This window comes from Paenibacillus albicereus, assembly GCF_012676905.1.
Lineage (GTDB): Bacteria > Bacillota > Bacilli > Paenibacillales > Paenibacillaceae > Paenibacillus_O > Paenibacillus_O albicereus.
Window position 1 is genome coordinate 127501 of record NZ_CP051428.1, and the last position, 57671, is coordinate 185171.

The window sequence follows — 57671 nt, forward strand, 5'->3', positions numbered from 1 at the left end:
ATCCGGTGGTACCGAATGGAAGGGCCATCGCTCAACGGATAAAAGCTACCCTGGGGATAACAGGCTTATCTCCCCCAAGAGTCCACATCGACGGGGAGGTTTGGCACCTCGATGTCGGCTCATCGCATCCTGGGGCTGAAGTAGGTCCCAAGGGTTGGGCTGTTCGCCCATTAAAGCGGTACGCGAGCTGGGTTCAGAACGTCGTGAGACAGTTCGGTCCCTATCTGTCGTGGGCGCAGGAAATTTGAGAGGAGCTGTCCTTAGTACGAGAGGACCGGGATGGACGTACCGCTGGTGTACCAGTTGTTCCGCCAGGAGCACCGCTGGGTAGCTACGTACGGACGGGATAAGCGCTGAAAGCATCTAAGCGCGAAGCCCCCCTCAAGATGAGATTTCCCAGTATGTAAGACCCCTGGTAGACGACCAGGTTGATAGGCTCGAGGTGGAAGCGCGGCAACGCGTGTAGCTGACGAGTACTAATCGGTCGAGGGCTTATCCTATTCAAGCAAGACACAGCCGGTCAGCACGGCATTTCGTTCGATCCAGTTTTCAGGGCGCAAGCCTACGCCTTGAGCACGCATGACGTTTGGTGGCGATGGCGGAAGGGAACCACGCGTACCCATCCCGAACACGACCGTTAAGCCTTCCAGCGCCGATGGTACTTGGACCGCAGGGTCCTGGGAGAGTAGGACGTCGCCAAGCACGTGCATAGGAGCCGCCGCATCTTCGGATGCGGCGGCTTTTTGCTTATTCAAAAAAAAGGACGAGCAACGTATCGGTATCCTGCGGCTTGCGCGCTTCCATCATTTTCTGTCGATAGGCGGGCAGGGTTTTTCGAGGGAAAAAAGTCCATACTACGTTCACTGATCGGTTCAAGGAGGGAGCGTCATGCAAAACGGCCGCAGGAGACGCCAGGCCATGAAGCTTGCCGCCGCCGCTGTCATAGTGTCGGGTACGGCCAGCTGCTCGCTGGGAGCGCAGCTTGACGGGACGGTTCCTGCGAAAGTGCAGGGAAAGGCAGACGCCTCAGCCGCTGCGCCTGCAATCAATCCGAAAACCAGGCTGATTGGCACCGCGCTTGCTTCTCCGTTCGAAGCTCCCGTTCATGCCGAGGCGAACCGGCTGGAGGAGCCGGTTCGCGGCATCTATGTGTCCGGCTATGCCGCAGGCAGCAGGCGGGTGATGGGACGTCTCAAGGAGCTGGTGGACCGTACGGAGCTCAACGCAATGGTGATTGATATCAAGGACGACTACGGGTTGATGACGTATGCCTCTCACATCAAGCTCGCCAATCGGCTTGGCACGGATAGCCGGCCCTTGATCGATGACCCGAAAGAGCTGATCGATCAGCTTCACCGAGCCGGCATCTACGTCATCGGCAGGCAGGTCGTATTCAAGGATGCGCTGCTGGCGAGCAAAGTGCCGGATTGGGCGATCCACGAAAAGAGCGGCAAAGTATGGCGAGACGCGAAACGTAAGGCTTGGATCAACCCCTACCGCAAGGAAGTATGGAATTACAATATCGCCATTGCCCAGGAAGCGGCCGAGCTTGGGTTCGACGAAATTCAGTTTGATTATGTCCGTTTTCCGGCGAATGGCGCTGCGACGGAGGCGAAGCTCGACTACGGCTCAGAAGCAGGAGCGAAAAGCGAGGCGATCGGAGCCTTTCTCGGTGAATCTGCAGCCGCGATCCATCGCAAAGGCGCAAAAGTCTCGGCGGACGTTTTCGGCCTGGTGACGTCTTCCTCGGACGATATGGGTATCGGACAATCTTGGCGGACCGTCGCTTCGCAGGTGGATTCAATCTCGCCGATGGTGTATCCTTCCCATTACTCGCCAGGGATGTACGGGATCGCGACGCCTGACCTGAGTCCGTTTGAAGTCATTCATAAGGCAATGACCGACGCCTCTTCTCGCAACCGACATCTGCTTCAGGGAGGGACGCAGCCGGCTGCGATTCGCCCTTGGCTGCAGAGCTTTACGGCGACATGGCTCCATCCTCACCGAATCTATGGAGAAGCCGAGCTGCGGGAGCAGATTCGCGCGGCGAAGGAAGCGGGCGTGGACGAGTATCTGCTGTGGAGCCCGAAATGTCTTTATCCGATGTCAGCAAACCAAGCCGGAGCCCCCTCCTGATGCCTCCTGGAAGCGGCCCGAATTGAGGCGGAAAAGGCTTGAAAATCCTTATGAAAGCAGGATTTTCCTTGCCTTGACAGCCCTAGACCCCTCTGCTAAGATGGTCAATAATATATTCGGCAAGCCATAAGAATTAGGAGGCAATCACTCGTGTGGGAAACGAAATTCGCTAAGGAAGGCCTGACCTTCGACGATGTCCTGCTGGTCCCCCGCCGTTCGGAAGTGCTTCCTCGGGAAGTGGAGATCGGAACTCGTCTGAGCGAAACGGTCAAGCTCAACATTCCGCTCATCAGCGCCGGCATGGACACGGTGACGGAGGCGGCGCTTGCGATTGCGCTGGCTCGCGAAGGCGGCATCGGCATCATTCATAAAAACATGAGCGTAGCCCAGCAAGCGGAAGAGGTCGATCGGGTCAAGCGGTCCGAGAGCGGCGTCATTACCAATCCGTTCTCCCTGACGCCGGAGCATCATGTCTACGATGCCGAGGAGCTCATGGGCAAATATCGGATCTCGGGCGTTCCCATCGTCGATGACGTAGGCAAGCTGGTCGGCATCCTGACGAACCGCGACCTCCGCTTCGTCCATGATTACTCCATGAAGATCAGCGACGTCATGACGCGCGAGGAGCTCGTCACCGCTCCGGTCGGCACGACGCTGCAGGAGGCGGAAGTGCTGCTTCAAAAGCATAAGATCGAGAAGCTGCCGCTCGTCGACGAGACCAACACGCTCAAGGGCCTCATTACGATCAAGGATATCGAAAAAGCGATCCAGTTCCCGAAAGCCGCGAAGGACAAGCAAGGCCGGCTGCTCTGCGGAGCCGCGATCGGCGTGTCCAAGGATTCGCTGGAGCGCGCGGAGGCGCTCGTCAAGGCGGGGATCGACGTGCTGGTCGTCGACTCGGCTCACGGGCATCATATCAATATCATCGAGATGGTCCGCACGCTGAGAAGCCAGTATCCGGAGCTGACGATCATCGCGGGCAACGTGGCGACGGGCGATGCGACGCGCGACCTGATCGAGGCCGGCGCGTCCGTCGTCAAGGTCGGCATCGGCCCTGGCTCGATCTGCACGACTCGCGTCATCGCCGGCATCGGCGTGCCGCAGATCACGGCGATCTATGACTGCGCGTCGGTCGCCCGCGAATACGGCGTGCCGGTCATCGCCGACGGCGGCATCAAATACTCCGGCGACATCACGAAGGCGATCGCGGCCGGCGCGAGCGCGATCATGATCGGCAGCCTGTTCGCCGGAACGGAAGAGAGCCCGGGCGAATCGGAAATATATCAAGGACGCCGCTTCAAGGTCTATCGCGGCATGGGCTCGCTCGGCGCGATGAAGGAAGGCAGCAAGGACCGCTATTTCCAGGAGAACGAGAACAAGCTCGTGCCGGAAGGCATCGAGGGACGCCTCCCGTACAAGGGACCTCTGGCCGACACGGTCCATCAGCTGATCGGCGGCCTGCGGGCAGGCATGGGCTACTGCGGCACGGCGACGATCGAGGAGCTGAAGAACGATACGTCGTTCATCCGCATCACGGGCGCCGGCCTGCGCGAGAGCCATCCGCATGACGTCCAGATCACCAAGGAAGCTCCGAATTACTCGCTCTAAGCGGGGGAGTTGACGAACAAGAGTTCTTTTCACGAGGCAGGCCGCTGACGCGGCCTGTTTTTTTTCGCGTCGGGGCTCAAGAGCGCATGATTCGGCGAAGCAAAAACATCCCCTCTCTCGTTGACGGTATGGTACAATAAAAGCTGGACAAACCCATGTGAAGGAGAGAATAAACGTTGAAAGCAAGATTGACTCCGGCCCTTGCAAAGCCGGTCATCTCCGCTATCATGGCGGCCTCCCTGCTCGCAGGATCCTGCGTGGCGACTTCGACGATTCCAGCTGCCTATGCGGCAGCGACTACCAATACGGCTGCAAATGCAGCGGCCGATGCCCCCGCCGCGAAGCCTGCGGCCATTCCAAGTTACCCGGATAAGAACCCGAGCTCCAACCCGCTTGAACTGGCGGTGAGCGCCGCGATCGTCATCGATGCGGACACCGGCCAGCTGCTGTACAGCTACAATATCGATCAGCCGCTGCCACCCGCAAGCATGACCAAGATGATGACCGAGTATATGGTGCTCAGAGCGGTCAAGGAAGGCAAGCTCAGCTGGGAGCAGGAAATCTCCGTCAGCAAGGAAGCGGCGAGCACGCCGGCCGACGGCTCGCAGATTTATTTGGCCGAGGGCGATACGCATACGGTCAAGGAGCTTTATACGGCGATGTCCGTGGCCTCGGCTAACGATGCGACGATTGCGCTTGCGACGCAGCTCGGCGGCAGCGAAGCGAAATTCGTGGAGATGATGAACGCCACAGCCAAGGAAATCGGGCTGACGACGGCGACCTTCACCAGCTCGACCGGCTTGCTGGATACGACCGTGATCGCGGCCAAAGACACGGCCAAGCTCGCGATGACGATCCTCAAGGAGCATCCTGAATTTCTGGACTATTCCAAGATTCCTTCCATCAAGTTCCGCGAGCGGGACGAGAAGCCGATGATCAACAACGACTGGATGCTCGAAGGCAACAAGGGCAACGCCAACTTCGCCCAGTATACGTACGATGGGGTGGACGGCATGAAGACCGGCTTCCTGAACGCGGCCGGCTACTGCTTTACGGGCACGGTCAAACGCGGCGACACGCGTCTTATCAGCGTCGTCTATGGCACCCAGAACAAGGGCAAGCGCTTCTTGGAGACGCGCAAGCTGTACGATTGGGCGTTCTCCAACCTGGAGCGCAAGACGATCGTGCAGCCCAAATCGGTCGTAGAATCGGCCGAAACGGTTACACTAGCCAAAGGCAAGAGCAAGACCGTGGCGGTCGCGACGGAATCGGACTTTACGCTCATGGTCAAGAAGGGCGCGACGCCGCAGGCGGCCGTCTCCTCGACCAGCCTGCCGGCTGACGGCGAGCTTGTCGCTCCGGTAAAGGCGGGCCAGAAGATCGGAACGGTCACGTACGAATACAAGGATCCGGAAACGGGCGCGGTCGCGACGAAGCAGCTCAATCTCGTGGCGACGCAGGACGTCGACAAAGCCGGTTGGTTCTCCCTCATGATGCGCGGCATCGGAGAGTTCTTCTCGGGCCTGTTCAAAGGCATCGTGAATTTGTTTTAATGTGTTGTCCCGCCTAGGGGAATGATGATAGAATTTGGGATAATCATGCTCGGATAATCCGCTCGGATTGATCAGACTATAGGAGGCAAAGGGAATGTTGGAGACAGGTACATCCCGCGTCAAGCGCGGCATGGCAGAAATGCAAAAAGGCGGCGTCATCATGGACGTCATGAATGCGGAGCAGGCAAAAATCGCAGAGGCTGCGGGCGCTACGGCGGTCATGGCGCTCGAGCGCGTGCCGTCCGATATCCGCGCGGCCGGCGGCGTCGCCCGCATGGCGGACCCGACGGTCCTCGAAGAGGTCATGAAGGTCGTCTCCATCCCGGTCATGGCCAAAGCCCGGATCGGCCACTATGTTGAAGCTCGCGTGCTGGAAGCGCTGGGCGCGGATTATATCGACGAGAGCGAAGTGCTCACGCCTGCCGATGAAGTGTTCCATATCGACAAGCGCGAATTCACCGTGCCTTTCGTATGCGGCGCCAAGGATCTGGGAGAAGCTCTCCGCCGCATCCAAGAAGGCGCGTCTATGATGCGCACGAAGGGCGAGCCGGGAACGGGCAACATCGTCGAGGCCGTGCGCCACATGCGCCTGATTACCGGCCAAATCCGCAAAGTGCAGAGCCTGTCCAAGGATGAGCTGTACGCCGAAGCGAAAAATCTCGGCGTGCCTTACGAGCTGCTGCTGAACGTGCATGAAACGGGCAAGCTGCCGGTCGTCAACTTCGCCGCAGGCGGCGTAGCGACCCCTTCCGACGCGGCCCTCATGATGCATCTGGGCGCAGACGGCGTGTTCGTCGGCTCCGGTATTTTCAAGTCCGACAATCCCGAACGGTTCGCCCGCGCGATCGTCGAAGCGACGACCCACTATACGGACTACAAGCTGATCGCGGAAGTGTCCAAAAACCTGGGCGCGCCGATGAAAGGCATTGAAATCTCCAAGCTGGCGGCGCATGAGCGCATGTCGGACCGCGGCTGGTAAATCCCTTCGCGGGAGCAGTCGGAGCAGAGGAAGAAGGCAAATACATGGCACTTAAAATAGGCGTCCTCGCGCTGCAAGGCGCGGTGGCCGAGCATATCCGCAGCCTCCGATCTGCGGGAGCCGAAGCCGTGCCGGTCAAGCGTCCCGAGGAGCTGGAAGCGCTGGACGGACTGGTCGTTCCCGGCGGGGAAAGCACGACGATCGGCAAGCTGATGCGCAAATACGGCTTCATCGAGGCGATCCGTCAGTTTCATGCCGAAGGCAAGCCGCTGTTCGGCACCTGCGCGGGACTGATCGTCCTGGCCAAAGAAATCGAAGGCGGCGAGGAGTCCCATCTGGGACTGATGGACATGACCGTCGTACGCAACGCCTTCGGCCGCCAGCGGGAAAGCTTCGAGACGGAGCTCGACATCAAGGGCATCGACGAGCCGGTCCGCGCCGTGTTCATCCGCGCGCCGCTCATCGGCCGCGTCGGACCGGGCGTGGACGTGCTGTCGGTGTACAAGGACGAGATCGTCGCGGCCCGAGAGGGCTCGCTGCTCGCAGCGTCATTCCACCCGGAGCTGACGGACGATTACCGGCTTCATGCCTACTTCGCGGAGATGGTCCGCGAGGTATCCGAGGCCAAGACGCAAGCATAACAAAACAAGGTACAGGGCGAACGGGCTGACCGTCCGCCCTTCCTTCCGTTATTCCCCCTAAAGAAAGGTGAGACGTTCCGTGCTGGATCTCAAACTGCTTCGCAACGATTACGACCGCGTCGCTCAGGCGCTGACCGACCGCAACAAGCCGCTGGAGCTCATCAGCGCCTTCCCTGAGCTGGATGCCAAGCGCCGCTCCATCATCCAGGAAGGAGAAACGCTCAAGGCCCGCCGCAACACGGTGTCGCAGGAAGTGGCCAAGCTGAAAAAAAGCGGCGGCGACGCCGAGGCGCTGATCGTCGAGATGCGCGAAGTCGGCGACCGGATCAAGGAGCTGGACGAGGAGCTGCGCTCGCTCGACGAGGAGCTGGAAGCGATCGTGCTGGCCGTGCCGAACCTGCCGCATGAGTCGGTCCCGGTCGGAGGAGGCGAGGAAGACAACGTCGAGATTCGCCGCCATGGCGAGCCGAAGGCGCTGGACTTTGAGCCGAAGGCGCACTGGGACCTTGCCGAGCACCTCGGCCTGCTCGACTTCGAGCGCGCCGCCAAGGTGACGGGCTCCCGCTTTGTCTTTTACACCGGCCTCGGGGCTCGGCTTGAGCGCGCGCTGCTCAACTTCATGATGGACCTGCACAGCGACCAGCACGGCTATTCCGAGGTGCTGCCGCCGCAGATCGTCAACCGCGACAGCCTCGTCGGCACCGGTCAGCTGCCGAAGTTCGAGGAGGACCTGTTCAAGCTGACGGACAGCGACTATTACCTCATCCCGACGGCGGAGGTATCGGTAACGAACCTCCATCGCGAGGAGATTCTGGCGGCCGAGGAGCTGCCGAAGCGCTTCGTGGCCTTCAGCGCGTGCTTCCGCAGCGAGGCAGGAGCGGCTGGACGCGATACGCGCGGCCTGATCCGCCAGCATCAGTTCAACAAGGTCGAGCTGGTCAAGCTGGCCAAGCCCGAGGAGTCGTACGACGAGCTGGAATCGATGACGCAAAATGCCGAGCGCGTCCTGCAGCTGCTCGGCCTCCCTTATCGCGTGCTGCAGCTGTGCACGGGCGACATGGGCTTTTCCGCGGCCAAGACGTACGATCTTGAGGTATGGCTGCCGAGCGCCGGCACGTACCGCGAAATCTCGTCCTGCTCGAACTGCGAGGACTTCCAGGCGCGCCGCGCCGGCATCCGCTTCCGCCGCGACGCCAAGAGCAAGCCGGAGTTCGTGCATACGCTCAACGGCTCGGGCCTTGCGGTCGGCCGTACGGTCGCGGCCGTGCTGGAGAACTGCCAGCAGGCGGACGGCACGATTGTCGTGCCGGAGGTGCTCCGTCCTTATATGGGCGGCATCGAGACCATCGGTCCGCGCGGCTAGCTTTCCTTGCGGGGCCGGTTGCCTGGAACAAGTGCCCTATGGTACAATGCTCGGGTAACTGCCTTGAGGAGAGATACCGAAGCGGTCATAACGGGGCGGTCTTGAAAACCGTTAGGGTGCAAGCCCACGTGGGTTCGAATCCCACTCTCTCCGCCATAAGAAAAATCGACCGATCCCTGGAAAGGGATCGGTTTTTTGCGTAGGCCAGCTCGACGATCCAACGTTCGAACGCATCCGCGTTCGGGCCTTTTTGGCATGCGACGGTGAGATGCGAGGTGAGCGGCGATAAGCGCGGTTCCAGCACCCGCCAAGCATAGAAATCGGCTTCCGGTCGCACCCTACGGAATGGAGGTGGAAGGCGACCATGAGCAAAGTTGACGAGCTGAAGCTGGATCAGACCCGGCTGGCGCAGGCCTGGCGGGAGACGCTGCCGACGGTCCTGAACGAGACCGACCGCTGCGAGGTGTTCGAGGACGAGGGGGATGACCGCTCGCTTCGCGTCACGATCTACGGGGCGGGGCACCAGATGTATTCGTACGACTTCAAAGTGACCTACGTGGACAGCCGCGAGGTGGAAATCAGCCTCATCGACGTAGATGAAGCCAAAAAGACGATCGACGAGCGCAAGGAGCTCGTGCAGCAGCAGGTGGCCGACTATCGCCGCCATCTGCATGAATGCGCGCAGGCTCTGCATCGTCTGACCAAAGCATAGCGGGAGGGAAGCGACCGATGACCAAGAACAAAAGCGCCGTAGACAAGAACCTGCAAAACGTCGTGAAGGATCTGGAGCAGGAGCCGGTCAACGCTCATCACGCCAACCAGCTGCAGCGGCAGACCGAGGATCTTCGCCATCAGGACCATCTGAACCATGAGGACGAGACCGATCTGGACCATCAGCTGAGCTGAGTTCAGCCGGGAGGTCCATTTCCCTTGACGATGAAAGAAGGAGGTGCGCATCATGAGCAAGCCCGACAGCATTCCCGTCCCGAATCCCGAAGAGGACCGCAAGGCTTCCCGCCGGGGACATGACCACGGTCAGCCGCAGCAGCCCCTTTCCGGCAGCAAGAAGGTCAAGAACCGGAATCATGTCGATCATCTTAATCCGGAAGGAAGCTGAGCGGCGCGCTTCCGAATTCGGATTGGGGCCGTTTCCCTTTTGAGGGGAACGGCTTTTTTTGCTATACTGGAAGTTATTCGTATCGCGGAATGACGGTCGTCTTGTTCTCGCCCTTATTCAACGGCCGCGGGCGATGGTAGAATACAGAGAGTCAGAAAAGCACGGGGAACGACATGAAGGAGGAAAAGCATTGAAGGTTACGACACGCGCCCTGAAGCTTGCCGCCGCTGGGCTAGGCGCCGCCGCGCTGCTCGCGGCTGCAGGCTGCACGGGGGAAGACGCTTCGCCGAAAGCGGAGCTGGAGCAGGCTCTGGCTCAGCTGAGCGCGGCCAAATCCTACGCGTTTCAGTCGACCGCGACATTCAAGGAGCTGCAGCTCCCGAAGCCCGCGGCCGATGAAGCGGAAAAAACGGAAGGCCAGCCGGATCTCTCCGCCTTGATGGCGGAGCTGACCAAGGGCATGACGATCCAGATGGACGGCATCTATCAGCGGGAGCCGATGCGGACGGATGCGAACGTCAAGCTGACGCTGCCGTCGGCGCCGATGGAGCTGACGCTCCCGATGATTATGACGGGAGACAAGGTGTACCTCCAGGTGCCGGACCTCATCCCGACGGAGCTCGCGGGGAAATACGTCGTCATCGACAGCAAAAAGCTGGCGCAGGAAAAGGGAGAGCCGATGCAGCAGCTCGATCCGTCGGTCCAGCAGCGCCTTCTGCTGGAGGCGGGAGCCGCCTTCATGAAGCCGTTCGAGGAGAAGACGTACTTCAAGAGCCTCAAGCCCGATGAAGCGAATCTGCCGCAAGGGGTGGAGGCGGACTCCATCGTGCAATTCCAGGCGGACGGCGCGGCTGGCGATCAGGCGATGGCCCTCGTCGCCGAGCAGGCGCTGCCGGCGGTGCTCGACGTCGTGCTGGCGAACGAGGCCTACCTCCAGGCGCTCGGCCTGGACAAGGCCGAGGCGGAGGCAAGCCGCAAGGAATTGGCCGATCCGAACTCCGAGCTGTCCAAGCAGCTCCGCGAGCAGCTCAAGCTGGAGCAGGTCAAGCTCATCGGCGCGATCAAGGACGGCAAGCTGGCTTACCAGAGCATGGACTTGAACGCGGCCTACACGGATCCGCAAGGAGCGGATTCGTTCAAAGCGGTCCTGAGCGGTACGACGACGTACAGCAAGCTGGACGAGCCTGCCGCCTTCACGCAGGAAATTCCGGCGGATGCGCAGCCGATCGGCACGCTCGCCGAAGCGCTTGGCGCGGCGGCTCCTCCTGCCCGCTGATCCGGCAAAGCCGAATCAGACGAAGACGAGCGGCTCGGATGACCTGCGGAGGCTTATCGGACCGAAAACCAACAGAAGCGCCTGACCCTACGAGGGCGGGCGCTTCTTTGATGTTCGCATCGGTCGGCGGATCGGAACAGCTTGGCGGCAGCTAGGGGCAAAGGGCAGCTCCGAACGCTCGCCTATCCCTGCTGCTGCATGACGAACCAGGCGATGGCGGCCGCGACGGCCAAGCACGCGAGCGTGAAAAAGCCGATCTTCCACGGGCTGCGCGGGGCCTCGCCGGAGACGAGGCCGGTCTGGCCGTTGACCATGAAGCGGAACGGCTTGCCCCGGTAGGCGTAGGCCGCGTTCCAGACGGGGAGCAGCAGATGCTTGTAGGTGCGGTTGGAAACCTGGGTGCCGATGCTCAGGCCGCTGATCTCGTCGCCGCCGATCTCCGAGCGGATGTCGTCCTCGAGCATGGCGTCGATGCGCCGCCGGGCCCGCTCCCAGCCCTGGGTGCGGCCGACCGAGTAGCGCTCGGCGATGTAGCCGCTCAAGTAATCGGGCTTGTAGCCGAGCAGGCCGTCGAGCCGGAAGTTGCCGAGCCGATCGAGCAGCTGCGCGTCATAATGGCCGGAAGCCGGGACGAGCACGTCGTTGAAGAACCGGTCGTACTGGCCGCTGACCGAGCGCCAGACGGTGTAGCGCTCGGTGTCGCTATACGTCTCCGTCTTGCCGTCCACGACGCGGGTCCGGGTCACCGTGCGATAGTGGTAGTCGCCGCGCCGCGCGCTGTAGGAGGAGGCGGTGTCGGCGTCATAGGTCCAGTAGGGAATGTAGATGCCGGAGAGCTGGACGGCCGTGTTTTCTTTTTTGAAGGCGTTCGGCAGGAACCAGCGCTTTTTTTTCCAGGCGCGGAAGGAGGCGGCCGCGTCTTCCCGGTCGATGCGGAAGGGCACGAGCGACTCGGGACGGATGAGCTGCTCCTGCGCATGCGGGAGCACCTTGGGCGAGCCGCAGAACGGGCAGATCGTCGCCGTCTGCTGCGCCGGGATCAAGCTCTCGCCGCCGCAGCTGCCGCAGCGCACCGCGATCTGCTCGAGGCCCCAGTCCGTCGATGCGCCGCCCTCGTCGCCTTCGAGCTCATGCTCGGCCGGCTCGGAGACGTCGGCCTCGATGTCCTGCAGCCGTCCGCAGTAGGCGCACTTGAGCTGCTGCGTGTCGGCGTCGAACAGCATCGGACCGCCGCAGCTCGCGCACGGGAAGCGGATCGCGTCCTTGGCGATGGCTTGCTCCTCCATGGCGCGCTACACCTTGGTCCCGCAGTTCGAGCAGAACTTCGCGCCGGAAGCGAGCGGCTGCCCGCATTCGGAGCAGAATTTCTTGGTCGGCGCGGAGCTGTCCGCAGGGGAGCCGCCAGCTGGCCCTTCGCCGCTGCGTGCCGGCTGGCTGCCGGACGGCGGGCTCTCGCTGCGGGCGGCCGATCCGGCTCCGCTCGCCGCTGGAGCGGCCGCGTCGCCTGCCGGCTCGCCTGGCCCGGCGAGCGCCCGTCCGAGCGCCTGGCCCATCGCCATGCCGGCGCCGAGGCCGATGCCCGCCCCGGCGTCGCCGCCGGGATTGTTCGCGGCTTCCCGCACCGCTTCGGCGGATTGGTACTTGAGGTAGGTGTCGAGATTGCCGACGACGCCCATCGACGAGCGGCGATCGACGGCCTTTTCCACCTCCTCCGGAAGGGAAAGGTTCTCGACCGTGAGCGCCGTCAGGCTGAGGCCCATGCCGGCGAAGCGGGGCTGCAGCTTCGCGGCGGCCGTCTGGCTGAGCTCGTCATAAGAAGCGGCGAGGTCGATCGCCGGGATGCGGGATTCCCCGAGCAGGTCGCTGACGCCGGAGACGATGAGCGACTTGAGGTAGCCGGCGATCGCCTCGGCGGAGAAGCTTGCCTGCGTGCCGAAGATTTCCTTCAGGAACAGCGCCGGATCGCCGACGCGCAGCGCGTACGTGCCGTAGCCGCGCAAGCGCACCATGCCGAACTCGGCGTCGCGCATGAGCACCGGGTTGGTCGTGCCCCATTTGAGCTGGGTGAAATTGCGCGTGCTGACGAAGTAGACGTCTGCTTTGAACGGCGAGTTGAAGCCGTATTTCCACGAGCGCAGCGCCGTCAGCACGGGCAGGTTCTGCGTGCTCAGCGTGTAGGTGCCCGGGCCGAACACGTCGGCGATCTGGCCTTCGTTCACGAAGATCGCGGCCTGGGATTCGCGCACGACGAGCTTCGCGCCCATCTTGATGGCGTTGTCGTAGACGGGAAAGCGGTAGACCATGTCTCCGGTGCCGTCCAGCCATTCGATGACCTCGATGAATTGCCCTTTGAGAAAGTCGAAAATGCCCATATCCGTCCGCCTTTCTTTGCTGAGTCTATGGTTCTATTATAAACTTCCGGACCGGAACATACGACGCCGAGCGGAAAAAGGATGCAAAAAGCCCCGCTGTCGGCGACAGCGGGGCCATATTCATAAAGGAATGGTCGAGACGACAGGATTTGAACCTGCGACCTCTTGCTCCCGAAGCAAGCGCTCTACCAAGCTGAGCCACGTCTCGAAACCATATTTTTGCATAAACGATAATATCACACCGCAAAAAAGCTGTAAAGAAAAAAGAGCCCCGCCGAGGGGCTCTTCCGTTTACTTGCAGACGAACTCGGCCAGCACGCTCTGCAGCTCGTAGATATTGAGCGACTTGTTGAACGTCTTGGCGACGGGGGTCGGATTGCCCGACACCCAGAACTTCAGCTCCGCGTCCAGATCGAAATGGCCGGCGGTCTCGATGGAGAAATGCGTGATGCTCTTGTACGCATAGGAGTGGTACTCCGTCTTTTTGCCGGTGATGCCCTGCTTGTCGACCAGAATGAGCCGGCGATCGGTGAAAATGAACATGTCGCGAATCAGCTTGTAGCCCTTCTCGACGCGCTCGTTGCGGGCAAGCATATGCTGGAACTCCCGCTGCACGTCGGCTGGATTCAGCTCCGACGCGTTGCCCATCAATCCGTCAAACAACCCCATGCTGCCACGTCCTCTCCAGGTAGGTTCTTTCCTACTCCTTATAACGGAAGCATCGCCTTGAAATTCCAGATCCCGGAGAAAGAAACTTACAGCTCGATCGTCTTCGTCGCGACCGCCCGGCTGAACTCGCGATCATGCTCGACGAACAGCAGCGTCGGCGCATGCTCGAGCAGCAGCTCCTCGATCTGCATGCGGGAGATGACGTCGATGAAGTTGAGCGGCTCATCCCACACATGCAGATGCGCGGGCTCGCACAGGCTGCGCGCGATCAGCACCTTCTTCTTCTGGCCGCCGCTGTAGGTCGAGATATCCTTGTCGAACTGCGCGCGGGCGAAGTCGAGCTTGCGCAGGATCGCCTTGAACAGGCTCTCGTCGATGCCCCACGAGCGGGCATAGCTCGTCAGATCGCCTTGCAGATGGGAGGTGTCCTGCGAGACGTAGGAGATCCTCAGCTGGCTGCCGACGCGGAGCGTGCCTTCATGCGGCACCGGCTTGCCGCAGACGAGCCGCAGCAGGCTCGACTTGCCGGACCCGTTGCGGCCCGTGATGGCGGCGCGGTCTCCCTGCTCGATCTCGAAGCGTACGCCGGAGCATACCGCACGGCCGTCGTAGCGGATCGACAGGTCGATCGCCTCGACGAGCCGGTCGCGATGATAGCTCAGCTGCGACAGGCTCAGGCTGTCGGCGCTTTCGATGTTTTTGAGGAGCTTCGCCTTCTCGTCCGCGGACGACTGCCGCCGGCGCTCCGCCATCAGGGAGCGCTTCATCATCTTGGCGGCCTTGTGGCCGACGTAGCCCTTGTCGAGCTTGGAGCCGGAGTTGGTCGTGCCGTTCTTGCTCTTTTCCACCGCGTGCGACCATTCCCGCGTCCGGCGGGAAGCGTCGGTCAGCCGCTTGATTTCCTTCTGCAGCTTCTCGTTCTCTCCGAGCTCGAACTGGTCCTCGCGCTGCTTGTTCTCCCACCAGGTGGAGAAGCTGCCCTTTTGGACGTCGATCTTGTTCTTCTGGATGGAGAGGATATGGTCGATGCAGTTGTCCAAGAAGGCACGGTCATGGGAGACGAGGATGAAGCCCTTCTTGGATCGGAGATAGTCGCTGACGAGCTGGCGGCCCTCCGCATCGAGATGGTTGGTCGGCTCGTCGATGAGCAGGAAGCGGTTGTCCTTGAGGAAAAGCGCCGCCAGCAGCACCTTGGTCTGCTCGCCGCTGGACAGCGTCTCGAACGGCCGGTAAAGCACGTCTTCGTCCATCCTCAGCAGCGTCAGCTCGCGCTTCAGCTCCCAGTAGGCATAATCCGGGACGAGACGGTCGATGACGTCCAGCGTCTGGTCCGACGGCTGGTCCACGGGAAAAGGGAAGTAGTCGAACTCCACGTCGGCGGAGATATGGCCGGCGTAGTCGAGCTCTCCGAGCAGCAGCCGGAGGAAGGTCGTCTTGCCCCGGCCGTTGCGGCCGGTGAAGCCGAGCCTCCAGTCGGTGTCGAGCTGGAAGCAGGCTTTGTCGAATATGGGGTCGTAACTGCCGTCGTAGGCGAAAGTAAGGTTCGTGACCTGAATCAATGACATGGTATCGTTCACTCTCCTGCATCCATAAGAAATAGGCTGCAAGAAAGGTGCTTTCCCTTCGCGCAGCCCGCATGAAGATGCAGAAAAAAGAATCGGCTCCAAAGGGCCGACTCCCATGCTGACACGGGTAGCCGAAGAGGAATGCAGCTTTCTTGCCCGTCAAAAAGAACCACGCGACTAACGCGGGCTGACTTTCCGACTCGCAAGAAATCCTACATGTTCTCTCCAGCTCCCGTCTGATTGAATTCGTGAATGGCGCGCCCGATACGATTCGAACGTACGACCTGCAGTTTAGGAAACTGTTGCTCTATCCTGCTGAGCTACGGGCGCGCATCAGAACCAATATAGCACGCATCCGCCGAAGGATGCAACCGCGCCTCCGCGCTTCCGCGCTTCCCGCCCTTGCCGCCAAGCTCAGGAAGAAAGCGTGAGATGCGGCCCCCGCAGGCTCCGCCGGCGGACGGCGACCGGATAAACGATGCCTCCGCAGGTGCGGAATCCGGTGCGGAAGACGTAATGCCCCTCGCCCGCCGGCTGCAGCCGGCCGCTGTCCAGGCAGTACACCCAACCTTCGAAGCCGGCTGCGGCTTCGGGACGCCGGTCGCGTCCGCTCGATCTGTTCCGGTCCGTCACGGCTCTCCTCCTTCTGCATCTGCTCGATGTTCCATTGTATGAGGAAGGACAAGCCGCTAGAACGTAGGCTGGATGTGTGCAATATATAACTGTTATACTACAAATATAACAAATAGGAGGGAGGGATTCCGATGATCGTCACGCTCGACTACGAGTCCGAGCTGCCGCTGTACAGCCAGCTGTACGATGAGATCGTGCGCGGCATCGCGGACGGCTCGCTGGCGCCGGGCGACAGCCTGCCGTCGGTGCGCAGCCTGGCCGGAGACCTGAGCATCAACCTGCATACCGTCAACAAGACGTATCAGCGGCTCAAGCAGGAAGGCTACGTCCAGATCCATCGCCAGAAGGGCGCGCTCGTGCAGCCGCCCGGATCCGTGCCCGCGACGCCGGAATTCCGGGCGATGATGAGCCGGCAGCTGCGCTCCCTGGCCGCCGAGGCGGTCTGCCGCAGCATGAAGGAAGAAGAATTCGTCGAGCAGTGCCGCTCGGCGTACCGCAGCTTGAAAGGAGAGAATTCATCATGACGAATGAACTCGCCGCATGGCTCACCCTGGGGGGGACCTATGCGCTCACGACGGGCGCGGCGCTGCTGCAGCCGTCTCTGGCGCCAAGCAACATCCTGTTCGGCGTGGCGCTGCCGGCCGGCCGAGAAAGCGATCCCGAGGTGCTCCGCTTGAAACGCAGCTACCGCTCCGGCGTCTTCGGCCTGTCGGCGCTCATCGCCGCCATCGCGGTCGCCCTCGCCGTGCTGAACGGCGGCGGGTCCGAGGGCGAATTGAGCGTCTGGACGAGCGCGCTGCCGGTGGCCGCCGTGCTGCTGCAGCTCGCGGCGGCCGGAGGCTGGTTCGTGCTCAGCCACGGCAAGGCGACGCGGCTCAAGGAGGAGCGGGGCTGGACGGAGGAGGAGGAGAGCCGGGGGGCGGCCGACCTGACGATCCGCAGCCGGCAGCGGCTGGCGTATCCGCTGCTGTGGTTCCTGCCGCATCTGCTGGTCATCGCCATCTCCGCCGGAGCGGCGGCGCTCTTCTACGACCGGATCGTCGATCCCGTCATCATGCACTACAACGCTCAGGGCTTGCCGGACCGGATCGAGCCGAAGTCGCCGGGGGCGGTATTCGGACTGAATCTCACGCAGCTCAGCGTGCTGGCGACGTTCCTGTTCGCGAACTATACGATCGGAGCGGCGCGGCTCAGGCTCGCCCCCGGCGCGCCGCAGGAGCATCGCGACCAGCAGGTCCGCTACCGCCGCGGCATGTCGCTGCTCATGCTGCTGCTCGGCCTCGGCATCCTTGTCTTCATGGGGGCGGTCCAGGCGTTCATGCTGTACGGCGGCGGCGGACAACAGGGCGTTTGGATCGGCGCGATCGGCCTCGTGCCGCTTCTGCTCGCCTGCGGCTCCGTGTTCGGCCTGATGCGGCTCGGCCGCGGCCGCCAGGATGCCCCGATGCCTGGCGAGGACGCCAACTGGAAGCTAGGCGCCTTTTACTGGAATCGGAACGACGCGTCTATTTTCGTGGAGAAGCGGACCGGCATCGGCTTCACGCTCAACTGGGCCCATCCGATGGCTTGGCTCTTCCTCGCTCTGATTGTTCTGATGATTGTGGTCCCGAGCGTCATGGGATGAAAGTCCTATAAAATAGGTAAAAGGACAGCTGTTTCCCCCATATTTGTCGATTATTCCCCCTATTTTTCCGAATTCCGTCGACAAGTTCCTACAAACAAGCCTCGGCCGTACGGGTATAATATAAGCTACATGACGAGGGGCGACCCGAGGCGAGGAGCGTAGCTAGGCCATTGAAGGACAAACAGGAAATGCTGGAGCGCTTGCAGGATCTGCGGAGGAAGCTGTACGAGGCGGCCGAGGCGAGAGGAAGCCTGACGGATCCGGAGGTGCTCGCGATCAGCGAGGAAGCTGATGGCTTGATCGTGGAGCTCCAGCAGCGTCAGCGCGAACAGCGAATGGAAAACCGGATACAAAAAGGCCTCTGACCGAGGAGAGCGAAGGATGAATTCCGTCGCTCGGATCGGCTGGAGGCCTTTGTTGCGTTAGAGGCTGGATTTTTTGAGCCGCCGCAGCTGCCGGAAAAAATCGGTCAGCAGCGCTGCGCACTCCTCCTGCAGGACGCCCGATACGAGCGCCGCTTCATGGTTGAAGCGGGGCTCCTGCAGCAGGTTCATCAACGTGCCGGCGCAGCCGGCCTTCGGATCCGGCGCCCCGTAGACGACGCGCGGCACTCTCCCCTGTACGATCGCGCCGGCGCACATCGGGCAAGGCTCCAGCGTGACGTACAGCGTACAGTCCAGCAGCCGCCATGCGCCGAGCGCTTCGCTCGCCTCGCGGATCGCCAGCAGCTCGGCATGCGCGGTCGGGTCAAGACCGGTTTCCCTGCGGTTGAAGCCCCGGCCGATGATCTGCCCGCCGCGCACGACGACCGCGCCGATCGGCACTTCTCCGATCGCCTCGGCTTTGCGGGCCTCCGCGATCGCTTCCTTCATCCAGCGCTCGTCTTCTTCTCGATGCTGCAAGCATTCATCCCTGCCTTGGCGCGGCCGCATGCGGCCGCGTGAAGTTTGGCTCCATTGTGCCTGATCCGCCGGCGCAATGCAACTCCGCGGCGATTATGCACAAAAATGGTGGAGAAAACGGGTTCGAAGCCGCCGAGAGAGGAAAGAGCCCCATAAAGAGACATTGACATCGTCATAATTTGTCGAATTATGCCCCGAACAAACATTCTTTTGTTAACATGTTGTGCACAATATTGTGGATAACTTTAAATAGTTTGAATCTTCTTTTCAACTATCCACGACTCTTCTGTGGAAAACAAGATGAATTTGGGGATAACCCATGCCGTCTGGGGATAGTTTTGTTTATAAATCATCCACATGGGGATGGGCGAGGGATGCGTTTTCGTCGGTCTTTTGCATCTGTCGACCAATATCTAGCTGTTCGATAATTATGATATGATCGAAAAAGACGCTGACGACAAAGGATGTGTTCCGGCGGTGACGTTGAAAACGAAGCTGTCCCTCTTCATTTCGTTGCTGGTCGGCCTCATGCTTCTGTTCCACCTTGCCTTCGGCGACGTGCTGATCCGCAAGGAGCTGGCGAAGCAATACGAGCGGTTCACGCAGAGCGTCGCGGATCAAACCGTGAAGCTCTTTTCGACCTACCGCTCGGACGGCCCCTCGGCGGGGGCGGGCCTGACGCCGAAGCAGCTGCTGCCGCTCGTCGTCGAGTACGAGCCGCAAGTTCTCGAGATCGGCATCTGGCGCATGACGGAAGGGCTGGCTCCGCTCCTCGTCGAAGGCAGCAGCGGCTATTTTGACGACGAGACGGGCAAGCGCTTGCTCCGCGAGAGCGCGCAAGCGATGGCGCAAGCCGAGGTGCCGGATACCGCGATCATGCGCAGCAGCTATCCGTTCACGCTCGACGGCGATTCCTATCGGATCAGCCTCGCCGTAGACCGCATCGATATCGACTCCTTGTCGGGCATCCACGCCCGGGGCGAGCTGATGGGCGCGGCCGGGATCTTTGTCGTGCTCATGGGGCTCATCTGGCTCATCATCCGCTCGGTGCTCCGTCCGCTGCGCTCGATCGTGCGCAAGGTCGAGGACGTAGCCCAGGGGCGCTTCGAAACGCCGCTTGAGGCGGAAGGAGAGGACGAGCTCGCGCAGCTGGCGAGGCGCATCCAGGTCATGTCCCACAACCTGCTCCGGCATACCGGGGAGCTCCAGGCGGCTTCCGACGAGAACGAGCGGATCAAGGACCAGCTGGAATCGGTCTTCGAGAACACCGCCGACTCGATCGTCATCATCGGCATGGACTGCCGGCTGCTCAAGGTGAACCGCGCCTTTTGCCACATGTTCGGCTATACGGAGGAAGAAGCGCTGCGCAAGAACATCCGCGAGATCGTGCATCCGGAGCACCATGTCTTCCGGGACGGCGACCTGCGCCGCCTCGTCCAGGGAGAAGCGCTGCCTCCCGGCGAGGAGGAGTGGAGGCGCAGCAGCGGCGAGTATGTCCGCGTCAGCTCCAGCCTGAACGCGCTGCGGACCGGAACCGGGGAGGTATGGGGCTTCGTGAGCGTCGTGCGCGACATCTCTACCCGCTCCGAGATGGAGGAGCTGCTGCGCCGGTCGGAGAAGCTGACGACGGTCGGCCAGCTGGCGGCGGGCGTCGCGCACGAGATCCGCAATCCGCTCACGACGCTGCGGGGCTTTCTCCAGCTGCAGCAGGAGACCGGCAAGCTGAGCCTGCGCCACAACGACATCATGCTCGCCGAGCTCGACCGGATCAACCTGATCGTCGGCGAATTCCTGATCCTGGCCAAGCCGCAGGCGGCCCGGTTCCAGGTCAAGGACGTGCGCTACGTGCTCGGCGACGTCATCTCCCTGCTCGACAGCGAGGGCCATCTGAGGAACGCTGTCTTCCATACCCGCTTCACCCGCGAGGCCTGCCTCGTCTCCTGCGAGGAGAACCAGCTCAAGCAGGTGTTCATCAACATCATCAAGAACGCGATCGAGGCGATGCCGGCCGGCGGCAACGTCACGTTCGACATCTCGTGCCCGGATGAGGACACGGTCGCGATCTGCATTGCCGATGAGGGCGTCGGCATCCCCGAGGACATCATTCCCCGCATCGGCGACCCGTTCTTCACCGCCAAGGAGAGCGGCACGGGTCTCGGCATCATGGTCAGCCAGCGGATCATCCAGTCGCACAAGGGGAGCATGCGAATCGCGAGCAAGCTGGGCGAAGGAACGTCGGTCACGGTGCTTTTGCCGGCATACAAGGGTGAAGCGGACTAGAAATATGGTACAATCAAGCCATCAGCAGCGGCGCCGGCGATGCCGAGCCGCGTGGAAGACGGGGTGTCAGCAAGGTGCGTATCAACAAGTGGATTAGCGAGACCGGCTATTGCTCCCGCCGGGAGGCGGACAAGCTGGTCAGCGGCGGAGAGGTCACGATCAACGGCGAGACCGCGCTGCTCGGCAGCCAGGTGGAGGCGGGCGACGAGGTGCGCGTGAGGGGCGAGCTGCTGTCCACGCACAGCTCTCATGTATACATCGCCCTGCACAAGCCGGTCGGCATCACGTCGACGACGGAGCTGCATGTCGAAGGCAATATCGTCGACTTCGTCGGACACAAGGAGCGGATCTTCCCGATCGGCAGGCTGGACAAGGACTCCGAGGGCCTCATCCTCATGACCAACGACGGCGACATCGTGAACCGCGTCCTCCGGGCGGAGGGCAAGCACGAAAAGGAATACATCGTCACGATCGACCGGCCGGTGACGCCCTCCTTCCTCAAAGGAATGAGCGAGGGCGTGCGCATCCTCGGCGGCATGACGCTGCCCTGCCAGGTGACGCGGGTCAGCGAGCGGGTGTTCCGCATCGTGCTGACCGAAGGCAAGAACCGGCAGATCCGGCGCATGTGCAGCGCCTTCGGCTATCGGGTGCGACGGCTGCAGCGCGTGCGCATCATGAACATCACGCTCGGCAGCCTGCCGTCCGGCAAATGGCGCGACCTGACGCGCGAGGAGCTGCAGGAGCTGTTCTCGGAGCTGAGCTACGAGCCGTCGCCGCCCGCCGGACGTCCCGGCCCGTAAGCCCGCAGTCAGCTGCCGGATCGGCATCCGTGCCGGACGCAATGAAAAGCAAAAGCCCCGCTTCCCTGTATGACAGGAGAAGCGGGGCTTTTTACGGCTGCGTCAGTTGAAGCCGGCAGAGATCATCTGAGCGGCGGACGGCTGGCCGTAGTTGCGGATGATCGACACCTCGACGCGGCGGTTCTTGGCCCGGCCCGCATCGGTCTCGTTGTCGGCGATCGGCTCGTACTCGCCGTTGCCGACGGCGCTGAAGCGCTTCGGATCGAGCTTGTCGTTATGAAGCAGCACGTCCATGAACCGGACGGCGCGCATCGTGCTCAAATCCCAGTTGGAGCGGAATTCGGCGTTGGAGATCGGCCGGTTGTCCGTATGGCCCGACACCATGACCTCGTAGTTCGGGTACTTCTGCAGAATGCCGGCGATGTAGGTGCCGAGCTGCTCGGCCTCCGGCTTGATCGTCGCGCTGCCCGACGAGAACAGCGCCTTGTCGCTGATTGTAATCATGAGCTGGGACTGGTTGAGCTTGGTGTCCAGCGAGGTGCTGAGGCCCTTGTCCTTGATGTACTGGTCGACCTGCTTCTTGAGCTTCTCCAGGTCCTCCTGCTCCTTGCGCATGAGCTCCTGCAACGCCTTGTCCAGGTTCGCGGCAGTGACTTGCTGGGGAGTCGTCGAGCTCTCCGACTGTGCGTCCTTGGCGCCCTGCTCCTTGGTCTTCTCGTCGGCGACCATCGCTTGGGAGTCGATCGACTTGTAGCTCTCGAGCACGCCGTTGCCGCCGCTCAGGGCGACGTTGAACGCGCGGCTCATCTCCTCGAACTTCTTGGCGTCGACGCTGCTGGAGGCGTAGAGGACGATGAACAGCGCCAGCAGCAGCGTCAGCAGGTCGGCATAGGGGATGAGCCAGGATTCGTCCACATGCTCCTCATGCTCTTCGTGCTTATGCTTCTTGCTCAATCAGCTTCCCTTCTTTCGATTCCTGCATTTGGAGGCGTTCCTTCGGCGAGAGGTAGACGGACAGCTTCTGGTTGATGGCGATCGTCGAGACGCCCGACTGGATCGAGAGCAGCCCTTCGACCATCATCAGCTTGATCTGCGACTCCCGCTTGGAGATGCGCTTGAGCTTGTTGGCGATCGGGTGCCAGAGCACGTAGCCGGTGAAAATGCCGAGCAGCGTCGCGATGAACGCTCCTGCGATCGCATGCGCGAGCTTGGTCATGTCGCTCATGTCCGACAGGGCAGCGATCAGGCCGACGACGGCCCCGAGCACGCCGAGCGTCGGCGCGTAGGTGCCCGCCTGCGTGAACAGCAGGGCGCCGGCCTTATGCCGCTCCTCCATCGCGCTGATGTCCTCGAGCAGCACGTCGCGGACGAAGTCCTGGTCGTTGCCGTCGATGACCATGCGCATGCCGTTCTTGAGGAACGGATCCTCGATCTCCTCGACCTTCGCTTCGAGGGCGAGCAGGCCCTCGCGGCGCGTGATGCTTGCCCAATCCGCGAACATGGAGATGAGCTCCTGGCGGCTGACCAGCTTCGGGCTGATGAACGTCAGCTTGAGCAGCGTCGGGAATTTGAGAATCTCGTTCATCGGGAAGCCGATGAAGAGGGAGGCGAACGTGCCGACGATGATAATCATGAAGGCGGCCGGGTTGGCCAAGTTATAAAGCGGCGCTCCCTTGAGCACCATGCCGACGAGAACGGCGGCAAGGCCGAGTACGATACCGATGAATGTTGACTTTTCCATAATGCACCCCGTCCAATCTGAAGATGAGGGATAGCGGCAGGCCGGCAGGCTTTCCGCTGCTTGGTCCCGTTTCCCCTATATATCGACTCCCCCTTGAGGGGAGATTAGAGAAATTTTTGCAGAACCATAGTCACATTGCGTTAGAAGTTGACATAACCGTGTACAATAGAGCCATGAAGCTGCGGAAGGAAAAGGAAGGACGGGATGACGGATGGGCGTCAGGCATGCGAGGGAATACAAGGACATTCTGGATGATCTGACCGACGCGGTGAGCGCGATACGCGACTCGTACTCGTTTTTCGAGATGACGGGGGAAGAGTGGGGCGAGCTCGGGGATCAGGAGAAGCGGGAAGTGATGGAGGCGCTGGCCGACGACGTGTTTTACGGCCTCGGCGAGGAGCCCGTGCTGCATGTCGGAGAGGGCGTCGTCGCCTACAAGCCCAAGTTCCACGTCATCGAAGTCATGGTCGACGGCAAGGAAGCGCGGATCGTCCGCCTCATCTGAGGCGGAGCGCCGGCGCCGCAGCAAACGGAAGGCCGCTGCCCTCGGGGGGTCAGCGGCCTTTTTGGTACGCCATGCAGTAGAAGGGCTGCGGCCCGTCCGGCGTGCCCCGCTCGTACTGGTCGGTCACGCGGAAGCCGGCTTTCTCGTAGGCGCGGCGGGCGCGCACGTTCCACAGCAGCACCTCGAGGTCGATCTCGTCCTCCGGCTTGCGGCGGCGCGCCTCGCGCACGAGCAGCCGGACGAACGAGGGCCCGATGCCGTCTCCGCACAGGTCCGGACGCATCGCCAGGCCGAGGCGGGTGACGCCGACGATCGGGAAGAACTGGGCATAGCCCATCAGCTCTCCGTCCTCCGGATCGATGACGGCCGCATACTGCTCCCGGCGCAGCTTGGGATCGCCGAACTCGATCTCGAGCTTGCGGAGCGTCTCCCATGAATCGTTGTCGTACACGTCGTAGGGCGGCTTGTACCGCCAGCGGCACACCTCCTCGGCATGCTCCTCGGTCATGGGGACGACCTGCCAGGCGGCGGCGGAATCGAACGGATCGATGGTCATGGAAGCTCCTCTCCGGCGCCGCGCGCCTGTCCGTTGTTCGTAGAATAGCCATCTTCGGACAAGGCCATTATACCATTCCGGTTCCGGGTCATGGTAAAATAGGAAGCACTGGAATCAACCTACTTCAACGAATCCATCCAAGGAGCCGCGATGCGTAAACTGATTCTGCTCGGTTGTCTATCCTATTTCGTCATCGGCCTGGCCCATGTGGTCGCCGGGGCGCTGCTGGAGCCGGTCATGGCCAACTATGACCTCAGCTACGGCGCGGCCGGCCAATGGATCACGAATCAATTCCTCGGCTTCCTCCTGGGCGTGCTCGCCGCTCCTGCGATCACGTCGCGGATCGGACGCAGGAGCGGCCTCGTGCTGGCGCTCGGGTTCCTGACGGCGGCGGAGGCGATCTACAGCATGCTGCCTCCATGGGACGTCATCCTCGTCGCCGCGCCGGTCGCCGGATTCGGCTTCGGCATGACCGAGGCGGTCGTCGGGGCGCTCATCCTGGACGTATTCTCCCGAGGCAAGGCTTCGGTCATGGGCTGGCTGGAGGTCGCCTTCGGCGCCGGCGCGCTCGCCATGCCGGCGCTGGCGGCGCTGCTCATCCGGGACGGCATCTGGATGATGAGCTTCCCGGTGCTGACCGCGCTCGCCGGCATCTCGATGCTACTCTGGATGACGCTGTCGTTCGGCTCGGCCGACGAGGCCGTCGCCTACGCGCCGCGCGCGGCAGCGCCCGCGGACGCTTCGCCGGACGCGCGGGCTACCGCTGCGGCCGCCCGCGAGTCGGACGATCCGGTCGCGGCGCCCGGGCTGGACGGGCCCGCGGCCGTACCGGCCGCAGGCGGGTCGCTGGCGGCTGCCGAGAGCGGAGCCTCCGCCGCCGGCCGCGGCTGGCTCGGCTACGGCCGCGGCGCGTGGCCGCTGCTCGCGGTCGGGATGGCCTTCTTCTTCCTCTATGTCGGGCTGGAGATGGTGTTCGCCAACTACCTGCCCTCCATCATGACGAACGGGTCGGGCGTCGGCGACGCGGAGGCTTCGGCCGTGCTCAGCCTGTTCTGGGCGACGATGGTCGCCGGACGGCTGCTGATCGGCTTCGCCACGCGCGCGGCGGGCTACCGCGTGTACCTGCTCGGCTCCGTCGTCTCGACGCTGGCGGCGCTCGTGCTGCTGGCAAGCGCGGGCACCCTCACCTGGACGCTCGTGCTCGTGGCGCTGGCAGGCTTCTGCATGGCCGGCATCTTCGCGGTCGCGCTCATCTACGTCAACGAGCGGCTGCCGGGCATGACCGACCGGACGACGAGCCTGCTCGTCGCCTGCGGCGGCCTGGGCGGCGCGATCTTCCCCAAGCTGGGCGGATGGCTGTTCGACCTGTACGGCTGGCAGCGGCTGCTGCAGCTGACGGCGGTCATGGGAGCCGTGCTGCTCGTGCTGCTGCTCGTGCTGCTGGCGATGCGCGGCCGCCGGACGGCAGAGGCGTAGCTGGAGCGAGGCCGCTGCCTCAGCTCGTGCAGCGAGCTTGAAGTCCGATCCTCACACCCATCAAGCAGGAGGCGAGGCACATGATGAATCAACCGAATCCGATCGTATCGATGAACTGGCTGCTCGCCCGCATGTACGAGCCCGATCTCGTCATCGCGGACTGCCGGTTCGCGCTCGGCAAGCCCGAGTCCGGCCGCGAGGCCTATGAGGCGGCGCATGTTCCGGGCGCCGTCTACCTGGACCTGGAGCAGGATCTGTCCGCTCCGGTCGGCGAGCACGGCGGCCGTCATCCGCTTCCGCAGCCGGCTGCGCTGGAGGCGGCGCTGCGCCGCGCGGGCATCGGCCCGCACAGCCGCGTCGTCGCCTACGACGATCAGGGCGGCGCGATGGCGTCGCGCCTCTGGTGGCTGCTGCGCTGGCTCGGCCATGACGCGGTCTATGTGATGGACCAAGGCTTTGCCGCCTGGCAGGCGGCCGGTTATCCGGTCACGGACGCGACGCGCGTCGTCGTGCCGGGAGCGTTCCAGGCGCGCGTGCGGCCGGAGCTGCTGGCGGACGTGGACGACGTGCGCGCCGCCTCGCGGGCTGCGGAGCCGGCGGCATGGTCCGCCGCTGGCGGCTCGGCGGCAGAGGCCGTCAAGCCGCGCAGCCTGCCGCTGCTGGACCGGCTGAGCGCCGAAGCGTCGCTCGTCGACGGCCTCGATGCCGCCTTCGGCAGCGTCGACGAGCCGGACGCGGCCGATGCTCCGGCGTCCGGGAAGCCCGCGCCGCTGCTGATCGACTCGCGCGAGCCGCGCCGCTATGCGGGGCTCGAGGAGCCGATCGACCGCGCGGCCGGGCATATCCCTGGCGCGGTCAACCGCTTCTGGAAGGGCGTCTTGAACGACGACGGCCGCTGGAAGAGCGGCGACGACCTCGCCGCCGCGCTGGACGGCATCCCGCAGGACCGCGAGCTGATCGTCTACTGCGGCTCCGGCGTGACCGCCTGCCCGAACGTGCTCGCCCTGCAAGCCGCTGGGTACGGCAATGTGAAGCTGTACGCGGGAAGCTGGAGCGATTGGATTTCTTATCGCGAGAATCCGATTGCGGCGGGAGACGAGGAGAAGCCGAGAGAACAATAGCCGGTTGCACCAAAAAAGACATCGTCATGCGGCTTATGGGCCCGTGGCGATGTCTTTTTCATGCCTGACTGGACGCTGCCGATCTGGTTCTTCCCCATGGAATTAAAAGCGGCCGATTGCGATAACTACCGTTAAGATAAAAAAGATCACGTTCACGCCGATTTCTCGATATTCCTTGCGGGCAAGATGAAAGAAGGCGCCGAGAAGAACAATCGCAGCAAGTCCTGCTGCGGCAATGGGCGTCAATAGAGGCGCGATAGTCAACGCTTGTGGCAGAATGAGTCCGAGCGCCCTGCCAATTCTGCGACTCCGATCAAGACGACGAGCATTTTGGGGACGTCTTTCACCCACCTCCAATTGGTGGGAAATGATCTCCGACTATGGCAAAGGCCTAAGTACCGTGCTGCGGGCATTGAACGATTGGGGAGCCGCCCATATGGAGCATATGGAGAAGCGGTATGGAGTACCCACGACCGACGAAAAGGAGTCTCGATCATGAATCTGGAAACCGTCTTGCAGGAGCTGGAAGCTCTCGGCAAGGAACGCCTCAAGAAGATGTACCTAGGGAACGGCGCGCACGAGCCTCTGTTCGGCGTAGCTACGGGAGAGATGAAGCCGCTTTACCGAAAAATCAAGCGGAACCAGCCGCTCGCCGAGCAGCTCTATGCCACCGGCAATTATGACGCCATGTACTTCGCCGGCGTGATCGCCGATCCCGACGCCATGTCTGCCGCCGATTTCGAGCGCTGGATCGACGAGGCTTATTTTTACATGCTGTCGGATTACGTAGTCGCCGTCACGCTGTCCGAGTCGGATCTCGCGCAAGAGGTGTCCGATGCCTGGATCGCGAGCGGCGACGAGCTGCGCATGTCGGCCGGCTGGAGCTGCTATTGCTGGCTGCTCGGCAACCGTCCGGACGGTGCATTTTCAACCGAAAAGCTGGACGGTCTGCTGGAGCAGGCCAAACGAACCATCCACGACGCGCCTAAGCGGGCCCGGATTTCGATGAACAACTTCGTGTACACGGTCGGCGTGTCCTACGTGCCGCTCCATGAACGGGCGGTGCAGATCGCGCAGGAGATCGGCCCGGTGGAGCTCGGCGGAAGCGGCTCGAAGCGCAAGGTCCTGAATGCCTCCCAGCAGATTCAAAAAGAGCTGGAAAAAGGGCGGATCGGCTTCAAGCGGAAGCATGTGCGCTGCTGACCGGGGCCATCCCCTCGCAGGGGGACGAACAAGAATGGAAGGACGCCCAAGCAGGAAGCAAAATCGAACAGGCATCGCCCGGAGGCTTGCGCGTCCTGGGCGATGCCTTTTTTAGTTGGATGCACGATAGCTTACAGAACCGCCGGCAAATAGTACCGATGGATGGACTCGGTTAGACGATGGGCGAGCTTGCCCATGTTCTCCGGCGACTGCTTGAAGTCCTGCAGGCTCCACTCCACCAGCAAGCCATGAATGACGGAGGAAAGGGAGCGGGAGGCATAATGGTGGAACTCGGATCGGACAAAATCGGCTGCCAGCCCGTACATCGAGTATTGCTGCTCGAAGACGGCAGTCACGCTATGGAAAATGATTTGTCGGATCTTCCGGTCGGCCAGGCGGATATTCGCAAGCAGGGAGGGAGGGATCAACTGCTTCCACGCTTGAAAGATGGCTCGGTACAAGTCCTCGATGCTCATCGCCTCTCGGGCCAGCCTAGGCTCCAAACGGTTGAATTGATGGCATAAAAATTCAACTAGGATGCGGTCTTTGTCCGGATAGTTGCGGTAGAAGGTTTGACGCGCCACGCCTGACCGTCGGACAATTTCCGTTACCGTTATCGTCGAATAGGCCTTGCTCTCCATCAGCTGGAGCAGCGCGAGCGTAATCCATTCCTTTGACTTCCTATTATAGGAAAATTCTATTTCCAGGGGCTCTTGCATACGTTACACATCCTTTGACTTGTCCATTTCAGCCGCCAATCGCTTGCCCATGTTCGGAAAATACCGTATTGTCTCCCTTGTGTTCTTTTCTGAACCGCATGCGCAGCGGCTTTTTTTAACGGTCAATTGATAATGATACTCATTATACGAGAATGAGGAGTGGAAGTTTTGAAAACGATTCGATTCAAACGTTTTGCACCGGCAGTGCTTGTTCTGGCACTCGTTTTTCTAACCGCTTGCGGCAGCAACGCAGCCGATACATCGAATGCAGCTGCCAATGCGCCAGCCGCCCAGCCGACAGCCGAACCGGCGGCGGCAGCGCCGAGAACGATCGCGCATGCCATGGGAGAGACGCAGCTGGAAGGAACGCCGACGAAGGTCGTCGTGCTGACGACGCAAGGCACGGAAACCTTGCTTGAGCTTGGAGTCAAGCCGGTGGGAGCGGTTCAATCATGGATCGGCGACCCATGGTACGCGCATATCCAGGACCGTATGGACGGCATCGAGATCGTAGGCGACGAGACGCAGCCCAACCTGGAGCTGATCGCGAGCCTGCAGCCCGATCTGATCCTGGGCACGAAGGTCCGGCAAGAGAAGATCTACGACCAGCTGAGCGCGATCGCGCCGACCGTGTTCACGGAGAACCTCGGCGACAGCATGGTGGAGAATTTCCAGCTGTTTGCTCGCGCGCTGAATAAAGAGGCGGAAGGCCGGCAGGTGCTGGCCGAGTTCGATAAGCTGATCGCAGATACGGCGGCCGCGCTGGGCGACAAGACAAAGCTGGAAGTATCGCTCGCTCGATTCCAGGCCGGTCAAGCGAGAGTGTATTACAAAGAAAACTTCGCCGGCGTCGTGCTGGACAAGCTCGGCTTCGCAAGGCCGGAAGCGCAGGACAAAGAGGAGTTCGCCGAAGAGATCCCGAAGGAGCAGATCCGCGTGCTGGACGGCGATGTCTTGTTCTACTTCGCATCCGACCGCAGCGGCGAGACGGCTGCTTCCGATACAGCCAAAGAATGGCTGGCCGATCCCATCGCCCAGAATATGAACGTCAATCAAAACAAGCAGGTTTACCAGGTCGATGAGTCCATCTGGAATTCGGCCGGCGGCATGATCGCCGCGAAGCTGCTGGTCGCAGATATCGCGAAGTATTTTGAAACGATCGACTGATCGTACCGAAACGCAGGCAGGAAGAGGGAGGTAGACATGAATTCCCTTTTGTCGAGCGACAAGAGAAAAGGTCTGGGGCTGCTGGCCGCGGTGGTCCTGCTGGCCGCCTCCGGCGCGGCAAGCCTCTTGTTCGGACTCCAGCGGTTTGAGATGGCCGCCGTCGTACAAGCCTATACATCCTTTACAGGCAGCGACGAGCAGCTGATTATTCGGACGTCGCGCGTGCCGAGAGCCTTGACGGCTGCCGTCATCGGGTGCAGCTTGGCGCTCGCCGGCGCCCTGCTTCAGGCCATGACGAGGAATCCGCTGGCCTCCCCTTCTTTATTAGGCGTCAATGCCGGCGCTTCCTTGGCGATCGTGGCCATGCTGTATGGATTCGGCGATCGATTCGTGTTTTCGGAGCTGATGTGGTTCGGCTTCATGGGGGCAGGCATGGCCGCCAGCATCATCGTTCTAGCTGCCGCGCTCGGCAGAGGCGGCATGACGCCGCTGAAGCTGATCCTCATGGGATCGGCTTTGGCGTCTTTTGCTGCGTCGCTGACCTCCTTGTTCATGCTGCTCAGCCAGGAGACGCTGGAAGGCGCCATGTTCTGGCTGACAGGCTCGGTCTCCAACAGCAAGCTGGAGCATACGGTGGAGATTCTGCCTTATTTTGCCGCGGCTTGGGTCATCGCCCTGTCCTTGTCTCGATCCCTCAACGTGATGGCGATGGGGGAGGAGGTGGCTGCCGGGCTTGGGCACCGGATAGGCTGGAGCCGAATGGCCGTATTCCTGGCGGTCGTCCTGTTGGCGGGGGGCAGCGTCGCTCTTGCAGGCCCGATCGCCTTCATCGGCATCATGATTCCGCATCTTTCCCGCTGGATCGTCGGCAACGACCATCGCTGGGTTCTTCCCTATTGCGCCGTGCTGGGCGCGGCCTTCCTGCTGCTGGCTGATCTGCTGTCCCGATTCATCCTGGAGGCGAAGGAAGTTCCCGTAGGCGTAACGACGGCGCTGTTGGGCATCCCTTTCGTCGTCGTGCTTGCAAGGAGGAAAGCCATTGTCCGGTAACCGTGAGGCCATGGCGACGATGAAGGTCGCCCTGCTCGCTGTCCTGCTGCTGGCTGCCGTCATCCTGAGCATCGGCACAGGCAGCGTGCACGTCCCCTTGTGGGAGGTAGGCAAGACGCTGATCGGAAAGGGAACCGCCCAGCACGAGCTGATCCTGCTGCAGCTTCGCCTGCCGCGCGCGGCCGCCTCTCTGCTGGTAGGCGCAGCGATGGCTGTCTCGGGGGCGCTGCTGCAGGCTTTGGTCCGGAATCCGCTCGCCTCGCCGGATCTGCTGGGGACGACATCGGGAGCCGCGGCGGCAGCGATTGCTTTCATCGCAGCGACGAACGGGGAAGCAAGCATCGCGTGGCTGCCGCTCGCAGCGTTGGCGGGCGGTTGCGCAGCATCCGCTTTGACGTATCTGCTCGCCTGGAAAAAAGGCAGCTCGCCGCTCCGCATGGTGATGATCGGCGTATCGGTGTCCTCGGCTATGGGAGCGCTGAGCATCTATTTCACCTTGGCGGGTCCGCTGTATCTCGTCTCGCAAGCTTTGGGCTGGATGGCGGGAACGGTGTACGGAACGTCCTGGAAGCATGTCGCTTATCTGGCCCCGTGGGTGCTCGTCGGCACGCTTGTGGCGATGGCCCAAGCGAGGAGCCTGAACGTGCTGGAGCTGGGCGACCCGCTTGCGACTGGCGTAGGCGTGAAAGTGGAAAGGAAGCGGTTCCTGTTCATCGCATGGAGCGTAGCGCTGGCCAGCTCTGCGGTAGGCATCGCGGGCGGAATCAGCTTCGTGGGCTTGATGGCGCCGCATATGGCCCGCACCCTGGTCGGATCGAACAACCGGTTCGTCCTTCCAGCCTCCGCGATTCTCGGGGCTTTCCTCGTTTTGCTGGCGGACTTGGCCGGGAGGACGCTATTCATGCCTCTGGATATTCCGGCGGGCTTGTTCACCGCTTTGCTGGGCGCCCCCTTCTTCATGTACCTGCTGCTCAAGAGCAAGGCATGACGAGAAGAAGGGGAAGGCAAGGTATTTGCCACAGCTTTGCAAAAAGACAAAAGCCAGGGCTTGGCCCTGGCTTTTTTTCATGCGCGCCGTACCCGCGACGGGCGCAGCCGTCCCAAAACAGGTATAGCTGATCTTTATCCGGCATGCGGGGGCAGCGATGGTAAAATAAAGAAAAGATTTAGGAGGATTTTCATTTGGACAGCCAGCTGGACTCTTTATTCGAGCAGTACGCCGAAGACCGCCACTTCTCCGGAGCCGCTCTCATCAAAGGAAGCGGAGGCATCCGGTTTGAACGAGCGTATGGCTACGCGCACCGCGGATTCAAAGTTCCGAACGCGATGAAGACGAAGTTCGATACCGCATCCGTCACGAAGCTGTTCACGGCTGTCAGTGTGTTGCAGCTGGTCGATCGGGGGGCGCTGAGCCTCGACGACCGCATCGTGGATCGAGTGGACTTGACCGGCACCTGCATCCCGGGGGACGTCACGCTCGCCCATCTGCTTACGCATACTTCCGGCATCGCCGATGACGCGGACGAGGAGCTGGGGGAGAGCTATGAAGCGCTGTTCGTCCACAAGCCCAACTACTCGATTCGGAATTGCGTCGATTTCATCCCGCAGTTCGCCTACAAGGAGCCTAAGTTCAAGGCGGGAACGGACGTCAGCTACAACAATTGCGCGTACGTGCTGCTCGGGCTCGCCATCGAGCAGGCTGCGGGCAGGAGCTACCGCGATTATGTCGGACATCATGTGTTCCGCGCCTGCGGCATGGACGATACGTCATTCGCGGCCAAGGATGACGGCGACGCCGCCATTGCGGAAGGATACGAGGCCAGCTATGACGAATACGGACAGGTCAGATGGAGAAAGAACGTCTATTCCTTTCCGCCGATCGGCACTTCGGATGGAGGGGCCTATACGACAGTCGGCGACTTGGATTTGTTCATGCGTGCCGTTGCGGGCGGCAAGCTCCTTTCCTGCGAGATGACGGCCGCGATCATGAAGCCGCAGACGAGCATCGCGCGGGAGTTCGGGAAGGGTACGGTCGTCAACGGGTACGGCTTCCATTTCGTCTACGATGGGGAAGGAAAGCTCGTACGGATGTACAAGGACGGGGTGAACGCGGGCGTAGCCGCCATGCTGGCCTATACTCCGGATTCCGAGACGACGAGCATCATCCTCGGCAACCAGACCTGCGACATCTGGGAGCTGCATCGAAAAGCGGAGCAGCTGCTGTCCGTCAGGACATGACCGATCCGATCGGGAAGCCTCTGTTCCTTACCTGAAGATCAGCTTGGCGACGCGCACGTTGAAGGGCTGGGCCGGCTCGCCTGAAGGCGGGCTGGCTCGGCCCTAGTTCTGTGTCGATAAGCCTGTCCCATCCTGATAGAATAGGCCATAGCCTTTACATCCCATTCAAAAGGAGCCTCGGCCATGAATCTGGAACCCGTCCTGCAGGAGCTGGGGACTCTCGGCAAGGAGCGCTTGAAGAAGATGGACCTAGGGAACGGCCACGACGCGCCTAAGCGAACCCGAGTGTTGATGACCAACTTCGTGTACACCGTCGGCGTGTCCTACGTGCCGCTCCATGAGCAGGCGGCGCAGGCCGCGCAGGAGATCGGCGGAATCGAGAAGGCGCCGCCATGCGGATGACGATCGGTCTGTTCGCCCATGTGGACGCGGGCAAGACGACGTTCGCGGAGCAGCTGCTCTATCATGCGGGCAGCATCCGGTCGCGGGGGCGGGTCGACCATAAGGACGCCTATCTGGACAGCCACGAGATCGAGCGGGCGCGGGGCATCACGGTGTTTGCCGATCAAGCGCAGCTGTCGTACAAGGACTCGGCCTATGATCTGATCGACACGCCCGGGCACGTCGACTTCTCGCCGGAGATGGAGCGGGCGATCCTGGCGATGGACTACGCGATCGTCATCGTCAGCGCGGCGGAGGGAGTCCAGGGACATACGGAGACGGTGTGGCAGCTTCTGCGCAAGCACCGGGTTCCGACGTTCTTTTTCATCAACAAGACGGATCGCGTCGGCGCCGACGCGGAGGCGGCGCTGGACGAGATCCGCCTGCAGCTGACGCCGGACGCAGTACCGGTCATGGACAGCTTCGCGCACGGCATCGTCGGAGAGCCGCTGCGGGAGCGGATGGCCGAGCGGGACGAGGCGCTGCTGGAGGCGTACCTGGCAGGCCGGGACGACCCGGCCTACTGGCTGGAGGCTCTGCGCGGACTCGTCCGCGAAGGAAGGCTGTTCCCGTGCGCAAGCGGGTCCGCGCTCCAGGATATCGGCGTAGCCGAGTTTCTGGAGCTGCTGCACGGCCTGACGACCGCTGCCTATGACAAGGAGGCGCCGTTCGCCGGACGCGTGACCAAGATCCGTCATGATCCAAGCGGCGTGCGGCTGACCTTCATCAAGATGCTGGCCGGCACGCTTCGGATCCGGGACGAGCTGACCTACGAGAGCGGCGGCAAGCGGCAGGAGGAGAAGGTGACGCGCCTGCTGGCGTTCAACGGGAGCCGGTCGCATGCGCTCGAGCAGGCGGAGGCGGGCGAGCTGATCGCCGTGACCGGACTGTCCGCCGTCGAGGCCGGCCAAGGCCTCGGCGCATGCAGGGACAAGCCGGCCTACGAGATGGCGCCGACGCTGCAGACGAAGGTCGCGTTCCCGGAGACGCTTCACGTCAAGGACGTGCTGAGCGCGTTTCGGATGCTGCATGCGGAGGACCCGTCCCTGAACGTCGTCTGGGAGGAGAGCCTGCAGGAGATTCATGTGCATGTCATGGGCCTCATCCAGCTGGAGGTGCTGGGGCATGTGGCGCGGGAGCGGTTCGGGCTGGACGTCTCCTTCGGCCCGCCGGAGATTCTGTACAAGGAGACGATCCGCTCCGCTGTCACCGGGTACGGCCACTTCGAGCCGCTGCGACACTATGCGGAGGTGCATCTGCGGCTGGAGCCGGGGGAGCGGGGCAGCGGGATCGCGTTCGAGAGCGCCTGCCATCCGAACGAGTTCAGCATCGGCCACCAGAATCTTGTGAAGACCCATCTCTACGAGCGGGAGCATCGCGGCCTGCTGACCGGCATGCCGGTCACCGACCTCCGGATCACGCTGCTGCGGGGCGCCGCGCACAAGGAGCACACGCATGGGGGCGACTTCCGAGAGGCGGCCTTCCGCGCGCTCAGGCAGGGGCTGGAGAAGGCCGAGAACGTGCTGCTGGAGCCTTTTTATACCTTCAAGATCAAGGTCGGTCTCGACGAGCTGGGACGGGTGCTGTCCGACATCCAGCGCGCCAGCGGGCAGTTCGATCCGCCGCAGACGACGGACGCGCATGCGGTCGTCACGGGCCGGGCGCCGGTGGCGACGTTTCTGAACTATGCGGCGGAGCTGGCCTCGTTCACGCATGGGCGGGGCGCCATCCGCTGCGTATTCGGAGGGTACGACGAGTGCCTCAATGCGCCGGAGGTGATCGAGCGCAAGGGCTACCGCAAGGACGCCGATCCGCTGTATACGTCCTCATCGATCTTCTGCGCCAAGGGCAGCGGCTACGCCGTGCCTTGGGACGAGGCGGAGGCGAAGATGCATCTGCTGTAGAATTGTTAAGACATCAATCATTCATATCCAATTTAACGAGGAATGGGATGAAGGACATGGTTAAGGCAGTGGATGTTCCCTCCTAAAATACAACTATTTTAGGAGGGTGAACATTGAATTTCAACGTCATTGATAGGGAAAAGTGGAGCCGAGAGCCTTATTTTCAGCACTATATGAACCGCGTCCGATGCACCTACAGCATGACGGCCGATATAGATATCACCCAGCTGCAAAAAGAGCTGAAGCACAGGGGAATCAAGCTATATCCGGCGCTGATCTACATGATCGCGACGGCGGTGAACCGCCATCGCGAATTCCGAACTTGCTTTGATGCGGAGGGAAGGCTGGGGGTTTGGGATGTCATGTCCCCCAGCTTCACCATTTTTCACGAAGAGAGTGCGACTTTCTCAAGCCTGTGGACGCCCTACAGCGAGGACTTCATCGCATTCTACGACGGATACCTTCAACGCACCGTTCTATACAAGAATGTAGAGCTGTTGTTTCCAGATCCGGACGAGCCGCCGAACACCTTTCCCATTTCCAGTATTCCTTGGGTCAGCTTTACCGGGTTCAACCTGAATATCTACGCCGATGGAACGTATTTGCAGCCTATATTTACGATGGGTAAATACGATCGGCGAGAGGAAAGGCTCCTGCTGCCGTTATCGGCGCAGCTTCATCACGCGGTATGCGACGGTTATCATGCCGGCCTGCTGTTCCATGAGCTTCAAGAATTGGCAGCAGGCTGCAAGAGCTGGTTGACTGGAAAGTAATCGGCAACGGCGTCTGCTGGGTGCTGTCCTTTTACCGTTCCTGACGAATCAAAAAAACCGTTCCTCGGACGAATGGGGCGATGTAGCCCCTCTTCCGAGAAACGGTTCTTTTTAGTTGCGGATCAGGTAGTCAAACGCGCCGAGCGAGGCGGTCGCGCCCGAGCCCATCGAGATGATGATCTGCTTGAACGGACTGTTCGTGCAGTCGCCTGCCGCGAACACGCCGGGCAGCGTCGTCGCGCCGCGCGCATCGACGATGATCTCGCCCATCCGGTTGCGCTCCACCGCATCGCCGAGCCATTCGGTGTTCGGCACGAGGCCGATCTGCACGAATACGCCCTGCAGCTCGATGTGGCGCTCCTCGCCGCTGACGCGGTCGGTGAACGTGATGCCGTCGAGCTTGTCCGTGCCGGTGAACTCCTTGGTCGCGACATTCGTGATGACCGTGACGTTCGGAAGCGAGTGCAGGCGCTGCTGCAGCACGGAGTCGGCTTTCAACCCGTCGTTGAACTCGAGGACGGTCACATGCTTCACGATGCCGGCCAGATCGATCGCCGCTTCGACGCCGGAGTTGCCTCCGCCGATGACCGCGACGTCCTTGCCGGCGAACAGAGGTCCGTCACAGTGCGGGCAGTACGCCACGCCCTTGTTCTTGAACTCGGCTTCGCCCGGCACGCCGACGTTGCGCCAGCGGGCGCCGGTCGACAGGATGACCGTCTTGCTGCGCAGCACGGCGCCGTTCTCGAGCTCGACCTCGACATAATCCTTCTTCTCCAGGCGGACCGCCCGTTGAAGCTTCATGATGTCGACGTTGTACTCCTTCACATGCTCCTCGAGGCTCGCGGCCAGCTTCGGACCTTCGGTATACTTCGTGCTGATGAAGTTCTCGATGCCGACCGTGTCCATGATCTGGCCGCCGAAGCGCTCGGCGACGATGCCGGTGCGGATGCCTTTGCGGGCGGCATAGATCGCGGAGCTTGCGCCGGCAGGGCCGCCGCCGACGACGAGCACGTCGAACGGCTCCTTGCTGTTGAATTCATCCGCGCTCGGAGCCTCGACGATCTTGGCCAGGATCTCCTCGATCGACATCCGGCCGCCGCCGAACGCTTCGCCGTTCAAGTAGACGGACGGCACGGCCATGACGCCGCGCTGCTCCGCTTCATCCTTGAACGCCGCGCCGTCGATCATCGTGTGCGAGATGCCCGGATTGAGCACGCTCATCACGTTGAGGGCCTGGACGACATCGGGACAGTTGTGGCAGCTGAGGCTGACGAACGTCTCGAAGTTGTACTGTCCCTTGATGCCTTGGATGAGCTCGATGACGCTCGGGTCGACCTTCGGCGCGCGGCCGCTGACTTGGAGCAGCGCCAGCACGAAGGATGTGAATTCATGGCCGAGCGGAATTCCGGCGAAGACGATTCCGGTATCTTCGCCCGGGCGGTTCACGCTGAAGCTCGGCGTGCGGGACAGTTCCGCTTTTTCCACCCGGATGCGGGAGCTCATGGCGACGATCTCGTCCATCAGGCCGAGCATGTCCTGCGACACCGGGTCGGAGCCCGCGCTGACCTGGATGTGCACGTCGCCTTCCATCAGCTCCATGTATTGAGCTAGCTGTGCCTTGATGTCTCCGTCCAGTACCATTGGAGACGCCCCTTAAATCTTGCCTACGAGGTCAAGGCTAGGCTTCAGCGTCGTGCTGCCTTCTTGCCATTTCGCAGGGCAGACTTCGCCTGGGTTGTTGCGCACGTATTGAGCGGCTTTGATCTTGTTGACCAGCGCGCTCGCGTCGCGGCCGATGCCTCCGGCATTGATCTCGACCGTCTGGATGACGCCGTCCGGATCGATGATGAACGTGCCGCGGTCCGCGAGGCCGTCCGCTTCGATCAGCACGTCGAAGTTGCGGGAGATCGTGTGCGTCGGATCACCGATCATGATGTACGTGATCTTGCCGATCGTCTCGGAGCTGTCATGCCAAGCCTTGTGCGTGAAGTGCGTGTCGGTCGAGACGGAATATACTTCCACGCCGAGGGATTTCAGCGTTTCATATTGGTCTTGCAGGTCGCCGAGCTCCGTCGGGCATACGAACGTGAAGTCTGCCGGATAGAAGCATACGACGCTCCACTTGCCTTTGAAATTCTGTTCCGAGACATCGATGAAATTGCCGTTCTGGTACGCTTTCGCGCTAAAAGGTTTGACTTCCGTTCCAATCAGAGACATAGTATGGTTCCTCCTCAGAGTGTGTTTATAATGATTACAATATAATATTAATTTTGTTGAGAATGACTGTCAAGTAGACATCCCTCGCTTCCTCGAAAAATCGTCGCTGCCCGCCTCCAATTGTGGCAGACTCGTCACGCATTTGGTCAGCATTCCCGGTTGCTCCGCCTCGCATGCGGACTTTTCCGGGCGCCCCCTGCGGTTCAGTCCGTCATCCCCTCCGACAATCGTATGAACTTGATGAACGAACGCACCGCGTGCGGCACGTAATTGTCCCTCGGCCAGATGACGTCCAGCTCCCAAGGAATGACGGGGTCGTCCAGCTGAATGACGCGGATGCGCGGGTCGGTGATTTTGCTGCAGATGACATCGGGCAGGATCGAGATGCCGACGCCGGCCGCGACCATCTCCGCCATCAGGTCCCACTGGGAGCTGGAGTGGAGGATGCGGGGCTCGTAGCCGGCGGCCTGGCAGGCGCGCAGCACGAGCTGGCGCACGGCGAAGCCGTACGAGAACAGGATGAACGGCTCGTCCGCGAGCTCCGCGATCGACGCGCGGCGGCGGCCGGCGAGCGGATGCGCCTCGTGCACGATCAGCGCGAGCTGCTGCCGGATGAACGGCACGGCATGGAACGATTGCGCGTTCACGGGGCCGACGACGACGCCGATGTCGAGCTCTCCGCTCAGCAGCAGCCCCTCGATCCTCTTGGCGCCTTCCTCGGTCACCTGAAAGCTCACATTCGGGAATTCCCGCTGGAAGGGGGAGATAACGCGGGGGAAAAAGACGGAGCCGATGACGGGAGGCAGGCCGATCGCGATGGTGCCCGTCTTGAGCTCCGCGACGTCGTCCATGGCCGTGTGCAGATCCTGCACCGCCCGCAGCACGGCGGGAATCTGACGGATGGCGGCGGCGCCGGAGTCCGTCAGCCTCAGCCCCTTGCCGGAGCGGTCGAACACCGGAGCTCCGAGCTCGTCCTCCACCGAGCGGACGATCTTGCTGAGCGTCGGCTGGGACAGATGGAGCGTCTGAGCCGCCTTGGTCATATTCTGCTGCTTGGCGATTTCCAGCAGGTAGGAGAGATGTCTAAGGTCCAAGGCGAAAAACTCCATTCATTGAATTATGGAATGACCCTGATTCGATGTCTGAATTTTACCTTTCCGCCGAGCAGGTTGTAAACTAAGGCGGAGCTCAATGAAAGCGTTTTTATACCCTAGGCAGAGGAGCCAACCTTATGTTCCTTGAAGTTTTCGCCATCCTGCTCGCGCTTGGCCTGCTCATGTTTTTCGCCTATCGAGGGTTCCCGGTCATCGTGTTCGCGCCGATCTTCACGCTGCTGGCCGTCGTCATCTCGGGCAAAGCGCTGCTGCCGAGCTATACCGAGGTGTACATGACCAACGCAGCGAGCTACATCAAGACGTATTTTCCGGTATTCCTGCTCGGCGCGATCTTCGGCAAGGCGATGGAGCTCAGCGGAGCCGCTTCGTCGATCGCCCGCGCGATCGTGAATTCGCTCGGCAGCAAGCGGGCGATGCTGGCGGTCGTGCTCGCCTGCGCCGTGCTGACGTACGGAGGCGTCTCGCTGTTCGTCGTCGCTTTCGCCGTCTATCCGTTCGCGGCGGCCATCTTCCGGGAAGGCAACATTCCGAAGCGGCTCATCCCCGGCACGATCGCGCTCGGCGCGTTCACGTTCACGATGGATGCGCTGCCCGGCACGCCGCAGATCCAGAACATCATCCCGACCGCCTACTTCGGCACGGACGCCTATGCGGCTCCGGTCGTCGGCATCATCGGCGGCGCGCTCATCTTCGCGGCCGGCCTGTACTGGCTGGAGCGACGCCGCAAGCAAGCCGAGCTCGCCGGCGAAGGCTACGGCGACAACCACAAGAACGAGCCCGAGGCGGCGGAGGAGGCGAATGATCCGAAGCTGTGGCTGGCGGTGCTGCCGCTGGCGCTCGTGCTGGTGCTGAACTTCCTGCTGAGCCGCGGCGCGTGGACCGTCACGACATGGTACGACGAGGAGCTGCTGAAGTCGTTCAACATCGCCAGCGTCAAGTCCGTCTCCTCGATCTGGGCGCTCATCATCGCGCTGACGGTCGGCGTCATCGCCGCGCTCTGCATCAATGTCCGCCAGGTGAAGGGCAAGCTCGCCGCCGGCCTGACGGCGGGCGCGACGGGCGCCCTGCTGGCGATCTTCAACACCGCCTCCGAGGTCGGCTTCGGCAACGTCGTCAAGACGCTGCCCGGCTTCCAGGCGATCCAGAACGGCATCCACAGCATGAACGGGGCTCCGCTGCTGTCGGAAGCCGTCTCGGTCAACCTGCTGGCGGGCATCACCGGCTCCGCCTCCGGCGGCCTGTCGATCGCGCTGGAGGTCATGAGCAAGACGTATCTCGATGCGGCGAACGCGATGGGCATCAGCCCCGAGCTGCTGCACCGGATCGCCTCGATGGCGTCCGGAGGCATGGACACGCTGCCGCATAACGGCGCCGTCATCACGCTGCTCGCCATCACCGGCCTGACGCATCGCCAGTCGTACAAGGATATTTTCGCCATCACGATCATCAAGACGGTCGTCGTCTTCGCGCTCGCCGCGGTGCTGACCGTCATCGTCTAGCATCACTAGGAGGTTATGTATGCCCATGCAACCGGAGATGAAAGGAAGGGTCGCGCTCGTCACGGGCGCGGCCAGCGGCATCGGTCTCGAGATCGCCCGCAAGCTGTCGGCGGAAGGAGCGGCGGTCGTGCTGACCGACATCCGGGGAGAGGCGGCCGAGCAGGCGGCTTCCTCGCTGAAAGGAGAGGGCGGGGAGTGCCTCGGCCTCGCCTGCGACGTCACGGACGAGGGCCAGTACGCGGCGGCGATCGCCCGCGCGGAGGCGGCCTACGGCCGGCTGGACATCCTCGTCAACAACGCCGGCCTGCAGCATGTCGCTCCGATCGAGGATTTTCCCGTGGAGAAGTTCGACTTCATGCTGCGGGTCATGCTGACGGGGGCGTTCATCGGCATCAAGCATGCGTTCCCGATCATGAAGCGGCAGCAGTACGGCCGCATCCTCAACATGGCGTCGATCAACGGTGTCATCGGCTTCGCCGGCAAAGCCGCCTACAACAGCGCCAAGCACGGCCTGATCGGCCTGACGAAGGTGGCGGCGCTCGAGGGCGCGGCCCACGACATCACCGTGAACGCGCTGTGCCCCGGCTACGTCGACACGCCGCTCGTGCGCGGGCAGCTCGAGGACCTGGCCCGCACGCGGGGCGTGCCGCTGGAGCGGGTGCTGGAGGACGTGCTGTACTCGCTCATTCCGCAGAAGAGGCTGCTGTCCGTCGAGGAGATCGCCGACTTCGCCTCGCTCATCGCGGGAGACCGGATGCGCGGCGTGACCGGCGCGACGCTGCTGATCGATGGCGGCTACACCGCCCAATAGAGCGGGAGAGCCGAGGCGCGACAAAAGAAAGGATGGAACTTATGAGCAAGACATGGGCTTCGCCCGCAGACGCCGTGCGCGACATCCCGGACGGGTCTACGCTGATCGTCGGCGGATTCGGCCTATGCGGCATTCCCGCGGCGCTGATCCAGGCGCTGGCGGAGCAGGGGACGAGCGGCCTCACGGCCGTGAGCAACAACTGCGGCGTCGACGACGGCGGGCTTGGCCTGCTGCTGCAGACGAAGCAGCTCCGCAAGATGGTTTCCTCCTATGTCGGGGAGAACAAGACATTCGAGCGCCAGTTCCTGAGCGGGGAGCTGGAGGTGGAGCTCGTGCCGCAAGGGACGCTCGCGGAGCGCATCCGTGCCGGCGGCGCGGGCATCCCCGGCTTCTACACGCCGACGGGCGTAGGCACGGTCGTCGCGGACGGCAAGGAGCAGAAGCAGTTCGACGGCAGGACCTATCTGCTCGAACGAGGCATCGTCGGCGACTTCGCCCTCGTCCGGGCGTGGAAGGCCGACGAGCTCGGCAACCTCGTCTACCGCAAGACCTCGCGCAACTTCAATCCGCTCGCGGCGGCCGCCGGCCGGATCACGATCGCGGAGGTCGAGGAGATCGTGCCGGCAGGCGCGCTCGATCCGGACGAGATCCATACGCCGGGCGTCTACGTACAGCGGATCGTCCGTTGCGGCGAGAACAAGAAGCGGATCGAGCGCTTGACCGTGCGCGGCGCGGGCGTTCAAGGGAGGGAGTCCAGATGAGCGACAGCCGGAGCGCGATCGTCAAGCGGGCGGTGCAGGAGATTCGGGACGGGATGGTCGTCAACCTCGGCATCGGCATGCCGACGCTGGTCGCCGATCAGATCCCGGACCGCATGCAGGTCATGCTGCAGTCGGAGAACGGGTTGCTCGGCATCGGGCCGTACCCGCTGGAGCACGAGGTCGATCCCGACCTCATCAACGCCGGGAAGGAGACGGTGACGGCCGTGCCGGGCGCCTCGTATTTCGACAGCGCGGAGTCGTTCGCCATGATTCGGGGCGGCCATGTTGAGCTGGCGATCCTCGGCGGCATGGAGGTGTCGGAGCGGGGCGATCTCGCCAACTGGATGATTCCCGGCAAGATGGTCAAGGGCATGGGCGGAGCGATGGATCTCGTGCACGGAGCGCGGCGCATCGTCGTCGTCATGGAGCATGTGAGCAAGCACGGCGAGTCCAAGGTCAAGACCGCCTGCACGCTGCCGCTGACGGGGCAGCAAGTCGTCGACCGCCTCATCACGGACTTGGCCGTATTCGACTTCACGGAGCAGGGGATGACGCTCGTGGAGCTGCAGCCGGGCGCGACGCTGGAGCAGGTGCGGGACCATACCGAAGCCCGCTATGCGGTTGCGGCAGAAGTAGAAGGGAGGGCTTCGCGATGACAGGACTGCATGAAGCCGTCCTTGTCAGCGCGGTCCGCACGCCGATCGGCAGCTTCCAGGGCGCGCTGGCCGAGCTGGCCGCGCCCGAGCTGGGCGCGGCCGTCATCCGCGAGGCGCTCGCCCGGGCGGGCGTCGGCCAGGAGCAGGTGGACGAGGTGATCCTCGGCCACGTGCTGCAGGCGGGAGCCGGGCAGAATCCGGCTCGCCAGGCGTGGCTGAAGAACGGCTATGCTCCTGAAGTGCCGGCGGTGACCGTCAACAAGGTATGCGGCTCGGGCCTCAAGGCCGTCATGCTGGCCGCGCAGGCGATCCGGCTCGGCGACGCCGGCATCGTCGTGGCCGGCGGCATGGAGTCGATGAGCCAATCGCCTCATCTGCTGCCTGGCTCGCGAGCCGGCCTGCGCTTCGGCGACGCCAAGCTCGTCGACTCGATGATCCGGGACGGACTGTGGTGCGCGATGGGCGACGTCCATATGGGAGAGACGGCGGAAAATATCGCGGACAAGTACAGCATCAGCCGCGAGGAGCAGGACGATTTCGCGGCCTGGAGCCAGCGCAAGGCCGCGGCGGCGATCGCGGAGGGCCGGTTCGCGGACGAGATCGTACCGGTGGCCGTCCCTCGCCGCAAGGGCGAGCCGCTGCCGGTCGGCGCCGACGAGCATCCCCGCGCCGGCACGACGGCGGAGGCGCTCGGCCGGCTGCGGCCGGCGTTCCGCCCGGGCGGCACCGTCACGGCCGGCAACGCATCCGGCCTGAACGACGGCGCGGCCGCGCTCGTCGTCATGTCGGCGGAGCGGGCGGCCGAGCTCGGCCTGCGGCCGCTCGCCGCCATCCGCGGCTATGCAAGCGCCGCGCTTGATCCCGCCTACATGGGGCTCGGCCCCGTGCAGGCGACGCGCCGGCTGCTGGAGCGGACCGGCGTCGCCATCGGCGACATCGACCTGTTCGAGATGAACGAGGCGTTCGCCGCGCAGGCGCTTGCCGTCTCGCGGGAGCTCGAGCTGCCGCCGGAGAGGCTCAACGTGAACGGCGGGGCCATCGCGCTCGGCCATCCGATCGGCGCGAGCGGCGCCCGCATCCTCATCACGCTGCTGCATGAGCTGCGCCGCCGCGAGGGCCGCCTCGGCCTCGCCTCGCTCTGCATCGGCGGCGGGCAAGGCGTCTCCATGCTGGTGGAGGCGCTGTAGGGAATGAAAAGGCTCGTCTCCGACTATTCGGAGGCGAGCCTTTTTCGTTCCGTCACATGGAGACTCGGCATCACAGAAGGCTGCGAAACAGAGCATCTAAATCGGTCATTTCGGCCAGCCCGTTGGCTGTGACGCGTCCGTCAGGTTGAATGCGCACTTCAAGGCGATTGGGAATGTCCTTGAGCACCGGCTCCAGCGACTTATAGCGATCGGTCAGGAAGTGATAGCGTTGGTTGGAAGATCCTATCCATGGACGGCTCGTATCGAGGTTGGCTTTTTGGAAGGGGCCGTCTATGAGCAGATCCGTCGCCTCGATCAGATCGTGATAGTCCGGATTGGAGGCGCGTTGCAAATCCTCGAGCCGATATCCGGTGAACGTCATGACGGAGAGGCCGTTTTGACGCAGAATCTTTGCCAAAGCGGCAAGGCTCCGGGCTTGCGCGAAGGGCTCCCCTCCGAGGAACGTGATGCCTTCAATCGGAGGCCCTTCTAAAATCTTTTGAGCCAATTCCTCCACATCGACCGCATAGCCCCCATGGTCCGGCCATGTAAACGGCACGGCGCAGCCGGGACAATGAATCGGACAGCCCTGCACCTGCAGGCAGGCTCTAAGCCCCGGACCTTCGACTCGGGTAGAGGGGAGAAAGCGATGGACTTGAATCCGCATCAGAAATCAATGACGCGTCCGCTAGAAGCGGGGACGGATTTCGATGCAGGGGCTTGGACGGCCACGAGCGGACGAATTCTTTCGACGATATGCGGCTTCAGTCCGGTGGCGGTGCAGAATTGCTCGAAGCTCTGAAATCCTCCGCAGGCCAGACGTTCCTGGACGGCCTTTTTAGCCAGCACGAGTCCGATCCCAGGGAGCTCGGCCAGCTCCTGCTCGGTCGCGGAGTTGAGCTCGACCGTGCGGGAGCTGGCCGAAGCCGTAGAGGAAGGAGCGGAAGGGAACGAAGCCGGAGCAACGGAATTCGAATCATCCCGCCTGAAAATGGCATCGACCGCTTCCCCTGAGGTGGTTCTTGGTTCACGGAACAAGGATGGCGGCTCTGAAAAGGACTGTCCAGGAGCGGCCTGCCGGAACTCATTCGGGTCGGTACGGCGTGCTGGACGGTCGTCATAGGCGGAATTCCAGCCGCGTTCGTATGGCGCTTCGTTCGACGGTTCATCCTCGTCTTCGAATCGAAGCACGAGATCGACTTGCACCGAACCGTTTAGAAGAAGCTGATCTTCCAGCCGACTCAAGAACTCCTTCCTCGCCCGCAGTGTATGAATGATGCAGCTGATCCAAGCCACAATCAAGCAAAAGATAGGGAAGAACGTGAGGGTTCCGTCCGCGATGAAGTAGATGTAAAGGAGAGGAAGGGCGTAAACGGCTGACCAGACCCCCCAACGCACGCGGCGGACTCTAATGGCGATATAAAGCAATCCGGCGAAATAAACATATGGAATGAAGGCAAGCAGGATCCACCAGGACTGGCGAAGCCGCCATAGAAATCCTTGACTCGAGTAATGCATGGACTTCCTCCTATCGTGAGGCACGGGTCGTGATTCCGATCAATCGCGGATGTTGAGCGTCAAGACGATGGAGTTGTCCTCCAGCACCTCTTCATTCTCCACGGTCATGTTTCGTTCGGCGGCCCGCTGCTTCAGCTTTTCGTAGATACGGCTCTGCAGCTGCCGTTTGTAGTCCTCGTCCAAGCTCGACAGCTGGCCATAGACTTTCTGAAGATCAGGGGCGTTCCGGATCTCGACCTGAAATGGCGAGTCCCCCTGCTGGCGAAAAATCAGCGTCGATCCTTCGACCCGGCAGGAGATGGATTCATCCTGCCCGCGAGTAGGATTGATGCCGAATTCCTTCAACGTTTTGAACAGGAGGTCTCCTTCGCGGAAATTAGTCGGAAATACGGAAGGAGGGGACTGACGCTGAAGTTGGACGTTCCGCTCCACGTCGTACTCCGAGTCGAAAGCCGACCACCCGGCTGCCTGATTGATTTTTTTGAGAAAGCGGGCAATTTCATTCTGATCATCATCCTTGCCGAATACAGCGGTCCACTGTCCGTCGATGAGTTCCCAGAAGAAATAATTATCTTTTTGAAAATGGGTCTTCATCAAGCTTTCCGTCCACTCTTCAGCGTCGTACCCCGCATTATGAATGGTTCGAACCAGCTCTCTTCTTTCCGTAAAGCGCGAGGGGATCTTGACTTGCATGGATTCGACCCAATCATCAAAGTTTTGCTTTCCCATGGCGATGCGCATCGTCAGCGCGACGGGAACTAGAGCCAAGGATACGGACACTGGTGCTTCCTCCTTCTATAGGGAGCGGAATCGATGGTGGACTTGAGTCGTTTCGGAGACGGACTGCTCGCTCTCGTAGTATTCCGACGTGTAGCTGGAGTCGGTCGTCTCTGCTTCAAGCAGCTGCTCGAGGATGGAGATATAGTCGATGCAGCCTTTGCCTTTGATGCCGATCACATCGGCTTGGATGCGTCCATCTTCATAAATGCGGACCTTGATTTGTCGCTGCGCCAATGGAGCGCCTCCTTTATTTGAGACTTAGAAATCGACCGCTCTGCCGCCTCGCACATCCCGTACATCGGCACCGGAGTTGTTTCCGGACGGAGCGGAGCCAGCCTCTAGAGAGACGTATTCCAGACGGTCTTCCCTTGGCGTGGCCGCGACGGCACGGACATCTGCCCACTCCCGAATGCCTTGAATTTGCTCTGCTTGAGTGATGGACAGAGGGACGGTCATATGGATCGCTTTGGTGAAATCCTCGAACTGGACGCTTCTGTCCTCGGAGAACGCTTCGAACAGGGCGCTGATGACGATTTGCTCGATTTCTGCGCCGACATACCCTTCCGTCTGTTCCGCGAGCTGGACCAGGATAGTCTCGCTGCAGGCAAAGCTTCCGGCAGCTCTGGCATTCCGAAGCCTCTTGCCAATATGCAGCTTGAATATATCCATCCGTTCCTTTCGGGTCGGAAGGTCAACGAAAAAGATTTCATCGAAACGGCCCTTTCGCAGCAGTTCGGCCGGCAGAGAGTGGATGTTGTTGGCTGTAGCGATGACAAAAACCGGCTTGGTCTTTTCCTGCATCCAAGTCAGGAAGGTGCCGAAAATGCGGCTGGACGTCCCCCCGTCGCCGCCACCGGATAGACCGCTGAAGCCTTTTTCAATTTCATCGATCCAAAGGATAGAGGGAGAAATGGCTTCGGCCGTCTGAATAGCCTTCCGCATATTCTCCTCGCTGCTGCCGACAAGTCCGCTGAAAATCTTTCCGAGATCCAAGCGGAGCAGGGGGAGATGCCACATCGCGCTGACGGCTTTGGCGATGAGACTTTTGCCGCATCCCGGCACGCCCGTAATAAGGACGCCTTTCGGTGCAGGCAGCCCATAGTCGGCCGCGGAGTCGAGCCAGGATTTGTTTCGCTTCTGAAGCCATCGCTTCAGGTTTTCCAGACCGCCGACATCTTCAATTTTCAAATCGGTCTGGATGAATTCAAGAATCTCCGATTTTTTGATCGTCTGGCGTTTCTCCTCCAGTACGACCTCGACGTCGTTCTTGTCCAGCTTGCCGTCCTGAACCATGGCTCGGGCAAAGGCGTTCTCCGCCTCATGAAGGGTCAGTCCGAGGGCGGCCTTGGCGAGGCGTTCCTCATGCTCCGGAATGAGGTCGATCTGGATGCGTCCGCTGCCTCGGTTCGCCTCGATCATTTCGGATAGTACCTGCTTGATTTCATGGAAGGTGGGCAGATCGAAGTCCAAGATCGTCATTTCCTTCTGAAGCTCCAGCGGAATTTGAAGAATCGGACTGACGAAAATGACGTTTTTCGGATTAGGACTTTTTTTCAGCGATGGAATGATGTCGCGCATCTTGCGAATGATCGGCGCGTCTGGAGCTTTGTGGTTGGCGCCGAAATAGATATGGAAATCCTTTAAAATAAAGACGGCCGGCTGTTCGTACGTTTCAATGAATTCCAGGCATTTGAGGGGCGATTTCGTTTCCTCTGTGCCTCGCTGTCCTTCTTCGGCAAGCCCGTTCGTGACGCTCCAGTGAAAGACTTTACGTACGGTCTTGATCAGCTCGGGCTGGGTAGCAACGGATCGAATGACGGAGCAAGCTCGATCTTCCTCCCAAGTGGATACATATAGAAAAGGAAAGCGCGCTCTCAGCAAATGAGACAGCAAAGAGTTGAATTCGCTCATGGCAAAACCTCCTTATTGCTTTATCGGTTGCATCTGGAAAAAAATAGAGGTCTAATGACCTATTCGCTGATAGCATAGTTGAATCTATATGACTATTTTTTGCCAATGCTTGAACGCCTTGAGTCAGGCAGGAGGCATGTTCAAATCATCCCTTTCCCGCTATGCTGGTCTTATAAAAGGAGGGGGAGAATGGAACAGACAGCTTTCTACGGCAGGTGGGCCTGTCAGAAGATGATCGAGTCGGCTTCGTCCAACCTTTGGGACGGGCACTGGGCATGCGCGGTCCTCTCCATGGCGAGGCTGCTGGACGAGCAGCTTGTGCCCGCAGGTCTGGAGCATTTGGTCCGTCGCAATCTCGATCAGATCGTCACGGAGAAGGGCAATCAGGGCGTCTATGACGACGCCGAACGGAAGGACGGCTTCCGGCGGGAGCTGCTGCGCCTGCTGATCCGAAATGGCGGCAAAATCAATTCGCTTGGGCACGATGCCATCTATGCGTCCTACATGCTTGACCTGGTCGAGCGCTCCGGCATTCCGGCGACACAGGAGCTGTTCGACGCCATGGCGACGATGCTGCAGGGCTTTGCCGACTCCGGTCCAGGTTATGTCACGATCAACGGCATCCATACGGTCGTTCCACCCGGCGAGGTGCCGGAGGCCGAGAATGAGCCGGGGCTGGCGCCGGCATCCGTGCTGGAGCTGTTCCATGCTTTCTCCAGGCCGGAACGGATGGAGAGAGGAGACATGCAGCTGGGCCATCTGCTGACGCATGGACATGCCGTCGTGGAGCTGAAGCGGGCTTTGCGCGCCGAGGCTTTGGAGGAGCATGCGCCGATCCTGGAGCAGTCTTTCTTCAACAGAGTCGGCCTCCTGGCTTACGCGAATGCTCTCGAAAAGGAAGAGGCGGAGCCAGCTGCAAAGGTCGGAGCTGGCACGCGGAATCCGCTGGAGCCGTCTTATTGGGAAGAGGCCCTTGCGGACAGCCGGCACGGGCATTATGGCAAGTACGCCTACAGCTACCTCAGGCTCTGCCGCTTGGCCGGGATTCATCCAGCGGACTTCCAGTCGTTCAGCCGGATCCTGCCGCCGCTGGCGTGAAGATTCCCGGACCGGATGCTTCTTCGGGCCGCGTCCCGATGGAGGAGAACCGAAGGGAAGGAGCCGCAACCATGGAAATGGAATCCTGGATGGTCCGGCTCTGGCCGGAGTGGAGCGGAACGCTGCGCAGGCGGAGCGGCGGATAGAACAACAGCACCCAGTTCGTCGACGGCAGCGCCGGACGAGCGGTGCTGCGCATCGTCGAGACATACCGCGCCCGCGATAAAATCGAGAAAAAAGGAATGGCTGGCCTCTCCTAAGACTTCAGGCCCATGCCGATAGAGTTCTTTGAACATCGATTTAAAATGGGGAGGAATAGTCTGAATGAAGATAAAAAGAAGCATCGCCCTTGCGCTCGCTCTGGCGCTGAGCCTGCCGGGCACGACGGCCCTCGCGGCCAAGACATCGGCTGATTTCACCGATCTGAAGGATCTGGATGCCGCCACGAAGGCGAAGTTCGATGCGCTGATCAGCGCGGGCGTGTTCAACGGGGTAAGCGAGGGCACGTTCGGCCTGAAGGAAGAAATGAATCGCGCCCAGTTCGCCAAGGTCGCTGCGCTGATCTTCGGCCTGCAGGTCGATGCCAGCCTGAAGACATCCACGTTCAAGGATGTCAGGCCGGACGACAAGGGAACCGGCTATGCGCTGCCTTACATCGAGGCGCTCAAGAACGCGGGAATTACGGACGGTTACGGAAACGGAACGTTCAATCCTGCAGGAGATGTCACGAAAGAGCAGCTGGCCACGTTCCTCGTGAGGGGCCTAGGCAAGAACGACGACGCCAAGGCGACTCCCGGCGTGAACGACTCGACCGTCTCGGAGTGGGCCCAAGGCTACGTCGCGCTCGCTCTGCAGATGAAGCTGCTGAGCAACGGCGCGGACGGCACATTCGGCGGATCCTCCAAGGCGACCCGGGACCTGCTCGTTGTAGGCGCTTATGAGGCGAAGCAGCAATACGTTTCGGCGATCAAGCCGAGTCCGACGCCAAGCGTGACGCCGACACCGAGCGCCTCGCCGAGTCCGACGCCGAGCGCGACGCCGAGCGCGACGCCAACGCCAAGCTCGACTCCTTGGCCGATCGTATGGCCGACGCCGGAGCCGATGCCAACCCCAACGCCGGAGCCGACGGCAACGCCAGCCCCAACGCCGGTACCGACGCCGACGCCGGTGCCAACCACGACTCCGGCGCCAGCGATTACGGAATTCATGGTTGAATCCGGCACGGTTGCCGGCTCGGTGCGCATCGTCTACGAAGCGGCTTCGGGCAACAGCTTGCGCATCGTCCAGCAGCAGGGTCCGTTCGAGGCGCCGAAAGTCGGGTCCCCCGCAGCTGCCATCGGCAGCGAATACGAGATTGGTGCGGATATCGCAGGCGTCAAGGCGGGCGAGCATATCGGCCTGTACGAAATCAATGCTTCCACCGGCGCGGTCGTCCGGTTCGCCGACATCGCGCTGCATTCGGAGTGGATCGGAATCGCCGCTCCAGCATTTGACATTCAGGACTTTTATTTTGAAAACGGTACAGAAGATGGCGTGAGGCTGATTATTTCGGGCACCGAAAAGCTGCATAGCTCCAATAAATGGATTTACCGTACCGTGACGGTGAATACGTATACTCCGGTTGCGGGAGCTTTGTTCTCCGGCACGGAGTATGCTCAGGATCAGGATATCGTCATCAGCGGCGGCAAGCATGTCATTGAATTTGCCGAAACCGATGCGGAAAATCGGGTCATCCGGTTCGGCATCCTGAATTACGATTCGGGCGTCCCGAACCCGAACCCGAACCCGGAAAATCCGGTCCATCCATTCCCTTATCCGCCCCGCTGATCGGACTGCCCGATAACGGGCGCGTTTTCGCCAAGAGCTTCGGCTTGCCTGGAACACGGGCAGCCGAAGCTCTTTCCTTTCTCCTCGCGGCGTGGGAATAGCATCGGCCGCTCCTGCGTCTGAAATCCTTCTTTTCGACATAGGCTGTAGAAGTTTGGGGATGGAGGTATCCGACTTGAGCGAGCTGCGAACCGAACAAGCACCGAGCGAGGAGCAGGGGCGTGCGTATGGGAGCCTCCCGCTTCTATTCGCTGCGAATAAGGGCCAGATGGACGGAAACATCGCCTTTCGCGCGCAAGAAGGCCGGTTCACGGCTTTCTTCCATGAAGACGGGCTGAGTGCGGTATTCTGGATGCTGGAGGAAAAAGGCGTCATGAAGGACGTGCGGGAAGGGATAGCGCTCTCCTGGGAGTTTCAGGGGGCTTCGCGCGTCGCGCCGGAAGGCCGGGAGCTGCAATCCGGACGCGCCCATGAAGTCCGGGGCCAGGGGGCGGGGCGCCGGGCGGTGACGGACATCCCCCTCTACGGGAGCATCGCCTACCCCGGCCTCTGGCCGGGCATCGAAGCGAGGCTGTCGGGCCGCGGCGGCGCGCTGAAATTCGACTGGCTGCTGGAGCCCGGCGCTTCGGTCGCCGACATCCGCCTCCTCTGCCGGGGAGCGGACGGCATCGAGATCGATGGAGAGGGGCATCTGCAGCTCGTGACGCCTTACGGGCGTCTGCAGGACGATCGCCCATGCGCCTACCAGGAGACGGGAGGGACCAGACGGGAAATCGGGTGCCGCTACGTGCTCCAGCCTGCGGCGGAAGGAGGCTGGTCCATCGGCTTCGAGATGACGGAGCCGCATGACGGGGCGTTGCCGCTCGTCATCGATCCGAGCCTCGTCTACTGCACGTATCTCGGGGGGACCGGGACGGAAGGCGGGTCCAAGGTGGCGGTCGACGCGACAGGCCATGCGTATGTGCTGGGCACGACGGCGTCGACGGACTTCCCCGTCGTGGCAGGGGCGTTTCAAACGGCGCTCGCGGGAGCGGACGATGTATTCGTCACCAAGCTGAACCCGTTCGGCACGGCGCTTGTCTATTCGACGTACCTGGGCGGATCGGCCCGCGAGACGGCGAACGACATCGTGCTCGATGCGGAGGGCAACGCTTACGTGACCGGAACCACGTTCTCCTCCGATTTTCCGACGACGCCCGGAGCGTTCCAGGAGACGGCTCCTTCCGCCCGGGCATCGGCATACGTGACCAAGCTGAATCCGACCGGAGCCGCGCTCGTTTACTCGACCTACCTCGGGGCGAGCGGGGGCGACGAGGGCCATGGCATCGCCATCGACAGCGCCGGCAACGCGTTTGTCGTCGGCACTACCGACTCGCCGGATTTTCCGACCACCCCGGGAGCCTTCCAGCCGACTCGTCCAGGAACGACGACGTCTGCCTACGCCGCCAAGCTCGACGCCGCCGGCTCCGCCCTGATCTATGCGACCTATCTCGGCGGCAGCGGGACGACGGACGCCGTCGCGGTATCCGTCGACGGCGCGGGGCATGCTTTCGTCGCCGGCAACACGGTCGCGCGCAACTTTCCGACGACGCCGGGGGCATTCCAGATCACGTACACGGGAGCCGGCATCAGCTACGTCACCCAGTTCAGCCCCGACGGCAGCAGCCTGGTCTACTCGACCTATCTGGGAGGCAGCGGCCAGGACATCAGCACCGACCTTGCGCTCGACGGCGCCGGGCACGCCTTCGTGCTCGGCTCCACGACCTCGGCCGACTTTCCGACCGTTCCCGGATCGTTCGTGGAAGCGGGCACCCGGCGCGTGTACGTCACCAAGTTCAATCCCAGCGGCACCGGACTCGTCTTTTCGGCGGCCTTCGGGGGCACCGGCAGCACCGCTACCGGCTCCATCGCCTTGCAGGCTTCCGGCGCGCCGGTCGTGACGGGCGGCACCTCGTCCTCCGATTATCCGGTGACGCCCGACGCGTTCCAGAGCACGATTCCCGGCTTGAGCTCAGCCGTCGTCACGCAGCTCGATCCGACCGGCAGCTTTCCGGAGTACTCGACGTACTTCGGCGGCACGTACATCGAGAGCGGGGCCGGCATCGCGGTCGATCCGCAGGGAGCGATCTACCTCGCCGGCACCGCGTTCTCGGCCGATCTGCCGGTGACGCCCGGCGCATTCCAGCCCGTCCGCAGAGGCATCGACGCCTACGTGGCGAAGCTGGGCCTCCTTGCCGAGTTGACGCTGGCCAAGTACCCCGAGCGCTTCGAGGTGCGGCTAGGCGACACGGTCGCCTACTACCTTCAGGTGAGCAATACCGGCCAGCAGGACCTCACCAACGTGCTGGTCGAGGACCCGGCCTTGTCGTTTTCCAAGCGCCTCCCATTGCTGGTCGCGGGAGAGGGCGAAGTGAACCGCATCCCGTTCGTCCCGCAGGCGGTCGGTCCGTTCGTGAATACGGCGAGCGCCTCCGCCGACCAGATCGCCTTCCCGTTGAAGGCGGAGGCGATGATCCTAGTCGTGGGAACTCCGTCCATCCTCGCGTCCAAGACGGCTTCTCCTCCTGCAGCCGAAGCCGGCCAGACCATCGTCTACACCATCGAGATCGTCAACAACGGCACCGCCGATCTGACGAACTTGAGCGTGGAGGATCCGCTGCTCGGATTGTCGCAGACGGTCGATCTGCTCACCGTCGGCAGCACGTTCACGATCGAGGTTCCCTTCACGATTCCGCCCGATGCCCGGCCCGGCCTGACGATCGCGAATTTCACGGTCATCCGGGCCGACAACCTCCCGACGGAGACGATCGGCACGGCGGTAGAGGTGCTGCCGTCGCCGCGTCTGAGCCTTTCCAAGACGGCCGACCGGTCCAGCGTCTATCCGGGGGACACGGTGACCTTTTTCATCACGGTACAAAATACCGGCAATGCGCCGGTCACGCAGATCGTCGTCACCGACGACCTCATCGGCACGAGCGTGACGATCCCGCTCCTGGCCGAGGGCGAGACGCGCGTGCTGGAGACGGCCTTCCTCGTGCCGCTGGAGGTGCCCCCGCGTGTCTATACGAATACCGCGATGGCCGTCAGCTCCCAGGCTCCGACCGTCACGGCAAGCGTCGATGTCGAGGTGCTGCGCGATCCGCGGCTCGGCATCCGCAAGCTGGCAGGCGTGATCGCGGCGGCTCCGGGCCAGACGGTCCCGTATGCGCTGGTCGTGAACAACGTCGGCAACGTGCCGCTGACCAACGTGCGCCTGCTCGATCCGACGCTCGGCTTCGACGTGACGATCCCGTCCCTCGATGTCGGCAGCCGCGCGGAGTATGACGTGTCCTACCTGATTCCTGCGGACGCGCCGGTCGGCCAGCCGGTCGTCAATCGCCTGACGGCCTCGGCCGACCAGCTCGAGCCGCAAACCGTCGAGGCGTCCGTCCTTGTCATCGGAGGAGCGCTCGTTCCGTCCAAGACGCCGGATGCGTCCGTCGTCTCTCCCGGCGCGACGGTCGTCTACACGTTGACGTTGACCAACGGCCTGCCGAGCGTCCAGACGGGCGTGACGCTGAGCGACCCGCTTCTCGGACTGGCAGAGACCGTGCCGGCGCTGCAGCCCGGAGAGACGATCGTGCGGACTGTCGCCTATGCCGTACCGGCCGCCACCCCGTCCGGCACGGTCCTGAGCAACACGTTCACCGCCGGGTCCGATCAGGTGCCGGCCCGGACGGCAGTCGCGGACGTGCTCGTCCTGTCTGCGCCGGCTCCGACGACCCTCGCGATCCTCAAGCTGCCGGATCGGAACGTGATTCTCCCCGGGGAGTCGATCCGTTACGCCGTGACCGTGACCAATACGGGGAGCGCTCCTGCTACCGCCGTATCGGTGCGGGACTCGCTGACCGGAACCGGCTTCGACTTGCCGTTTCTGGCCGCCGGCGAGACGATGGAGCTGGTGTTCGCCTATACGGCTCCGTCCGACGCGAGGCAGGGCACGGTCATCGCGAACCGCGCGATCGTCGACTGGGCGGAGAACGAGGGAGGTCCGATATTCAGCGAAGCCCGCGTCACGGTGGCGCTGCCGTCGACCTTGATCGAGCTGTCGGTGGAGGCCGATCCGCCCGTAGCCTTGCCAGGCCGCACCGTGCATAAGCGCATCCGCATCCGCAACGTGTCGGACCAGGCGTTCACCAACGTGCGGGTCATCGACATGCTCGTCTCGTTCAATACCGTCCTGCCGTCGCTCGCTCCCGGAGAGAGCCGCTTGTTCGACTTGCCCTTCGTCATCCCGCCCGATGCGATCGGAGGCACGAGGTATGTCAACACTGTCGCCGTCTTCTCCGACCAGACTCCGCTGCAGGTCGCGACAGCCGAGTTCGCCGCGCAGGCGATCGCCCGCTACGAGCTCGTTCACGCCGTCTCGCCGGCTGCGGCTCCGTGCGGAGCATTGGTCCTGTTCGAGGTGCGGGTGCGCAACACCGGCAACGTGCCGCTGCTGCGCGGCGTGCTGACGGGCCAGCTGCTGCGGCTGCGGCTGACGACCGACCGCTTCGAGGTCGGGGCAGAGGACGTGTTCCGCATCCCGTACCGGCTGCCTCATGTCGAACGAGACACGACGCTGACGAGCCATGTCCAGGTCGAGTTCCAGAATGCGCCGACCCAGAGGGCGAGCGCCTCCGTGCTGATCGTCTGCGAGGAGGAGGAGTAAGCGGGGAACGGCGGGAGTTGATTCAAGCGAACGACGCGCGGCGCAGCCGAAAGGGCTGTCACCGGCCCATCATCCGGGTCGGGGACAGCCCTTTTCGGCGTCAGGCTTTGACCGCCAGCACATCGTTGACGTTGTCGAAGGCAGCCAGCGGCTCGCCCGTTCATTTCGACCCAATTCCCTTGGCCCTCGCCTGCGTTTTTCTCCCCGGCGGGCGAAGGAAACGACAAAAAACCGCCTCGACAAGCGAGGCGGCGGCTGGGAGCGCGGCGGGCAGCGTTGGAAGCAGGGGGATGTCTCCGGCGATTACGGCGACGAAGGCGGCACCGGAGCGAGCGCAAGGATGCGGTCGTCGTTCTCCGCCGGGTTGCCGCGAGACCGGTTGCTCGTGAGCACGTACAGCGTGCCGTCCGGTGCTTCCACGATCGAGCGCAGCCGTCCCCACTCCTCCTCGAACAAAGGCGCCACGGAGGATACGCCTCCGTCCGCCGCAAGGGAAACCTGCAGCAGCCGCTCTCCGCGCAGCGCGGAGACGAGCAGGCGCCCCTTCCACGGACCTTCCGTCAGGAACGCCATGCCCGACGGAGCCCACGTCTCGTCTCCGCTATGCGCGGCCGGGACCTGCAGGGGTTTTCCGTCCGCGGCCACTCCGGTGTCGTCGCCCTCCACATTCGGCCAGCCATAGTTGGCGCCGGGGCGGATGCGGTTGATCTCGTCGTGGGCGGACTGGCCGTGCTCCGAGCTGTACAGCTCGCCGCTCTCCGGATGCCAGGCGAGGCCTTGGGGATTGCGATGGCCGAGGCTGTACACCGGCGAGCCGGGAAAAGGGTTGTCCGCTGGTATCGATCCGTCGGGCCTCAGGCGGAGAATCTTGCCGGCGAGGCTGTCGGGGTCCTGGGCCAGCTCCGGCTCCGACGCGTCGCCGGTCGTGGCGTACAGCATGCCGTCCGGACCGAAGCGGAGCCGGCCGCCGTTGTGGTTGACCGCACCCGGGATGCTGCCGAGCAGCACCCGGTCGATCCGCGCTTCCTCGCCATCGATGCGCAAGCGCAGCACGCGGTTCAGGACGCGCCCCCGCTCCTCGTAGGAGTGGTAAGCATAAGCGTAGCCGTTGTCGGCGAAAGCGGGATCGAGCGCGAGGCCGAGCAACCCTCCTTCTCCGCCGTCTGGACCCGGCAGCTCCAGCAGC

Annotated in this window: 53 protein-coding genes, 3 tRNA genes, 2 rRNA genes and 1 pseudogene (2 of these 59 only partly in view); 37 read left to right on the forward strand and 22 right to left on the reverse strand. The window is 62.2% G+C overall.

Annotation, left to right across the window (positions count from 1 at the left end):
• The 13 genes from HGI30_RS00560 to HGI30_RS00620 all read left to right on the forward strand — a co-directional run.
• Nucleotides 1-500, forward strand: a 23S ribosomal RNA gene (locus HGI30_RS00560) (it extends 2430 nt beyond the left edge of the window).
• Nucleotides 501-585: 85 nt separating this feature from the next.
• Nucleotides 586-702, forward strand: a 5S ribosomal RNA gene (gene rrf / locus HGI30_RS00565).
• A gap of 216 nt (nt 703-918) precedes the next feature.
• A complete protein-coding gene (locus HGI30_RS00570) occupies nt 919-2136 on the forward strand; it encodes a putative glycoside hydrolase (RefSeq protein WP_168905928.1) in 1218 nt (405 codons plus the stop codon).
• Between the two features lie 150 nt (nt 2137-2286).
• Complete coding sequence (guaB, locus tag HGI30_RS00575; protein WP_168905929.1) at nt 2287-3744, forward strand: IMP dehydrogenase; 1458 nt, start codon at nt 2287-2289, stop codon at nt 3742-3744.
• A gap of 176 nt (nt 3745-3920) precedes the next feature.
• Entirely contained in the window at nt 3921-5297 is a 1377-nt protein-coding gene (locus HGI30_RS00580) for a D-alanyl-D-alanine carboxypeptidase family protein (RefSeq protein WP_235680271.1), read from the forward strand.
• A gap of 94 nt (nt 5298-5391) precedes the next feature.
• On the forward strand, nt 5392-6276 hold the full coding sequence (gene pdxS, locus HGI30_RS00585; protein ID WP_206109987.1) for a pyridoxal 5'-phosphate synthase lyase subunit PdxS: 885 nt from the start codon (nt 5392-5394) through the stop codon (nt 6274-6276).
• The gene (pdxT, locus tag HGI30_RS00590) at nt 6270-6917 is read left to right on the forward strand and encodes a pyridoxal 5'-phosphate synthase glutaminase subunit PdxT (RefSeq protein WP_328805270.1); all 648 of its coding nucleotides are present in this window, start codon (nt 6270-6272) and stop codon (nt 6915-6917) included. Before pdxS ends, pdxT begins: the two co-directional genes overlap by 7 nt.
• A gap of 79 nt (nt 6918-6996) precedes the next feature.
• The gene (serS, locus tag HGI30_RS00595; protein WP_168905931.1) at nt 6997-8280 is read left to right on the forward strand and encodes a serine--tRNA ligase; all 1284 of its coding nucleotides are present in this window, start codon (nt 6997-6999) and stop codon (nt 8278-8280) included.
• A 67-nt stretch (nt 8281-8347) separates the two neighbouring features.
• Nucleotides 8348-8436, forward strand: a tRNA-Ser gene (locus HGI30_RS00600).
• 208 nt (nt 8437-8644) lie between these two features.
• Nucleotides 8645-8992: a hypothetical protein gene (locus HGI30_RS00605; protein WP_168905932.1), complete on the forward strand. Its 348-nt coding sequence runs from the start codon at nt 8645-8647 to the stop codon at nt 8990-8992.
• Between the two features lie 17 nt (nt 8993-9009).
• On the forward strand, nt 9010-9186 hold the full coding sequence (locus tag HGI30_RS00610; RefSeq protein ID WP_168905933.1) for a hypothetical protein: 177 nt from the start codon (nt 9010-9012) through the stop codon (nt 9184-9186).
• Nucleotides 9187-9238: 52 nt separating this feature from the next.
• The gene (locus HGI30_RS00615) at nt 9239-9397 is read left to right on the forward strand and encodes a small acid-soluble spore protein P (protein WP_168905934.1); all 159 of its coding nucleotides are present in this window, start codon (nt 9239-9241) and stop codon (nt 9395-9397) included.
• Between the two features lie 190 nt (nt 9398-9587).
• Entirely contained in the window at nt 9588-10673 is a 1086-nt protein-coding gene (locus HGI30_RS00620; protein ID WP_168905935.1) for a hypothetical protein, read from the forward strand.
• 182 nt (nt 10674-10855) lie between these two features.
• Here the strand turns inward: HGI30_RS00620 and HGI30_RS00625 are convergent, their stop codons facing one another.
• The 7 genes from HGI30_RS00625 to HGI30_RS00655 all read right to left on the reverse strand — a co-directional run bounded on the left by HGI30_RS00625 (nt 10856) and on the right by HGI30_RS00655 (nt 15912).
• A complete protein-coding gene (locus HGI30_RS00625) occupies nt 10856-11959 on the reverse strand; it encodes a TFIIB-type zinc ribbon-containing protein (RefSeq protein WP_168905936.1) in 1104 nt (367 codons plus the stop codon).
• Between the two features lie 6 nt (nt 11960-11965).
• Nucleotides 11966-13045 (reverse strand): SPFH domain-containing protein, encoded by a 1080-nt coding sequence (locus tag HGI30_RS00630; RefSeq protein WP_168905937.1) that lies wholly within the window; start codon nt 13043-13045, stop codon nt 11966-11968.
• Nucleotides 13046-13176: 131 nt separating this feature from the next.
• Nucleotides 13177-13253, reverse strand: a tRNA-Pro gene (locus HGI30_RS00635).
• Between the two features lie 83 nt (nt 13254-13336).
• Nucleotides 13337-13714: a PH domain-containing protein gene (locus HGI30_RS00640; RefSeq protein ID WP_168905938.1), complete on the reverse strand. Its 378-nt coding sequence runs from the start codon at nt 13712-13714 to the stop codon at nt 13337-13339.
• An 86-nt stretch (nt 13715-13800) separates the two neighbouring features.
• The gene (abc-f, locus tag HGI30_RS00645; protein WP_168905939.1) at nt 13801-15279 is read right to left on the reverse strand and encodes a ribosomal protection-like ABC-F family protein; all 1479 of its coding nucleotides are present in this window, start codon (nt 15277-15279) and stop codon (nt 13801-13803) included.
• A gap of 253 nt (nt 15280-15532) precedes the next feature.
• Nucleotides 15533-15609: transfer RNA gene (locus HGI30_RS00650), tRNA-Arg, on the reverse strand.
• Nucleotides 15610-15693: 84 nt separating this feature from the next.
• Entirely contained in the window at nt 15694-15912 is a 219-nt protein-coding gene (locus HGI30_RS00655) for a hypothetical protein (protein WP_168905940.1), read from the reverse strand.
• 131 nt (nt 15913-16043) lie between these two features.
• Between HGI30_RS00655 and HGI30_RS00660 the strand changes: the two genes are divergently transcribed.
• From HGI30_RS00660 to HGI30_RS00670, 3 genes are all read left to right on the forward strand, one after another.
• On the forward strand, nt 16044-16436 hold the full coding sequence (locus tag HGI30_RS00660; RefSeq protein WP_168905941.1) for a GntR family transcriptional regulator: 393 nt from the start codon (nt 16044-16046) through the stop codon (nt 16434-16436).
• A complete protein-coding gene (locus HGI30_RS00665; RefSeq protein ID WP_168905942.1) occupies nt 16433-17536 on the forward strand; it encodes a DUF5808 domain-containing protein in 1104 nt (367 codons plus the stop codon). Before HGI30_RS00660 ends, HGI30_RS00665 begins: the two co-directional genes overlap by 4 nt.
• 170 nt (nt 17537-17706) lie before the next feature.
• Nucleotides 17707-17901 (forward strand): aspartyl-phosphate phosphatase Spo0E family protein, encoded by a 195-nt coding sequence (locus HGI30_RS00670; RefSeq protein WP_235680272.1) that lies wholly within the window; start codon nt 17707-17709, stop codon nt 17899-17901.
• A 57-nt stretch (nt 17902-17958) separates the two neighbouring features.
• Here the strand turns inward: HGI30_RS00670 and tadA are convergent, their stop codons facing one another.
• Nucleotides 17959-18438, reverse strand: a complete 480-nt coding sequence (tadA, locus tag HGI30_RS00675; protein ID WP_328805214.1) for a tRNA adenosine(34) deaminase TadA — start codon at nt 18436-18438, stop codon at nt 17959-17961.
• A 477-nt stretch (nt 18439-18915) separates the two neighbouring features.
• On the opposite strand from tadA, the gene HGI30_RS00680 reads away from it, so the two are divergent.
• Together HGI30_RS00680 and rluF are read left to right on the forward strand one after the other, a co-directional pair.
• Nucleotides 18916-20718, forward strand: coding sequence for an ATP-binding protein (locus tag HGI30_RS00680; RefSeq protein WP_168905944.1), 1803 nt, complete (start codon nt 18916-18918; stop codon nt 20716-20718).
• A gap of 74 nt (nt 20719-20792) precedes the next feature.
• The gene (gene rluF, locus HGI30_RS00685; protein ID WP_168905945.1) at nt 20793-21518 is read left to right on the forward strand and encodes a 23S rRNA pseudouridine(2604) synthase RluF; all 726 of its coding nucleotides are present in this window, start codon (nt 20793-20795) and stop codon (nt 21516-21518) included.
• Nucleotides 21519-21620: 102 nt separating this feature from the next.
• On the opposite strand, the gene motB is transcribed toward rluF, so the two are convergent.
• Nucleotides 21621-22472, reverse strand: coding sequence for a flagellar motor protein MotB (gene motB, locus HGI30_RS00690; protein WP_168905946.1), 852 nt, complete (start codon nt 22470-22472; stop codon nt 21621-21623).
• Nucleotides 22456-23259, reverse strand: coding sequence for a flagellar motor stator protein MotA (gene motA / locus HGI30_RS00695; protein WP_168905947.1), 804 nt, complete (start codon nt 23257-23259; stop codon nt 22456-22458). Before motA ends, motB begins: the two co-directional genes overlap by 17 nt.
• A 211-nt stretch (nt 23260-23470) precedes the next feature.
• On the opposite strand from motA, the gene HGI30_RS00700 reads away from it, so the two are divergent.
• On the forward strand, nt 23471-23764 hold the full coding sequence (locus tag HGI30_RS00700; protein WP_168905948.1) for a hypothetical protein: 294 nt from the start codon (nt 23471-23473) through the stop codon (nt 23762-23764).
• Nucleotides 23765-23813: 49 nt separating this feature from the next.
• Here HGI30_RS00700 and HGI30_RS00705 read toward each other — a convergent pair whose 3' ends face one another.
• Nucleotides 23814-24320, reverse strand: coding sequence for a GNAT family N-acetyltransferase (locus tag HGI30_RS00705; RefSeq protein WP_168905949.1), 507 nt, complete (start codon nt 24318-24320; stop codon nt 23814-23816).
• 150 nt (nt 24321-24470) lie between these two features.
• Between HGI30_RS00705 and HGI30_RS00710 the strand changes: the two genes are divergently transcribed.
• Both HGI30_RS00710 and HGI30_RS00715 read left to right on the forward strand, forming a co-directional pair.
• Nucleotides 24471-25796, forward strand: a complete 1326-nt coding sequence (locus HGI30_RS00710; protein WP_168905950.1) for an MFS transporter — start codon at nt 24471-24473, stop codon at nt 25794-25796.
• Nucleotides 25797-25876: 80 nt separating this feature from the next.
• A complete protein-coding gene (locus HGI30_RS00715; RefSeq protein WP_235680273.1) occupies nt 25877-26917 on the forward strand; it encodes a sulfurtransferase in 1041 nt (346 codons plus the stop codon).
• Between the two features lie 102 nt (nt 26918-27019).
• Here the strand turns inward: HGI30_RS00715 and HGI30_RS00720 are convergent, their stop codons facing one another.
• A complete protein-coding gene (locus HGI30_RS00720) occupies nt 27020-27268 on the reverse strand; it encodes a DoxX family protein (protein ID WP_235680388.1) in 249 nt (82 codons plus the stop codon).
• A gap of 144 nt (nt 27269-27412) precedes the next feature.
• Between HGI30_RS00720 and HGI30_RS00725 the strand changes: the two genes are divergently transcribed.
• Complete coding sequence (locus HGI30_RS00725; protein ID WP_168905951.1) at nt 27413-28120, forward strand: DNA alkylation repair protein; 708 nt, start codon at nt 27413-27415, stop codon at nt 28118-28120.
• A gap of 131 nt (nt 28121-28251) precedes the next feature.
• Here the strand turns inward: HGI30_RS00725 and HGI30_RS00730 are convergent, their stop codons facing one another.
• The gene (locus HGI30_RS00730; protein WP_328805215.1) at nt 28252-28839 is read right to left on the reverse strand and encodes a TetR/AcrR family transcriptional regulator; all 588 of its coding nucleotides are present in this window, start codon (nt 28837-28839) and stop codon (nt 28252-28254) included.
• A gap of 342 nt (nt 28840-29181) precedes the next feature.
• Here HGI30_RS00730 and HGI30_RS00735 point away from each other — a divergent pair, with 342 nt between their 5' ends.
• From HGI30_RS00735 to catA, 7 genes and pseudogenes are all read left to right on the forward strand, one after another.
• Nucleotides 29182-30006, forward strand: a complete 825-nt coding sequence (locus HGI30_RS00735; RefSeq protein WP_168905953.1) for an ABC transporter substrate-binding protein — start codon at nt 29182-29184, stop codon at nt 30004-30006.
• A 36-nt stretch (nt 30007-30042) separates the two neighbouring features.
• Nucleotides 30043-31056, forward strand: coding sequence for a FecCD family ABC transporter permease (locus HGI30_RS00740; protein WP_168905954.1), 1014 nt, complete (start codon nt 30043-30045; stop codon nt 31054-31056).
• Nucleotides 31046-32044 (forward strand): FecCD family ABC transporter permease, encoded by a 999-nt coding sequence (locus HGI30_RS00745; RefSeq protein WP_235680274.1) that lies wholly within the window; start codon nt 31046-31048, stop codon nt 32042-32044. Before HGI30_RS00740 ends, HGI30_RS00745 begins: the two co-directional genes overlap by 11 nt.
• A 194-nt stretch (nt 32045-32238) precedes the next feature.
• Nucleotides 32239-33294, forward strand: coding sequence for a serine hydrolase domain-containing protein (locus tag HGI30_RS00750; RefSeq protein ID WP_168905955.1), 1056 nt, complete (start codon nt 32239-32241; stop codon nt 33292-33294).
• 261 nt (nt 33295-33555) lie between these two features.
• A pseudogene (locus tag HGI30_RS23500) lies at nt 33556-33675 on the forward strand (DNA alkylation repair protein); the annotation flags it as partial.
• An 11-nt stretch (nt 33676-33686) separates the two neighbouring features.
• A complete protein-coding gene (locus tag HGI30_RS00760) occupies nt 33687-35639 on the forward strand; it encodes an elongation factor G (protein ID WP_168905957.1) in 1953 nt (650 codons plus the stop codon).
• Between the two features lie 113 nt (nt 35640-35752).
• Complete coding sequence (gene catA, locus HGI30_RS00765; RefSeq protein WP_168905958.1) at nt 35753-36412, forward strand: type A chloramphenicol O-acetyltransferase; 660 nt, start codon at nt 35753-35755, stop codon at nt 36410-36412.
• A gap of 111 nt (nt 36413-36523) precedes the next feature.
• Here catA and ahpF read toward each other — a convergent pair whose 3' ends face one another.
• From ahpF to HGI30_RS00780, 3 genes are all read right to left on the reverse strand, one after another.
• Nucleotides 36524-38053, reverse strand: coding sequence for an alkyl hydroperoxide reductase subunit F (gene ahpF / locus HGI30_RS00770; RefSeq protein ID WP_168905959.1), 1530 nt, complete (start codon nt 38051-38053; stop codon nt 36524-36526).
• Between the two features lie 12 nt (nt 38054-38065).
• Nucleotides 38066-38629: an alkyl hydroperoxide reductase subunit C gene (ahpC, locus tag HGI30_RS00775; protein ID WP_168905960.1), complete on the reverse strand. Its 564-nt coding sequence runs from the start codon at nt 38627-38629 to the stop codon at nt 38066-38068.
• Nucleotides 38630-38832: 203 nt separating this feature from the next.
• The gene (locus tag HGI30_RS00780) at nt 38833-39723 is read right to left on the reverse strand and encodes a LysR family transcriptional regulator (RefSeq protein WP_168905961.1); all 891 of its coding nucleotides are present in this window, start codon (nt 39721-39723) and stop codon (nt 38833-38835) included.
• A gap of 137 nt (nt 39724-39860) precedes the next feature.
• Here HGI30_RS00780 and HGI30_RS00785 point away from each other — a divergent pair, with 137 nt between their 5' ends.
• Genes HGI30_RS00785 through HGI30_RS00805 form a run of 5 tightly spaced genes read left to right on the forward strand, consistent with a single transcriptional unit; the run spans nt 39861 to nt 44658 of the window.
• Nucleotides 39861-41243 (forward strand): GntP family permease, encoded by a 1383-nt coding sequence (locus HGI30_RS00785; RefSeq protein WP_168905962.1) that lies wholly within the window; start codon nt 39861-39863, stop codon nt 41241-41243.
• A gap of 25 nt (nt 41244-41268) precedes the next feature.
• The gene (locus tag HGI30_RS00790) at nt 41269-42054 is read left to right on the forward strand and encodes a 3-hydroxybutyrate dehydrogenase (protein ID WP_168909648.1); all 786 of its coding nucleotides are present in this window, start codon (nt 41269-41271) and stop codon (nt 42052-42054) included.
• 41 nt (nt 42055-42095) lie between these two features.
• Entirely contained in the window at nt 42096-42815 is a 720-nt protein-coding gene (locus HGI30_RS00795; protein ID WP_168905963.1) for a CoA transferase subunit A, read from the forward strand.
• Nucleotides 42812-43471, forward strand: a complete 660-nt coding sequence (locus tag HGI30_RS00800; RefSeq protein ID WP_168905964.1) for a 3-oxoacid CoA-transferase subunit B — start codon at nt 42812-42814, stop codon at nt 43469-43471. Before HGI30_RS00795 ends, HGI30_RS00800 begins: the two co-directional genes overlap by 4 nt.
• Nucleotides 43468-44658, forward strand: coding sequence for an acetyl-CoA C-acetyltransferase (locus HGI30_RS00805; protein WP_168905965.1), 1191 nt, complete (start codon nt 43468-43470; stop codon nt 44656-44658). The genes HGI30_RS00800 and HGI30_RS00805 overlap by 4 nt, the downstream gene beginning before the upstream one ends.
• 70 nt (nt 44659-44728) lie before the next feature.
• Here HGI30_RS00805 and HGI30_RS00810 read toward each other — a convergent pair whose 3' ends face one another.
• From HGI30_RS00810 to HGI30_RS00830, 5 genes are read right to left on the reverse strand one after another with little or no spacing between them, the layout of a single operon-like run.
• Nucleotides 44729-45325, reverse strand: coding sequence for a 4Fe-4S single cluster domain-containing protein (locus HGI30_RS00810; protein ID WP_168905966.1), 597 nt, complete (start codon nt 45323-45325; stop codon nt 44729-44731).
• Entirely contained in the window at nt 45325-46176 is an 852-nt protein-coding gene (locus HGI30_RS00815) for a ComEA family DNA-binding protein (protein WP_168905967.1), read from the reverse strand. The genes HGI30_RS00810 and HGI30_RS00815 overlap by 1 nt, the downstream gene beginning before the upstream one ends.
• A 39-nt stretch (nt 46177-46215) precedes the next feature.
• Nucleotides 46216-46956 carry a hypothetical protein gene (locus HGI30_RS00820; RefSeq protein ID WP_168905968.1) on the reverse strand — a complete coding sequence of 247 codons (741 nt, stop codon included), beginning with the start codon at nt 46954-46956 and terminating at the stop codon, nt 46216-46218.
• 15 nt (nt 46957-46971) lie between these two features.
• Nucleotides 46972-47190 carry a DUF2997 domain-containing protein gene (locus HGI30_RS00825; RefSeq protein ID WP_168905969.1) on the reverse strand — a complete coding sequence of 73 codons (219 nt, stop codon included), beginning with the start codon at nt 47188-47190 and terminating at the stop codon, nt 46972-46974.
• 24 nt (nt 47191-47214) lie between these two features.
• Nucleotides 47215-48867, reverse strand: coding sequence for an AAA family ATPase (locus HGI30_RS00830; RefSeq protein WP_168905970.1), 1653 nt, complete (start codon nt 48865-48867; stop codon nt 47215-47217).
• A gap of 189 nt (nt 48868-49056) precedes the next feature.
• Here HGI30_RS00830 and HGI30_RS00835 point away from each other — a divergent pair, with 189 nt between their 5' ends.
• The 3 genes from HGI30_RS00835 (at nt 49057) to HGI30_RS00845 (ending at nt 56485) form a co-directional block, all read left to right on the forward strand.
• Nucleotides 49057-49965 (forward strand): hypothetical protein, encoded by a 909-nt coding sequence (locus HGI30_RS00835; protein WP_168905971.1) that lies wholly within the window; start codon nt 49057-49059, stop codon nt 49963-49965.
• Between the two features lie 324 nt (nt 49966-50289).
• On the forward strand, nt 50290-51792 hold the full coding sequence (locus HGI30_RS00840; RefSeq protein WP_168905972.1) for an S-layer homology domain-containing protein: 1503 nt from the start codon (nt 50290-50292) through the stop codon (nt 51790-51792).
• A gap of 175 nt (nt 51793-51967) precedes the next feature.
• On the forward strand, nt 51968-56485 hold the full coding sequence (locus HGI30_RS00845; protein WP_206109989.1) for a DUF7507 domain-containing protein: 4518 nt from the start codon (nt 51968-51970) through the stop codon (nt 56483-56485).
• Between the two features lie 303 nt (nt 56486-56788).
• Here HGI30_RS00845 and HGI30_RS00850 read toward each other — a convergent pair whose 3' ends face one another.
• Nucleotides 56789-57671, reverse strand: the 3' portion of a protein-coding gene (locus HGI30_RS00850; RefSeq protein ID WP_168905974.1) for a PQQ-dependent sugar dehydrogenase. The gene runs 320 nt beyond the window's last position; only the last 883 of its 1203 coding nucleotides appear in the window; its start codon lies beyond the right edge, outside the window — the gene reads right to left on this strand; it ends in the stop codon at nt 56789-56791.

Coding starts and splice junctions, on each gene's coding strand:
- HGI30_RS00630 (WP_168905937.1), bottom strand. CDS start 13,045: ATGGGCATTTTCGACTTTCTCAAAGGGCAATTCATCGAGGTCATCGAA.
- HGI30_RS00835 (WP_168905971.1), top strand. CDS start 49,057: ATGGAACAGACAGCTTTCTACGGCAGGTGGGCCTGTCAGAAGATGATC.
- HGI30_RS00740 (WP_168905954.1), top strand. CDS start 30,043: ATGAATTCCCTTTTGTCGAGCGACAAGAGAAAAGGTCTGGGGCTGCTG.
- HGI30_RS00610 (WP_168905933.1), top strand. CDS start 9,010: ATGACCAAGAACAAAAGCGCCGTAGACAAGAACCTGCAAAACGTCGTG.
- HGI30_RS00615 (WP_168905934.1), top strand. CDS start 9,239: ATGAGCAAGCCCGACAGCATTCCCGTCCCGAATCCCGAAGAGGACCGC.
- HGI30_RS00725 (WP_168905951.1), top strand. CDS start 27,413: ATGAATCTGGAAACCGTCTTGCAGGAGCTGGAAGCTCTCGGCAAGGAA.
- HGI30_RS00700 (WP_168905948.1), top strand. CDS start 23,471: ATGGGCGTCAGGCATGCGAGGGAATACAAGGACATTCTGGATGATCTG.
- HGI30_RS00805 (WP_168905965.1), top strand. CDS start 43,468: ATGACAGGACTGCATGAAGCCGTCCTTGTCAGCGCGGTCCGCACGCCG.
- HGI30_RS00815 (WP_168905967.1), bottom strand. CDS start 46,176: ATGCATTACTCGAGTCAAGGATTTCTATGGCGGCTTCGCCAGTCCTGG.
- abc-f (WP_168905939.1), bottom strand. CDS start 15,279: ATGTCATTGATTCAGGTCACGAACCTTACTTTCGCCTACGACGGCAGT.
- HGI30_RS00800 (WP_168905964.1), top strand. CDS start 42,812: ATGAGCGACAGCCGGAGCGCGATCGTCAAGCGGGCGGTGCAGGAGATT.
- HGI30_RS00570 (WP_168905928.1), top strand. CDS start 919: ATGAAGCTTGCCGCCGCCGCTGTCATAGTGTCGGGTACGGCCAGCTGC.
- HGI30_RS00710 (WP_168905950.1), top strand. CDS start 24,471: ATGCGTAAACTGATTCTGCTCGGTTGTCTATCCTATTTCGTCATCGGC.
- HGI30_RS00785 (WP_168905962.1), top strand. CDS start 39,861: ATGTTCCTTGAAGTTTTCGCCATCCTGCTCGCGCTTGGCCTGCTCATG.
- HGI30_RS00760 (WP_168905957.1), top strand. CDS start 33,687: ATGCGGATGACGATCGGTCTGTTCGCCCATGTGGACGCGGGCAAGACG.
- HGI30_RS00735 (WP_168905953.1), top strand. CDS start 29,182: ATGGGAGAGACGCAGCTGGAAGGAACGCCGACGAAGGTCGTCGTGCTG.
- pdxS (WP_206109987.1), top strand. CDS start 5,392: ATGTTGGAGACAGGTACATCCCGCGTCAAGCGCGGCATGGCAGAAATG.
- HGI30_RS00810 (WP_168905966.1), bottom strand. CDS start 45,325: ATGCGGATTCAAGTCCATCGCTTTCTCCCCTCTACCCGAGTCGAAGGT.
- HGI30_RS00605 (WP_168905932.1), top strand. CDS start 8,645: ATGAGCAAAGTTGACGAGCTGAAGCTGGATCAGACCCGGCTGGCGCAG.
- ahpC (WP_168905960.1), bottom strand. CDS start 38,629: ATGTCTCTGATTGGAACGGAAGTCAAACCTTTTAGCGCGAAAGCGTAC.
- HGI30_RS00640 (WP_168905938.1), bottom strand. CDS start 13,714: ATGGGGTTGTTTGACGGATTGATGGGCAACGCGTCGGAGCTGAATCCA.
- HGI30_RS00830 (WP_168905970.1), bottom strand. CDS start 48,867: ATGAGCGAATTCAACTCTTTGCTGTCTCATTTGCTGAGAGCGCGCTTT.
- HGI30_RS00625 (WP_168905936.1), bottom strand. CDS start 11,959: ATGGAGGAGCAAGCCATCGCCAAGGACGCGATCCGCTTCCCGTGCGCG.
- HGI30_RS00840 (WP_168905972.1), top strand. CDS start 50,290: ATGAAGATAAAAAGAAGCATCGCCCTTGCGCTCGCTCTGGCGCTGAGC.
- HGI30_RS00715 (WP_235680273.1), top strand. CDS start 25,877: ATGATGAATCAACCGAATCCGATCGTATCGATGAACTGGCTGCTCGCC.
- HGI30_RS00705 (WP_168905949.1), bottom strand. CDS start 24,320: ATGACCATCGATCCGTTCGATTCCGCCGCCGCCTGGCAGGTCGTCCCC.
- HGI30_RS00660 (WP_168905941.1), top strand. CDS start 16,044: ATGATCGTCACGCTCGACTACGAGTCCGAGCTGCCGCTGTACAGCCAG.
- HGI30_RS00795 (WP_168905963.1), top strand. CDS start 42,096: ATGAGCAAGACATGGGCTTCGCCCGCAGACGCCGTGCGCGACATCCCG.
- motA (WP_168905947.1), bottom strand. CDS start 23,259: ATGGAAAAGTCAACATTCATCGGTATCGTACTCGGCCTTGCCGCCGTT.
- ahpF (WP_168905959.1), bottom strand. CDS start 38,053: ATGGTACTGGACGGAGACATCAAGGCACAGCTAGCTCAATACATGGAG.
- HGI30_RS00790 (WP_168909648.1), top strand. CDS start 41,269: ATGCAACCGGAGATGAAAGGAAGGGTCGCGCTCGTCACGGGCGCGGCC.
- HGI30_RS00665 (WP_168905942.1), top strand. CDS start 16,433: ATGACGAATGAACTCGCCGCATGGCTCACCCTGGGGGGGACCTATGCG.
- HGI30_RS00730 (WP_328805215.1), bottom strand. CDS start 28,839: ATGCAAGAGCCCCTGGAAATAGAATTTTCCTATAATAGGAAGTCAAAG.